This window comes from Poseidonocella sp. HB161398, assembly GCF_005870025.1.
In the GTDB taxonomy this organism is placed as follows: Bacteria; Pseudomonadota; Alphaproteobacteria; order Rhodobacterales; family Rhodobacteraceae; genus Mangrovicoccus.
Genome location: NZ_VATA01000021.1, coordinates 55,601 through 112,942, shown reverse-complemented (window position 1 = coordinate 112,942; position 57,342 = coordinate 55,601). Strand labels below are relative to the sequence as shown.

Here is a 57,342-nt window from a genome sequence, read left to right as displayed (position 1 = left end):
TATCGCCCATGAAGACCGCCGCGGGCGGCGCGTTGTACCACAGAAAGCCCAGCCCCCCGCCGATCAGCGCGGCGCAGAAGATCAGAAGCTCGCCCGTGCCGTCGACATAGTGCACGTCGAGATAGCTGGAGAAGTCCGCGCGGCCGACCACATAGGCGATGATCCCCAGTGTCGCGGCGGCGATCATCACCGGCATGACCGCCAGCCCGTCCAGCCCGTCGGTCAGGTTCACCGCATTGGCGGCGCCGACGATGACGAGCATCGAGAACGGGATGTAGAACCAGCCGAGGTGCAGAAGGAAGGTCTTGAAGATCGGGAAGGCGAGGTTGCCGGTCAGCTCGGGCGGGTGCACCGCCATCATCCAGGCCGAGGCCACCCCGGCGATCAGGAAGCCGAGCCCCAGCCGCACCTTGCCCGAGACGCCCGAGACGTTCTGCTTGGAGACCTTGGCATAGTCGTCGGCGAAGCCGATCAGGCCGAAGCCCGCGGTCACCATCAGGCACATCCAGACGAAGGAATTGTCGAGCCGCGCCCAGAGCAGGGTCGAGACCATCAGCGCGCCGAGGATCAGCACCCCGCCCATGGTCGGCGTGCCCGCCTTGGAGAAATGCGTCTCGGGCCCGTCGGTGCGGATCGGCTGACCCTTGCCCTGGGTGCGGCGCAGCAGGTTGATCAGCGGCCGCCCGAAGAGGAAGCCGAAGACCAGCGCCGTGGCGAAGGCCATGCCCGCGCGGAAGGTGATGTAGCGAAAGAGGTTGAAGACATCGCCGCCATCCGAGAGCGCCGCCAGCCAGTAGAACATTTCCGTCAGGTTCCTTGCTTGGCCGCCTCGCGGAGCGCGGTGACGACCTGAGAGACTTTCGATCCGAGCGACCCCTTGGCCAGCACCACGTCATGGGCGCGCAGCATCCCCGGAAGCGCCCGCGCCGCCTCGGCGGCCGTGGCGAAACGGCCCAGCCGCTTCTCCGCGGGCAGAGCGGCGTCGAGCTCGGCCATCAGCGGACCGACGGCGATCACCCCGTCGATCGCCGAAAGCGCGTTGTGCCCCGCCAGCGCGGCATGGATCGCGCGCGCCTCGGGGCCGAGCTCCAGCATGTCGCCCAGCACGGCGATCCGGCGGCCGCCGGGGCCCCCGGGCTGGGTCGCGGCCAGCACCTCGAAGGCGGCGCCGACCGAGGTGGGATTGGCGTTGTAGGCATCGTCGAGCAGCGTCACCGCCCCCTGCTCCAGCAGGACGGTCTCGGTGGTGCCGCGCCCCGCGGGCGGCGTCCAGTCCGCCAGGTCGCGCGCCGCCTGGCCCAGGTCCAGCCCCAGCATCTTCACCGCCGCCAGCACGGCGACCGCGTTCATCGCGAAATGGCGCCCCGGCGTCGACAGCCGCGTCTCGTAGCGCACGCCCTCGATCTCGGCGGCCAGCTCGGTGCCACCGGCGACCAGCCGGGTCTCGGCCAGCCGCGCCCGCGTGCCCTCATGGCCGAAAAGCACCGGATCGCCCCCGGCCTCGATCGCCACCTTCTGCAGCAGCGCCGTCGTCTCCAGGTCGCCATTGATGATCGCCGCGCCGCCGAGCCGGAGCCCGGTGAAGATCGCCGCCTTCTCGCGAGCGATGCCATCGACGCTGTCGAAGGCCTCCAGATGCACGGCCGCCACGGTGGTGATGACCGCCATGTCGAGATCGGCGAGCGTCGCCAGCGGGCCGATCTCGCCGGGATGGTTCATGCCGATCTCGATCACCGCGAAATCGGCGTCCCGCGGCATCCGCGCCAGCGTCAGCGGCACGCCCCAGTGGTTGTTGAAGCTCTTCTCGGCGGCATGGACGCGGCCCTGGCGCGACAGCACATGGCGCAGCATCTCCTTGGTGGAGGTCTTGCCGACCGAGCCGGTCACGCCGATCACCTTCGCCCGGGTCCGCGCCCGCGCGGCCTTGGCCAGCGCCTCGAGCGCGGGCAGCACCTCGGGCACGACCAGCAGCGGCGCGTCCGCGGCCACGCCCTCGGGACGGCGCGAGACCAGCGCCGCGGCGGCACCCTTCTCCAGCGCCTGGGCGACGAAGTCATGGCCGTCGCGCTGGTCCTTCAGCGCGATGAACATCTCGCCGGGGCGGATCGAGCGGGTGTCGATCGACAGGCCGGTCACGGCAAAGGGGATGTCGGCGGTGCCGCCGGTGGCGGCGGCCGCCTCTTCGGACGTCCAGAGCGGGGTCACGGCTGCTTTCCCTCCAGCGCGGAGACCGCCACGCTTGCCTGTTCTGCATCGTCGAAGGGATAGACCGTGTCGCCCACGGTCTGGCCGGTCTCGTGGCCCTTCCCCGCGATCAGCAGCGCGTCGCCCGGCCCCAGCGCGTCGACGCCGCGCAGGATCGCCTCGGCCCGGTCGCCGATATTGAGCGCGCCCGGACAGCCCGCCATCACCATGGCGCGGATCGCCGCCGGGTCCTCGCTGCGCGGATTGTCGTCGGTGACGATCACCTGGTCGGCATATTGCGCCGCCGCCTCGCCCATCAGCGGGCGCTTGGTCATGTCGCGGTCGCCGCCCGCGCCCAGCACCACGACGAGATTGCCCAGCACATGCGGGCGCAGCGCACGGAGCGCCGTCGCCACCGCGTCGGGTGTATGGGCGAAATCGACGAAGACCGTGCCGCCATTGCCGCGGGTGGCGACATGCTGCATCCGCCCGCGCACGGTCCTGAGCCGCGGCAGCACCTCGAAGACCTCGCCGGGCTCCTCGCCCGCGGCGATGGCGAGCCCGGCCGCGCAGAGCACGTTGAGCGCCTGGAAGCCGCCGATCAGCGACAGCCGCGTCTGGTAGGGCTGGCCCTGCCAGTTGAAGCGCAGATCCTGGCCCGAGCCGTCATAGCGCTGGCCGGTGATGCGCAGCTCGGCCGCCTCGGAATGGCCGACGCCGATCACCTCCTGGCCGCGGCTCTCGGCCAGCTCGGCGATGTCGAGCCCGCGCGGATCGTCGAGATTGACCACCGCCACGCCGTCATCGCCCAGAAGCCGCGCGAAAAGCCCGGCCTTGGCCTCGAAATAGGCCTCGAACGTATGGTGGTAGTCTAGGTGGTCCTGGGTGAAATTCGTGAAGGCCCCCGCCGCCAGGGACACGCCGTCCAGCCGGCGCTGGTCCAGCCCGTGCGACGACGCCTCCATCGCCAGATGCGTCACCCCCTCGGCCGCCATCGCGGCGAGATGCTTGTGCAGCGTCAGCGCGTCGGGCGTGGTGTGGTGGAGCGGCGCGGCATAGCCCCCCTCGATCCCGGTAGTGCCCAGATTGACCGCCTTGCGGCCGAGCGCCTCCCAGATCTGGCGGGTGAAGGTCGCGACCGAGGTCTTGCCGTTGGTGCCGGTGACGGCCACGGCGGTCTCGGGCTGGGCGCCGTACCAGAGCGCGGCCGCTGCCGAGAGCGCCTCGCGCGCATCCTCGGTGACGATCAGCGCGGCGCCCGAGCCGATCAGCGCGCCGGTGGCCAGCTTGGCGCCCTCGGGATCGGTCAGGATCGCCGCCGCCCCCTGCTCCAGTGCGGCGGGCACGAAGGCCGCGCCATGGATCTTCGAGCCCGGCAGAGCGGCGAAGAGGTTGCCCTCGCCGACCCGGCGGCTGTCCAGCGCGATCCCGGTGATTCGCGCCTCGCGCCCGGCCTTGGCGTGCAAGCCGAGCTCTGCCAGTGACTTAACCTGGGCGGTGTTCGCGGTCATGGCGGCCCCTCAATGGCTGTTGCGGGCTTCTCGTATCCCACTAGGCGCAGGCTCTTCAATTGCGGGCCGCATGTCCAGCAGCGGTGCGACGCGGCGGATCAGTTCGGCGGCCACCGGCACCACCGTCCAGCCCGCGGTCCGCCGTTCCATCCCCGCCGCGAAGACCGAGGCCTCGTCCAGCGTGGTGATGACCACGTATTTCGGATCGTAATAGGGGAAGATCGAGGCGAAGGTGACCATGTTGCGGTCCTTGTAGTAGCCGCCGCCCGGCTTCGGCTTGTCGGCCGTGCCGGTCTTGCCCGCGACGTAGTAGCCCGGCACGTCGCCCATCGAGGCGGTGCCGTCGGTGACCACGAGGCGCAGCATCTCGCGTGCCTGGCGCGAGGTCTGCTCGGAGACGACCCGCTCGCCCTCGGGGACAATGCCCTGGTGCTTCAAGATCGTCGGCGTCACCTTGTGCCCGCCATTGAGCAGCGAGGCATAGCCCGCCGCCAGGTGCATCGGGCTCGAGGACATGCCGTGGCCGAAGGAGATCGTCATCCCCGCCAGGTCGCCCCAGACCTTGGGCAGCAGCGGCCGGCCGGTCGGCGCCTCGACCAGCTCCAGTGGCGTCGGCTCGAAGAAGCCGAACTTGCCCAGGAATTCCTTCTGCCGGGTCGGGCCGATCATCTGGGCGATATGGGCGGTGCCGACGTTGGACGACACCTCGATCACCCCGCGCACGGTCTTGGTCGGCCCGTAATTGTGGAAATCGCCGATCTTGAAGCGGCCGTAGACCAGCGGGCTCTCGGTATCGATCAGCGTGTCGGGCGTGACGAGGCCCAGATCCAATGCATTGGAGACGGCGAAGATCTTGAAGACCGAGCCCAGCTCGTAGACGCCCAGCACCGCGCGGTTGAAGAGCGGGCTTTCCGACGGATCGCCCTTCAGCGCCGGGCGCGGCCGCCGGTTCGGGTCGAAATCGGGCAGCGAGACCATGGTCAGGACCTCGCCGGTATGGATGTCCATGATGATGGCGCTGCCGCCCTTGGCATTGTAGAGGTCGATCCCCCCCTGCAGCACCTTGCGCGTCGCCGCCTGCAGCGACAGGTCGATCGACAGCTGCAGCGGCTCGCCGACCTTCGCCGGATCGCGCAGCCGCGCATCCATCGCCTTCTCGACCCCGGCGACGCCGATCACCTCGGCCGCGCGCACGCCCTCGTCGCCGAAGCTCGCCCCGCCCAGCACATGGGCGGCGAGATGGCCGTTCGGATAGAGCCGCATGTCGCGGGTGGCAAAGAGCAGCCCCGGATCGCCGATGTCATGCACCGCCTGCACTTCCTCGGGCGAGAGGGTACGGCGCAGCCAGACGAATTTGCGGCCCTTCTGGCTCAGCCGCGCCAAGAGCGCGTCATGGTCGAGATCGGGGAAGATCCTGACCAGCTCGTCCACCGCATAGGGGATGTCGATCATGTCCTGCGGGTGGGCATAGAGCGCCTGGGTATGCAGGTTGGTGGCCAGCACCCGGCCCTTGCGGTCGACGATATCGGCCCGTGCGCTGGTGATGGTCGAGCCGAAGAGCGACACCCGGGGCTCTTCGGGCACCGAGGTGGCAAGCTGCCCCATGCGCATGCCGACCGTGCCGAAGACCGCCAGGAAGAACAGGCCCAGCACGATCAGCCGGCCCTCGGCGCGGGCCATCAGCTTCTCTCGGATCGTCTCGTGGCGGCGGATGCGGTTCGCCCGCTCGATCAGGTCGGGATTCTCGCCGCGGTCGCGCGCGCGCAGCACCGGCGCCAGCGGGCGCAGCGGGCGGCGCGGCTGTTCGCCGTCTCCGGTCGGCTCGGTCATGGCCGTTCCTCCGTCGTTGCGCCATCGGACAGCGCCCCTGCGGGCGCCGAGGACAGGTAGGGCCGCGTCGGATAGGCGACCTGGTCGAGCACGCCGAACCGGTCCGGCGCCATGTCGCTGAGCTGCAGCGCCGCGCCATTGGCCTCCACCAGCAGCCGCAGCCGCTCGGGGCGGTTCAGCCAGGCCCATTCGGCGCGCAGCATGGTCAGCTCGTCGCGCAGCCGCATGATCTCGTGCTGCGTCGCGCCGACCTGGTCCATCGCGTCGCGGGTGCGGTAGTTCTCCTGGTAGGCCCAGAAGCCGAGGCCGAGAACGGCCAGTCCGAGCAGGAAACCGATCAGCGTCTTCATGTGAAATCCTCGGGCAGGATGCGGGGCGGCAGGCCCAGCTGGGCGCGATCGAGCGGCCAGAGCGGGCCCCCGGTGCGCCGCGCGAGCCTCAGCTTGGCCGAGCGCGCGCGCGGATTGGCGTCGATTTCGTCCTGGTCGGGCGCAATGGCGCGGTTGGGCGACGGCACGAGGACCGCCTCGCGCGTCTTCTGCGCCGGGGCGTAGCGACTGCCGCCGCCGCCCGAACGGGCCGAACGCGCCTGGATGAACCGCTTGACCACGCGGTCCTCCATCGAATGGAAGGTGACGACCGCCAGCCAGCCGCCGGGGGCAAGTGCCCGTTCGGCCGCCTCGAGCGCGGTGGCGAGCTCGCCGAATTCGTCATTCACCGCGATCCGGAGCGCCTGGAAGCTGCGCGTCGCCGGATGGCTCTGGCCCGGCTTCGGCCGCGGCAGGCAGGACTCGACGATCTTGGCGAGCTGCCCGGTGGTCTCGATGGGCGCCTCCTTGCGCGCTGCGCCGATCGCGCGGGCGATCCGGCGCGAGGCGCGCTCCTCTCCATAGTGATAGAGAATGTCGGCCAGCACCTCCTCGGAGGCCCGGTTGACGAGATCGGCCGCAGAGACGCCGTCCTGGCTCATCCGCATGTCGAGGGGCCCGTCGCGCAGGAAGGAGAAGCCGCGCTCGGCCAGGTCGAGCTGCATCGAGCTGACGCCGAGATCGAGCGTGATCCCGTCGAGCGGCTCGGGATCGGCCGTGTCGAGCGTCGAGAAGGTGGCATGGACCAGGCTCAGACGGTCGCCATAGGCCGCGGCCCACTCCGCCGCCATCTCCAGCGCCAGCGGATCGCGGTCGACCGCAGTGACATGGGCGGCCCCGGCATCGAGCAGGCGGCGGGTATAGCCCCCTGCCCCCAGCGTGCCGTCGAGCCAGCGGCCCGTGACGGGAGAGACCGCTTCGATGATCTTGCCGATCAGGACCGGGACATGGGGCGCTTCTTCCATTCCTCAGCCTCCGGTCAGCAGGTCGAGCAGGTCGTTCATGTCCATGTCGGGCTCGAATTCTTCCAGGTCTTCGAGATCGACCGAGCCGACCTCCTCGTCATAGGCCGAGGCCTTCCAGATCTGGAAGGTGTCGCCCGTCCCGGCGAAGGTCAGGTCGTCGCTCTCGGCCAGGCCCAGGCGCTCGCGCAGATCTTTCGGCAGCACGATCCGGCCGGTCGAGTCGACCCGCATGTCTGTAGTCTCGGTGACGTAGAGCTGGGTCATCGCCCGCTTCGCCTTGCCCGAGGGCAGCGTGGCGATCTTCGCCTCGACGCGGTCCATCGCGTCCTGGCTGTAGCCTTCCAGGAACTTGCGGTCCCTGGTGCCGTGCACGATGATGAGGTTGGGGTCTTCGCCGGGGCTGCGTTCGGGATCGCCGCTTTCCAGCACCTTGCGGAAGGCAGACGGGATCGAGACACGGCCTTTCGTGTCGATCTTCTGCTTCTTCACACCGCGGAAGGTGCCCTGCACGATCGCTATCCCCTGGCCGTCCACCTAAATGAAAGTGGCGGACCGGGCCGCTGCCACAGCCTGATCCGCCACCTGTGCCTCTTGGTCGATCTTCTGCGCGGTCAAATCTGGGGGACACGCCCGCGCGAAGATTTCTTACCGGAGAGATGCTTGCCTGTATGAGCCTGCTTGTTTTTTTATGTCTCCGTTGAGTTCAAGGGATAGTATGGGATTTCATGGAACTCAAGCGGAATTTACACAACTCGATAAGAAAAATGCCCTGCCCTATGGAACCAGTAAAGGAATAAAGGGGAAAACGCAGCCCTGTTGCGGCTTCGCAGTCACGATTCCGGGGCAGACTCCGGGCCTGGAGCCGGGCTTCCGAAGGGAATTCATGGAATCGACCCCGGAATCAGCCGGAATCCGCGAGGTTCCATGAATTCCCCGGAACTTTCCCGTCCGGACCCCGCCACGGGGATCCCGAACCGGGCTGCGACCTTGGTCGTAGGCAGTTCCGCGATTTTGCACCTGCAGCGTAAACAGTCCCGCCGCAAGTCCCGGAACTCGCCCCGGAAACCTCGATAATAACCAAATATAAGAAGAAAACTACATGTTCATGCCGATGCTGCATGGCAGCATTGAAACTTTCCCTATTGTGCAAGCGCAGAAAAATGCTACATTGAACTCATCGGAAGCGACATGGTCCAGCGCCTCGCGGCAGCGGCCCCGGCTTCCGGAAGAATTCGGATCAGGAAGCCCCTCCTCCTCCCTGGGCTTTCTGTTTTTAGCGGCGGCACCCTCCTCCTCCCTGGTGTCGCCGCTTTTTTTATGTCCGGATGCCAGGCACGTGCCGGAATGCGGCCGCGGGGCCCGCCCCGCAGCTCACGTTCGCTCACGAAACCTCACGGATCAGGCCGGAGACGCCCCCGAAGACGGGTCGATATGGCCGCAGACCGCCAGCAGATGCTCGATATCGACGGGCTTGCGGAGGACCGAGACGACGGCGGGCGACAGGCCCATCAGGCTGGAATGGGAAAGCCCGGCACTTCCCGCCACCACGACCATCTTGCAGCCCGGATTGCCGAAGGTCGCCAGCGAGGCGACCGCGCGCCCCGAGGCCGCGCCGAGATAGGCATCGAGCAGGATGAGGTCGAACCCGCCGGTCATCAGCGCCTTGCGCGCCGCCTGCGCCGTGCCTTCCGCGCGCACCTCATGGCGCTCCCCGCGGAAGGCCGCGCCCCAGAGGTCCCGCAGATTCGGATCGTCTTCGACTATGAGAATATTCATCCACGCATCCGAAATGCCGCTTGCCTTGACGGGCCCGGAGGCCCGCTTGCACGCCATGCTTACAAAATGCCGCACCTGCATTCTAGGAGGAAATGCCTCCGCAGGCGGAGAATCAGAAGGGCGGGTCGCTATCCGCCTGGTCGGCCGGACGGACGAAGCGGGCGACGACATGCTTGGTGCCCGCCCGCTCGAAAGCGACCTCCAGCTTGTCGCCCTCGATCCCGGCGATCGTGCCGTAGCCGAATTTCTGGTGGAAGACGCGCTCGCCCATGGTGAAGCTCGACACCGCCGCCAGGTCGATCACCGTGGTCAGCGATTCCTTGGGCTGGTGCATCGGCCGCGGGCGGCTCTGCGCCTCCTGCAGCCGCTTCCAGCCGGGGGAGTTGTAGACATCCGCGCGCGAGGCCCGCTCGTCCAGGGTCGAGTGCGCCGCGGGCGCCTGACCGCCGCCATAGAGCCCCGACGGGGTCAGCACCTCGACATGCGCCTCGGGCAGCTCGTCGACGAAGCGCGAGGGCAGCTGCGACTGCCACTGGCCGTAGACCCGGCGATTCCCGGCGAAGGAGATCGTGCAGACCTCCTCGGCGCGGGTGATCCCGACATAGGCCAGCCGCCGTTCCTCCTCGAGCCCGGTGATGCCGCTCTCGTCCATCGAGCGCTGCGACGGGAACAGCCCGTCCTCCCAGCCGGGCAGGAAGACCGCGGGGAATTCCAGGCCCTTCGCGGCATGCAGCGTCATGATCGAGACCTGCGGGCCGGAATTGCCCGAGTCGTTGTCCATCACCAGCGCGACATGCTCGAGGAAGCCCTGCAGGTTCTCGAAGCTCTCGAGCGCCTTGACGAGTTCCTTCAGGTTCTCCAGCCGGCCGGGCGCCTCGGGCGTCTTGTCGTTCTGCCACATCTCCGTGTAGCCCGACTCGTCGAGGATCACCTGGGCGATCTCGACATGGTTCGCCCCGGGCTCGCGCAGCGCGATCGCCCAGCGGTCGAGCCCCTCGACCAGCGCGCGCAGCGCCGCCCCGCCCTTGCCGCCGATCTCCTTCGATTCGACCAGCAGCCGCGCGCCCTCCTTCAGCGGCACGCCATTGGCGCGGGCGCAGAGCTGGATCTTCTGCTGCGCCTTGTCGCCGAGCCCGCGCTTGGGCGTATTGACGATCCGCTCGAAGGCCAGGTCGTCCTCGGGCGAGGTCACCAGCCGGAAATAGGCCATGGCGTCCCGGATCTCGAGCCGCTCGTAGAAGCGCGGGCCGCCGATCACGCGATAGGGCAGCCCGATCGTCAGGAACCGGTCCTCGAAGGCGCGCATCTGGTGGGAGGCGCGCACCAGGATGGCCATCTCGTCCAGCTCGAAGGGCCGCATGCCGCGGGTGCCCTTCTGCATCGACTCGATCTCCTCGCCGATCCAGCGGGCCTCTTCCTCGCCGTCCCAATGGCCGATCAGCCGGACCTTCTCGCCGCCCTGCGCATCGGTCCAGAGCGTCTTGCCCAGCCGTCCCTCGTTGCCCTTGATGACGCCCGAGGCAGCGGCGAGGATATGCGCGGTGGAGCGGTAGTTCTGCTCCAGCCGCACCACGGCGGCGCCGGGGAAGTCCTTCTCGAAGCGCAGGATGTTGCCGACCTCGGCGCCGCGCCAGCCGTAGATCGACTGGTCGTCATCGCCGACGCAGCAGATGTTGCGGTGCCCCGCCGCCAGCAGCCGCAGCCACATGTACTGCGCGACGTTGGTGTCCTGGTACTCGTCGACCAGGATGTAGCGGAACCAGCGCTGGTACTGCTGCAGCACGTCGGAATGCTGCTGGAAGATCGTCACGACATGCAGCAGCAGGTCGCCGAAATCGCAGGCGTTCAGATCCTTCAGCCGCTGCTGGTAGGCGGCATAGAGCTCGATCCCGCGGTCGTTGAAGGCATTCGCCTCCGAGGCCGGGACCGCATCGGGGCGCCAGGCGCGGTTCTTCCAGTTGTCGATCACCCCCGAGAGCGCGCGGGCGGGCCAGCGCTTCTCGTCGATATTGGCGGCGAGGATCACCTGCTTCATCAGCCGGATCTGGTCGTCGGTATCGAGGATGGTGAAGTTCGATTTCAGCCCGACCAGCTCGGCATGGCGGCGCAGGAGCTTGACGCAGATCGCGTGGAAGGTGCCGAGCCAGGGCATGCCCTCGACCGCATGGCCGAGCAGGCTGCCGACGCGCTCCTTCATCTCGCGGGCGGCCTTGTTGGTGAAGGTCACGGCGAGGATCTCGTTCGGCCGCGCGCTGCCGGTGGTCAGCAGATGCGCGATCCGCGCGGTCAGCGCCCGGGTCTTGCCGGTCCCCGCCCCCGCCAGCATCAGCACCGGCCCGTCGAGCGTCTCGACCGCCTGGCGCTGCGCGGGGTTCAGCCCGTCCAGATAGGGCGTGGGCCGCGGCGCCATCGCGCGGCGGGACAGGGGCACGGCGGCCGCTTCGAAGGCTTCGCTGTCGTCGAATTCGTTCATGTCCGCGTTATAGCGCGGGCAGCCGCGGGTGAGAAGGCGTGTTCCCGGTACGTTCCGGAATTTTCCCGCGGCCCCTGCCCGGCGGCGGATTTCCGTGCATCCGCGCCTTGGTCCAAGGTCCCCGAGGCCGCCATCTTTCCGTAAGGGAATGGGGTAATCCGTGCTATGCTCCGCCTGCTCCGGAGTCGGATGCGTATTTTATTTATTGATTTCATTCCCTCCGATCCGCCGTCCGGCCGGACCGGGGCCTCGCATTTCACGCAAGAGGTATTGATTTATGAAACTAGACCTGACCCCAGCCACACTCGAGAGCGGCATGCGCAGCTTTGCAGCAGCAGCCCCTGGCGACACCGACAAGCTGGGCCTGCTGTCCCGGCTGCCGGGCAAGTGGATCAACGAAAAGCGCGATATCGTCACCGGCTTCGAAGGACGTGGCTGGAACATGATCGCCCTGCCCTTCAAGGGAGGCATCGTCGATGGTGTGCAGCAGCCGGACTACCGCGTGCTCGCCAACCAGTACAACGAAACCCTGGACTTCGTGATCGTTGACGGTCCGGTGGCGAACCGCGGCGTAGAGAAGGACGGCAGCCGTCCGGCGACCGCGCAGACCGACCAGAAGATCTTCGCGCTCGACTACCAGCAGCTCATCGTCCAGATCGCCGCGGGCGACAGCCCCTGCACGACCGAGAATATCCGCGGCAGGCCCGGCAGCGGCATCCATCACGAACCGGGCTTCCTCCTGTGGATCTCCGACCAGAATGCCAGCATCGACTACACGCCCGTCGATGGCGGCCCGGTGATGAGGGAGGAGAAGCTAAAGGTTGCGCGCCTGGCCAGCATTCCCCATGGCGATGCGGTGACGGCGATGGGCGTGGCCTTCTGCGCGGCTGGCGGTCCCGCCATCCCAAAGATCAGTGGCCTGCCGGTTCATCTGCAAGCCGCGCCGGGCCAGCCGGATCCGGCGCTGACTGGCTATCTCGCGCCCTATGCCGGTCTGAGCGGCCCCGATGCATTCAAGGGCATTCTCCAGGTCCCCACCTTCGACGTCTCGAAGCCATGGGAACTGCTGGAGAAGAGCATCGCCAGCCTGGGCCCGGTCAAGCATACGACAACGCTGCATTTCCGCACCGATTTCGGAACGGGCGGCATCGTCAACACGCCCTTCATCGTCAAGGAGGCCAATGCAACGGAGATGGAGGCCATCTTCTGGATCATGGAGCTGGAAAAACCGCTGAATGGCCGGAAATGGGTGCTGGCCTATATACAGAATGTCCTTCTGGACTTCTTTCCCCTGCCCGGCAGCCCGGACCGGCAGATACGCTGGCCGCATGTCAGCATCAACGTGATGTGCCTGGACGAAGCCGCCGACCGCGAGAAGATCGCCACGCCGGCATGCAGCCACGCGTCGGCCGACTGACCTCCCGCGGCCGTCCGGATCCCGGGCGGCCACGCCGTTGCGTTCCACCAATGAAAGTCTTCTCCAAGACGAAAAAACTGGCGCTTGCCAAGGAGCTGGCGAAAATACGGGCGCAACATCTGTAACACTTTGACGCCTCCCGCGCACAAATGTTTGCCAGCCGTCGTCACAGGCGCTAAGTGTCGCCCAGACGTCGATATTGGTAAGGATATGTGACCATGACGGAGTTCTCGAAGATTCTCGTCGCCAACCGCGGCGAGATTGCGATCCGGGTCATGCGGGCGGCCAACGAGCTGGGCAAGAAGACCGTCGCGGTCTATGCCGAGGAAGACAAGCTCTCGCTGCACCGCTTCAAGGCCGACGAAGCGTATCGCATCGGCGAGGGGCTGGGGCCGGTGGCCGCCTATCTCTCGATCCCCGAGATCATCCGCGTGGCAAAGGCCGCGGGTGCCGACGCGATCCATCCGGGCTACGGCCTGCTCTCCGAGAACCCCGATTTCGTCGAGGCCTGCGCCGAGGCGGGGATCACCTTCATCGGCCCGAAGGCCGAGACCATGCGCGCCCTCGGCGACAAGGCCAGCGCGCGCAAGGTGGCGGTCGCGGCCGGCGTGCCGGTCATTCCCGCGACCGAGGTGCTGGGCGATGATTTCGACGCCATCGCCAAGGAGGCCGGGGAGATCGGCTATCCGCTGATGCTCAAGGCCAGCTGGGGCGGCGGCGGCCGCGGCATGCGGCCGATCAACGGGCCCTCCGAGCTGAAGGACAAGATCCTCGAGGGCCGCCGCGAGGCGGAGGCCGCCTTCGGCAATGGCGAGGGCTATCTCGAGAAGATGATCATCCGCGCCCGCCATGTCGAGGTGCAGATCCTCGGCGACAAGCAGGGCAATATCTACCATCTCTACGAGCGCGACTGCTCGGTCCAGCGCCGCAACCAGAAGGTCGTCGAGCGCGCCCCCGCCCCCTACCTCTCGGAAGCGCAGCGCGAGGAGATCTGCGAGCTCGGCCGCAAGATCTGCGCGCATGTGAACTACGAATGCGCCGGCACCGTCGAATTCCTGATGGATATGGAGACCGGCAAGTTCTACTTCATCGAGGTGAACCCGCGGGTCCAGGTGGAGCATACCGTCACCGAGGAAGTCACCGGCATCGACATCGTCCAGGCGCAGATCAAGATCGCCGAGGGCAAGTCGCTGACCGAGGCGACCGGCAAGGCCAGCCAGTACGACATCCGCCTGACCGGCCATGCGCTGCAGACCCGGATCACCACCGAGGATCCGCAGAACAACTTCATCCCCGATTACGGCCGCCTCACCGCCTACCGCAGCGCGACCGGCATGGGCATCCGCCTCGACGGCGGCACCGCCTATGCGGGCGGGGTCATCACCCGCTACTACGACTCGCTGCTCGTCAAGGTGACGGCCAAGGCGCAGACGCCCGAGGCGGCGATCAAGCGGATGGACCGCGCGCTGCGCGAATTCCGGATCCGCGGGGTGTCGACCAATATCGACTTCGTCATCAACCTGCTGAAGCACCCGGTCTTCCTCAACAACGAGTACTCGACCAAGTTCATCGACACCACGCCCGAGCTTTTCGACTTCAAGCAGCGGGCCGACCGGGCGACCAAGGTGCTGACCTATATCGCCGACATCACGGTGAACGGGCATCCCGAGACCGCCGGACGGGTGAAGCCCGCCGCAGCGAAGGAGCCGCGCCCCCCGGTGGTCGAGCCCGGCACGGCGCCGGCGGGCACGCGGACGCTGCTCGAGGCCGAGGGCCCGCAGGCCGTGGCCGACTGGATGGCGGCGCAGACCAGGCTGCTGCTGACCGATACGACGATGCGCGACGGGCACCAGTCGCTGCTGGCGACGCGGATGCGCTCGATCGACATGATCCGCGTGGCCCCGGCCTATGCGGCGAACCTGTCCGATCTCTTCTCGGTAGAATGCTGGGGCGGCGCGACCTTCGACGTGGCCTACCGCTTCCTGCAGGAATGCCCCTGGCAGCGGCTGCGCGACCTGCGCCGGAAGATGCCGAATGTCATGACGCAGATGCTGCTGCGCGCCTCGAACGGCGTCGGCTACACCAACTATCCCGACAATGTGGTCGAGAGCTTCGTCGCCCAGGCGGCCAAGTCCGGCGTCGACGTGTTCCGCGTCTTCGACAGCCTGAACTGGGTCGAGAACATGCGCGTCGCGATGGATGCGGTGGTCGAGGCCAACAAGGTCTGCGAGGGCACGATCTGCTATACCGGCGACCTGCTGGACCCGGCGCGGTCGAAATACGACCTCGCCTACTATGTCGCCATGGGCAAGGAGCTGAAGGCCGCGGGCGCGCATGTGCTGGGCCTGAAGGACATGGCGGGGCTGCTGAAGCCGACGCAGGCGGGCATGCTGATCAAGGCGCTGAAGGAAGAGGTCGGGCTGCCGATCCATTTCCACACCCACGACACCTCGGGCATCGCGGGCGCCACGATCCTGGCCGCGGCCCAGGCCGGGGTGGATGCGGTGGACGCGGCGATGGATGCTTTCTCGGGCGGCACCTCGCAGCCCTGCCTCGGCTCGATCGTCGAGAGCCTGCGCCATACCGAGCGCGACACCGGGCTCGACATCGCGAAAATCCGCGAGATCTCGGATTACTGGGAAGTCGTGCGCGCGCAGTATGCCGCCTTCGAGTCGGGCCTCGCGGCACCGGCCTCGGAAGTCTACCTGCACGAGATGCCGGGCGGGCAGTTCACCAACCTCAAGGCGCAGGCGCGCTCGCTGGGGCTCGAAGAGCGCTGGCACGAGGTCGCCCACATGTATGCCGAGGTGAACCAGATGTTCGGCGACATCGTCAAGGTGACGCCGTCCTCAAAGGTGGTGGGCGACATGGCGCTGATGATGGTCAGCCAGGGGCTGAGCCGCGCCGAGGTCGAGGATCCGGCAAAGGATGTCGCCTTCCCCGACTCGGTCATCGACATGATGAAGGGCAATCTCGGCCAGCCCCCGGGCGGCTTCCCGGCGGGCATCGTCAAGAAGGTGCTGAAGGGCGAGGCCCCGAATACCGAGCGCCCGGGCAAGCATCTCGCCCCGGTCGACCTCGAGGCCGAGCGCGCCAAGCTCGCCAAGCAGTTCGGCATGGAGATCGACGACGAGGATCTGAACGGCTCGCTGATGTATCCCAAGGTCTTCGCCGACTACATGACCCGGCACGAGACCTACGGGCCGGTGCGCACCCTGCCGACGCGGACCTTCTTCTACGGCATGGAGCCGGCCGAGGAGGTCTCGGTCGAGATCGACCCCGGCAAGACGCTGGAGATCCGGCTGCAGACCGTGGGCGAGACCCAGGATGACGGCGATGTGCGGGTGTTCTTCGAGCTGAACGGCCAGCCGCGGACGATCCGCGTGCCCGACCGCAAGGCCAAGGCGTCCTCGGCGGCGCGCCCCAAGGCCGAGACCGGCAACCCCAGGCATATCGGCGCGCCGATGCCGGGCATCGCCTCGCAGATCTCGGTCACGCCGGGCCAGGAGGTGAAGGAGGGCGACCTGATCGTGGTGATCGAAGCGATGAAGATGGAGACCGGGCTCTATGCCGAGGCCTCCGGCAAGGTGAAGGCGGTGCATGTCACCCCCGGCGCCCAGATCGACGCCAAGGATCTGCTGGTCGAACTGGAATGATCCCCCGCGGGGCGGCCTCCGGGCCGCCCTGCCCCCCGGCCCCGGGAGGAGCGGCGTTTTGCGGCTTCTTCCCCGGCCCCGCTCTGGATAGCATGGGCGGACGCGCTGGCAAGGAAGGGTCCCGCGATGGAAGAAGTCCTGCTGCATGTCGGCATGCACAAGACCGGGACGACGACGCTGCAGTCGGCGCTGGCCGGCTATGACGACGGCGAGACCGTCACTGCCGATCTCGAATTCCCCAACCATTCGGTGCCGGTCTACACCGCCTTCAGCGAGGCGCCGGAGCGCTATCATTTCTGGAGGGCCCACGGGCTGTCGCAGGCGCAGGTCGAGGAACGCCGCCGCGGCTACCTGCAGATGCTCGACGGCCAGCTCGCCCGGAGCGACCGGCGGCGGCTGGTGATCTCGGGCGAGGATATCAGCGTCCTGGACGCCCGCGAGAAGGCAACGCTGACCGGCTTCCTGACCGCCCGCGCGCCGAAGCTGCATGTGGTCTGCTACCTGCGCGCGCCCGCGGCCTATGCCGGCTCGGCCCTCGGCCAGCGCATCAAGGGCGGGGTGAAGACCCTGCCCGAAAGCTGCAGCCCGCAGTACCGCCTGCGGCTGGAGGGATTCCGCACCGATCCGCGAATCTCGCGGCTCAGCGTCCGCAAATTCGCCCCCGGGGCGCTGCGCAAGCGCGACATCGTCGAGGATTTCGCCGTGCGGCACGGGCTGGACCCGGCGCGGATGGCGCGCAGCCCGCTGAACGAGGGGCTCAGCGCGGCAGCGCTCAAGCTTATCTTCCATTTCAACAAGGCGATGCCGCTCTCGGCCGGGGACCTGGTGCTGATGCAGGCAAGGCAGGCGCTGGTCCGGGAGGTCTCGGAGGCCTATCCCGGGCCCGGGCTGGGCAGGCCATGGCTGCGCTGCCTGGCCGATGAAAGCGAGCTCGGCTATGCCGAGGCGCAGTTCGGCCTGTCCTTCGGCCCGCCGCCCCCCCGGCCCGCCGCCGGACGCGGGAAGCTCGAGGCGCATCTGGACGACCTCTCGGGGATCGACCTGTCACCGCTCGACGGGCTGCTCGGAGGGCACGGGATCGCGGGAAGCTTCGGCACCCCGGCCGAGAAGCTGATCCGGCTCTATCTCTGGCATGTCTACGACCGCCAGCACGCCCAGCAGCAGAAGCGCGAAGCGAAGGCCGCGGCCCCTACTCCATCGCCAGGATCAGGTTCTTGACCTGCGGATAGATCTCGTTCTCCCAGCGGCGGCCGTTGAAGACGCCGTAATGGCCGACATTGGCCTGCAGGTGGTGGCGCTTCAGATGCGGGCGCAGCGAAGAGCATAGCTCGTGCGCGGCCGTGGTCTGGCCGAGCGCGCAGATGTCGTCCCGCCCGCCCTCGACGGTCAGCAGCGCCGTCCGCCGGATCGCCGCGGGCTTCACCTTGCGGCCCTTGTAGGTGAATTCGCCGGTCGCGAGCTCCGCTTTCTGGAAGATCCGCTCGATCGTCTCGAGGTAGAATTCCGCGGTCAGGTCGAGCACCGCGAAATACTCGTCGTAGAAGTCCTTGATCTTCTGCGCCTCGCGGAATTCGCCCTTGGCCAGGTGGTTGAACATCTTCTTGTGCTGGTCCTGGTGGCGCTCCATGTTCATCGCCATGAAGGCGGTGAGCTGGACGAAGCCGGGATAGACCTTGCGCCCGCCGCCGGGATAGCGCGCGGGCACCCGCGCGATCACGTTCGACTCGAACCAGTCCATCGGCTTCTCGTTGGCGAGGTCGTTGACCATGGTCGGGCTCTCGCGCACGTCGATCGGCCCGGCCATCAGCGTCATCGAGACCGGCGTCGCCGGGTTGCCGTCCTCCGACATGACCGCCACCGCGGCCAGGGCCTGCACGCAGGGCTGGCAGACCGCCAGGATGTTCGAGCCGGGGCCGATATGCTCGAGGAAGCGGATGAGGTAGTCGACATAGTCCTCCACCCCGAAGCTGCCCGCCGAGAGCGGCACGTCGCGGGCATTGGCCCAGTCGGTGATATAGACGTCATGGTCGCGAAGCAGCACCTCGACCGTGCCGCGCAGCAGCGTCGCGAAATGGCCCGAGAGCGGCGCGACCACCAGGACCGGGGGCTGGGGCGTCTCGATGTCCTTGCGGAAATGCAGCAGGTCGCCGAAGGGCAGAGACAGCGCGACCTCCTCGGTCACGGTGGCGTCGCGGTTGCCGACGCGGACCTTGTGGATGCCGAATTCGGGCCGCTTGTGCGAAAGATGGAAGCGCGAGACCATCTCCATCGCCGCGTCGAAATAGGAAGCCGAGCCGTTCATCAAATGGCCCCAGGGCGTGCCCGACAGCCGCATGTGCCGCGCCATCATGCGCACAGGCGCAATCACGTCGTCGTGGAACTGGTAGCCCATGTACAGCATCTTGCCTGCTCCCTGCCTTGTCGCAGCATGTTTACCCAAAAAAAGTTAGTGCATGTTTCGCTGCGCTGCGACAGAATTATTGCAGTGCGGCATGAAACCCGGGAGTCCCGACCATGGCAACGGCAACCCTGACTATTTCTTCCAAGAATTACTCGTCCTGGTCGCTGCGCGGCTGGCTCCTGTGCAAGCTGGCGGGAATCGAGTTCGAAGAGAAGCCGGTCTCGATCGACGATCCCGACACCCGGCAGGAGCTGCTCCTGCTGTCGCCGACCGTCCGCGTGCCGCGGCTGTCGCACGAGGGCGTCGAGGTCTGGGACACGCTGGCGATCGCTAACTACCTGCACGACACCTATCCCGACCGCGGCATGCTGCCGGCCGACCGCAAGGCGCGGGCGCATTGCCGGGCGATCTCGGGCGAGATGCATTCGGGCTTCTTCAACCTGCGCTCGGCGCTGCCGATGAACATCAAGGCGCGCCATGCCAAGTTCAAGGTCTTCTCCGGCGCCCGTCCCGACATCGTCCATGTCAAGGAGATCTGGACGGAGTGCCTCGACGCCTATGGCGGCCCGTTCCTCTTCGGCAAGACGCCGACCATCGCCGACGCGATGTTCGCCCCGGTCTGCACCCGCTTCCGCACCTATGCGGTCGAGCTGGAGCCGAAGCTGCAGGCCTATTGCGACACGATCTTCGACTGGGCGCCGATGAAGGAATGGGAGGCCGCCGCGGTGGCCGAGCCCGACGAGATGGTCGAGCTCGAAGTCGAGTTCTGAGACGCCGCGCCGCCCTGCCCGCCGACCTGCGCGGGCAAGGCGCCTGACGCTGCGGAAAATCATTGACCGCCCGTCCCCGGCACGCAAGCCGAGGGGATGCGCGATGATCCCGGGAAAGCTCCCCTTCGTCCTTGCCGCCTGCCCGTGCCCGGCCGCGCTTGCCGCGGAACCGCTGCCGGGCGTCGACGGCCTGCGCGGCGCCTCTTCATCTGCAGCGCCGTTCCGTCGAGGCAGAGGCCGAAGGCGGCGCCTTCATCCGCATCTTCCGCCGCAGGCTCGGCGCCTCGTCGGATCTGGCCGGATCGCAGGAGGAAAGCGAGAGCGGCGGGATCTTCGACCAGACGCTGGGCAAGGACCAGCGGCCCGACGCCTTCCGCCTCTCCCGCGACGGCACTACGGATTTCACCGCGCCGCCGCTCTCGACCTGGGGTGGATCGGGTCCGGGGCTTCCGCGCCGTGGCCCACGACGCCGATTGCGCGGGCGATCTGGCCAAGGTGACGCCCGGGCCTCGACGGGCGGCAGTTCCTCGGTGGCAAGAGTAACAAAGTCCCGCCTCTCCTGCGGGGAAATATCGTTTCAAGACAGAAATGCGGAAGCTCGGCTCGGCGCCGAGATTGCCTCTCTCGTCAGAAAGGTTTGCTTCTCACGGGCCGCGCGGCGCTCGTCAACGCCCGAAGCTGCCGTTCAGGCAGCGTGCGGCGAAGGTCCGTTCCGCGCCGTTGCTGTTGAAAAGGTCTTTGTCGCGGCGCGGCAAGTCTTTCGATTCACTCAACTATGAGGGGATGGGAGGATTTCGGGATGATGGGTCGGCAGGATGTTCCACCGCAGCTGTTTTATGAGTTCAATCTGGACCGTCATGTCCCGGCCAATCACATGCTGCGAGAGATCGATCTGTTCCTTGACGGTGACAGCCTGCGGGAAGCGCTGCGACCTTACTACAGCCACCTTGGTCGCCCCTCCATCGACCCCGAACTGATCATTCGGATGCTGGTGATCAGCTATGTCATGGGTATCCGGTCGGAGCGTCGCTTGTGCGACGAGGTTCATCTGAACCTGGCATACCGCTGGTTTTGCCGATTGGGTTTGGAAGGCAAAGTCCCTGATCACTCGACATCTTCCCGCTATCGCCATGGCAAGTTCCGGGAAAGCAACCTGCTGCGACAGGTGTTCGAGGCCACTGTGGAGCGCTGCCTTAAGGAGGACATGGTTTCCGGAGAGGGCTTTGCCGTCGATGCCAGCCTGATCTCCGCCGACGCCAACAAGGTCCGGTCCATTGCGGCGGAAGACCGGAGCCCTGAGGCCGCGCGGGAAACCGGGAACAGGGCGGCGCGGGAATATCTTGAGACACGGGATGACGCCGCTTTCGGAGCGGCATCGCCGGTCCAGCCGAAGTTCGCCGCCAAGTCCGATCCAGCGGCACAATGGACCCGCGCCGAGGAAAACCGTCCTTATTTTGCCTATGCCACCAACTACCTGATCGACACCAAGAGCTCTGTGATCATGATGTCGAGGCGACAAGAGCGATCCGCCAGGCCGAAGTCGGGGCCTCGCGCACCATGCTCGACAGGACGGAGAAGCGGTTCGGGATCCGGCCGGATTGGCTGGCCGCCGACACGGCCTAAGGCAATGCCGAGAACCTGGGATGGCTGGTCGAGAAGCGCAGCATCATTCCCTTCATCCCCGTGATCGACAAGTCGGAGCGGACCGACGGCACGTTCTCTCGACCGGACTTCGAATGGGATGAGAAGAGTGACCAGTATATCTGCCCTGAAGGCCATGCTCTCAAACAGTTCAGACGCAACTATTCTGATCCGAACAGGACGCGGGACACCGGAGGCAGCAAGAAGTATCGCGCCCTGAAGGCAACCTGCCAGGCGTGCCCCTCCAAGGAGATCCGCTGCCCGAAAGCCGATGCGCCCTACGTCACCCGTGAACCGCACGAAGAGGCGCGCGAGTTTGCCCGCGAATGTCGTAGGACCAAGACCTGCAAGGTGTCACGCGACAAGCGGAAGAAGGTGGAGATGCTCTTCGCGCATCTGAAGCGCATCCTCGGGCTGACCCGGCTGCGACTGCGCGGCCCCAACGGCGCCAAGGATGAATTCCTCCTCGCCGCCATCGCCCAGAACCTTCGAAAACTCGCAAAGCTACGGCCCCGGTGCGCGATGCAGGAGGCCGCAGCATGAGCTGAACGGCCCTATCACCGCCTTGAGGCGGAGAGACGGGCGATCGCTCGAACGAGAAGACGCCGTTCAACGCTATCAGGCGTCAAAATCGGTGATTTCGACGGACCTTTTCAACAGCATCAGCCCATTGCAGACACCTAGCCCGGCGCGATGCCAGTTTGGGGTGCGGCCTGCTGAAACACTCAGCCCTTTTCCCCTGCGTCGAATGCCTTCCGTGACGCCTCGATGTCCTGCCAGGTACCCCGGATCCAGTCGGTGAAACCGGCCAGCGGACCCAGCATCGACCGTCCGCGGTCGGTCAGCTCATATTCCACGCGCGGAGGCAGCTCCGGGTAATAGTGGCGCGCGACCAGCCCGTCACGTTCGAGATTGCGCAGGGTCAGGGTCAACATCCGCTGCGAGATGTCCGGGATCCCCCGGCGCAGGGCGCTGAAGCGCATCGGCCGGTCCGGCGACAGAGCCAGAAGCGAAATGACGAGGATCGTCCACTTGTCGCCAAGGCGCGCAAGGACGCTGCCCGGAGCGCAGGGCGTCAGAACCGGCCCGTCAGAGTTTTCGATGATGGGTCGACCGTTGATTTCACGGGGCATCGGGGTCTCCTTTCTGGACTGAAACCGGGGCGCCCGATGGTTATCTTCCTGTGCCCGAGGATCAGAAATGTGCCGTCTTGTGCGCCATTTCTAAAGGTTCCACATGGTGACCTGCAACAGTTACCAATAGGAACCAGCATGTCATCCACTCCCGAATTCCTCGTCTTCGGCGCAACCGGCCAACAGGGCGGCGCCGTTGCGCGCGCGCTGCTGGCCAGGGGCCGGACCGTGCGCGCCTTCGTCCGCATCGCCTGTCGGACAGCGCCCGGCAGCTGGAAGCGGAGGGCGTGACCCTCGCTGTGGGCGACCTGTCCGACCGCACCTCGATCGACTGCGCAATGGTAGGCGTCAACGGCGTCTTCAGTGTCCAGACGAGCTCTCCCTCCGGGCTGGTCTCGGACGAGGAAGAGGTCGCGCAGGGCATTGCCGTCACCGACAGCGCCTATGCTGCTGGCGTGGCCCACATCGTCTATTCGTCTGGCGGGGCAGCCGGGAAAGGCCCGACCGGCATGGGGCACTTCGACAGGCGTTGTTGCGCAACTTGCTCCTGAGGCATGATAGCGCCTTTCCCCGTCGACGTCATGCCACGCTGACGATCTCAGCGGTGCCGAGCGCATTGAACCGGTTGACGAGGGCGATGCGGATCTGGATTTCGGCGGTTTGCCGGTCCGGATTTCTTGCGGCGATGCGCTCGCCGAAGGCCTTGAGGCACCGCATTTTCGCCTCGATCCGGCTTCGGACATGGTATCCGGTCCATCGCGTCCAGAACGCCCTGCCATAGTGCCGGGTGGCGCGAAGGGTTTCGTTTCGGGTGATTGCCGCAGGGCAGTTCCCTTTCCACGGCCGACCGCTTTTGCGGATAGGGATGATCGGCGTGGCCTGACGGTCGATGAGGGCGGCGTGGCAACGGCGCGTGTCATGCGCCCCATCCGCTGCCCGGCAGGCGATTGCGCAGCAATCTGCCGAGAGGGGCGGTCACGGTGCCGATCTCTTTGCCCTCGGGGATCTGGTTGAGCAGTTCCGGCAAGATAGGACTGTCACCATCGCTGCCGGGAGTGAATTCCACGGCGCGGATGCCAGACGTGGCGGCATCCATGGCCAGATGCACCTTGCGCCATTGACGACGGCCCTGAACACCGTGCTTGCGCGCCAGCCACTCATTCATCGGGCTTTCGCGGCGCCACTGGCGCTACGGTCCTCTTCATTCAGCGAGAAACTTGATGCCGGTGCTGTCCGCTGCCCGGCAGGGCATTGCGCAGCAATGCCCGAGAGGGGACCAGCAGGTTCAGGGGGCCATCGGCGCGCCGATACGGGATCTGGACGGCGAGCGTCTTCTGCCGACGGCACAGGGTCGTGTCGTCCGGCACCGCCCAGTCCAGGCCCGCCAACTTCAGCAGGCTGGCAGCCATCCCGGTCGCCTGCCGGGGCGGCAGCTTGAACAGGACCTTCATGGTCAGACAGAACTGGATCGCATTCGTCGGGCAGACGGTCCCCCGGACCGTCTGCTGATCCTCCTCATTCCGAGAACAATGCGGGGCGGCCGTCATGCCGCGCGAGCCAGGTCATCTCCTTGTCCAGCCAGATCAATAGCGACCCGCGCTCGCGAAGCGAAGCCGTGTAGCTGGACCAGTTCGTCGCGCGGTCGCGGGCAGGTGCAGGCTTGCTCATGCACCTCGTCTAACCGCATGGTTTCACGATGTGACTCCTTTGCAGACTGAGTTCTGCAACAACGCCCAGCTACGGCAAATTGCGGCTATTCCGCGGGGCCCGGGGACACGCTGCCGGTGATCCTGAGCTTCCGCCTGGCCGGCGGGACCGCGCCGCAGACCTGCCCGGCCAGCTTCTTTTTCCCGGGCAGCCCGGTCCATGGCGGCCGGCCCTCCAATCCGGGGCTGCGCCGGATCCCGCTGGTGCCGCTGGCGGGCGGGGACGGCGGAGCGCCCCCGCCGCGCCGTCAGTCCTTGATCAGCATCTTGCGCGGGATGTTGCAGAAGATCTCGGGCTCGCCCTCGGTGATGGCGATCGACTCGGTGGTCTCGTAGCCCCAGCTCTCCATCCAGAGGCCGGTCATGAAATGGAAGGTCATGCCCGGCTGCAGCACGGTCTTGTCGCCGCGGCGCAGCGACATGGTGCGCTCGCCCCAGTCCGGCGGATAGCTCAGCCCGATCGAATAGCCCGCGCGGTTGTCCTTCTCGATGCCGTGGCGTTCCAGCGCGGCGAAGAAGCCCTTGGCGATGTCCTCGCACAGATTGCCCGGCTTTGCCGCGGCAAGCCCGGCCTCCATGCCCTCCAGCACGGCCTGCTCGGCATCCAGGATGTGCCCCGGCGGCTTGCCCAGGTAGATCGTCCGCGACAGCGGCACGTGATAGCGCTGGTAGCAGCCGGCGATCTCGAAGAAGGTCCCCTCGTCGGGCTTCATCGGCAGGTCGTCCCAGGTCAGGTGCGGCGCGGCGGCATCCGGCCCCGAGGGCAGCAGCGGCACGATCGCCGGATAGTCGCCGCCATGGCCCTCCCAGTCGTCATAGCGCAGCCCGGCATCGTAGATGTCCGCGACCAGGTCGCATTTGCGGATCCCGACCTCGACCTTCTCGGCGATCCGCCGGTGCATGCGTTCGACCAGCCGCGCGGCGGAGCGCATGTAGTCCAGCTCCTTCTCGGATTTCACCGCGCGCTGCCAGTTGATGAAGCCGGTCGCGTCGTGGAAGGTCGCGTTCGGCAGCCCGTGCTGCAGCCGCTCATGCGCCCGCGCGGAATACCAGTAGTTGTCCATCTCGACGCCGATATGGCCCTTGTCCCAGCCGAATTCGATCAGCTTGGCGCAGAGGTATTCCATCGGATGGCGCTCGGTCGACTGCACGTAGTGGTCGGGATAGCCGATCACCCGGTCGCGCTGCATCCAGACGGTGCGGTAGGCGCCCTGCGCGTCCTGGCCGCGGCCGTACCAGACCGGCGGGCCGTCGGGGCCGACGACCACGCATTGGTGGACATAGAAGGACCAGCCGCCATAGCCCGCCACCCAGGCCATGTTGGAGGGATCCGAGAGGATCAGCACGTCGAGCCCGTCGCGCTCCATCCGTGCGCGGATCTTCACCAGCCGCGCCTCGTACTCCTCGGTCGTATAGCGTTCGGGTGTTCTCTGGAGCTTGTTCATCGCTCATTCCTCGTCGAAGGCGGCAAGCGCCCGTGTGGCAATCGCGGTGTCCTGCACGCCGGTGCCGGTGAGATCCGCGATCGTGATCTCGTCTGGATGCTGCCGCCCCGGATGGCGGCCGGTGATCACGTCGCCCAGCTCGGGAAGCGTCCCGTCATCGGCAATGGTCCCGGCCTCCAGCGCGGCGCGCAGCTCGCCCATCTTGCGGGTCTGCGCCACCCGGTCGGCAACGTAGAGGTCGGCGCGGGCAAGGCAAGCGGGGTCGAGTTCGCCCTTCCCGGCCTGGTCGCTTCCCATCGCGGTGACATGCTGGCCCGGGCGCAGCCAGTCGGCCATCAGCACCGGCCGGGTCGCGGGGGTCGTCGTGACGATGATATCGGCAAATCCCGCCGCCTCCGCCGGGTCGGCCGTGGCGCGCACGGACAGCCCGGGTCCGGACATCTCGGCGGCGAGCGCCTGCGCCCGGGCGGGATTGCGCGCCCAGATCACCGCTTCGGCCACCGGCCGCACCAGGCGGAGCGCGCCGAGCTGCATCCGCGCCTGCAGCCCGGCGCCGAAGATCGCCGCGCGCGAGGCATCGGGCCGCGCCAGGTGCCGCGCCGCCACGCCGCCGGCCGCGGCCGTGCGCACATCGGTCAGGTAGCCGTTGTCCAGAAGCACCGCACGCACCCGCCCGGTCTCGGAGGAAAGCACCACCATCAGCCCCGAGGTCGAGGGCAGCCCCTTCGACGGATTGTCGAAGAAGCCCGGCGAGATCTTCACCGCGAAGCCCGGCAGGCCGGGCACGTAGGCGGTCTTGACGTCGACCTCGCCATTGACCTGCGGCATGTGCATCGACAGCACGGGCGGCATCTCCACCCCGCCCTCGGCCAGCCGGGCGAAGGCCTCCTCGACCACGTCGACAGCCTCCCGGTCGAGCCGGATGCGCGACCGCAGCGCGTCCTCGTGCAGGATGCGGATCTCGCTCATGTCTCCCCCTCCAGGATGCGGCGGTGCTGCGCCGGATCGATATTGCGCCCCGAGAGCAGCAGCACTAGCGGCTCGGGCGCGGCCCGCAGCTTGTCCGCCAGCACGGCGGCGGCGCCGACCGCGGCCGCGCCCTCCACCGTCTCGCCCTCCTCGCGGCCGAGGAAGCGGATGCCCCGGGCGATCTCCGCCTCGCTGACCAGGATCAGCTCGTCCATCAGGTCGCGGCACATCGCGTAGGTCAGGCGGTTTTCCAGCCCGATGCCGCCGCCGAGGCTGTCCGCCAGGGTCTCCAGCTCCTCGACCTCGACCGGATGCCCGGCCGCGAGGCTCGCCGCCATCGCCGCGCCGCGTTCCATCGAGATGCCGATGATGCGGATCCGCGGATTGACCGCCTTTGCCGCCGCCGCCACCCCGGCCAGCAGCCCGCCGCCCGAAAGCGGGATGGCGATCGCAGCCGCATCGGGCAGCTGGGCGAGGATCTCCAGCCCCAGCGTCCCCTGCCCGGCGATCACGTCGCGATGGTCGAAGGGCGGGATCAGCGCGAAGCCCTCCTCGCGCTCCAGCCGCCGCGCCTCCTTGAAGGCCTCGTCCTGGCTGGCGCCGGTCACCCGCGCCTCGGCGCCGAGCGCCTCGATCGCGGCGATCTTGTTGGCCGGGACCAGCCGCGAGACGCAGATCACCGCCGGCAGGCCGAGCTGGCGCGCCGCATGGGCGAGCGCGCGGCCGTGATTGCCGGTCGAGGCGGTCGTGACCCCGGCGACCTTGCCCAGCCGCGCCGCCGCATTGGTCGCGCCGCGCAGCTTGAAGGCGCCGGTTTCCTGCATGTGCTCGCATTTCAGCCAGACCGGCCCGCCCGCCACCGCCGAGAGCGCGGGCGAGAGCCGCATCGGCGTCACCCGCACCAGCCCGTCGATGCGCGCCTGCGCGGCCCGGATCTCCTCCAGCGTCACCATGTCCGCCATCCTTCCCTGATGCGAAAGAGCGTCCCCGGTCCCGCCGCGGGGATCCCCGCCAGGTCGAGCGCCGCCCAGAAGGCCGCCTGGTTCGAGCTGATGACCGGCTTGTCGAGAAGCGCCTCGATCTCGCCGATCACGCCGAGCGCGGGCAGCGCCGTGCAGGAGAGGAAGACCGCCTCGGCCCGCGGATGGTCGGCGCGGCAGGCGGCGGCCACCACCTCGGCCGGGTCGATCCGCGCCATCTCGCGGTCGTCCTCATGGCCGAGCGACAGGCTGGAGACGACCTCCACCCCCTCCGCGGCGAACCAGCCGGCGACCAGATCCGCAGTCTCGGTCAGATAGGGCGTCATCAGCGCGATCCGTCCCGCCCCGAGCGCGGCAAGCGCCCGGCGCGCCGCCGAGAGCGGCGTCACCACCGGCGCGCGGGACCCCAGCGCGACCTCCACCTCCGCGCCCAGCGCCGCCGCGGCAGAGGTGCAGCCGAAGATCATCGCCTCCAGCGGCACGCCCGGCACGACCAGATCGGCCGCCGCGGCCAGCCGCGGGCCGGTCCGGCGCAGGGTCTCGGGCGTGGTCGGGTTCTCGAAGGCCAGCCGCGCGACATGCAGCCGGGTGCCCGGGGGCATCAGCTGCGCCGCATCGCCCTCGATGGTCAGATCGGTGGCCAGGGCGAGAAGCCCGAACCGCTTGACCGTATCATTGCGCATTGCATCACCCCGGTCAGACGACCAGGACGGGCGTGTCTGTCAGGCTGGTGACCTTGTGGCTCACCGAGCCCAGCATATAGCCCTCCGAAGAGCCGAGCCCGCGCGAGCCGACCACGATCAGGTCGCAGCCCTTCTCGCGGGCGAAATTGACGATGGTCCGCGCCGAGGGGCCGCCCTTGATGAAGGCGTTGACGGTCCCCACCCCCAGCTCCTGCGCCCGCGCCTTGGCGGTCTCGGCCGCCTCGCGCGACACCGAGCGCATGATGTCGTCGAGATTGGCGGCATTCTCGGCCGCCCCCCGCACCATGGAGAGCGACGCCTCGAGCATCGAATGGTGCCGGTAGACGGTCAGCACGACCAGCTGCGCGCCGGTCAGCACCGCCATTTCGGAGGCCTTCTCCAGGGCGCTCCAGGCGCCGTTGGAACCGTCATAGGCCAGCAGGATTTTCTTGAACATGTCCCTCTCCTCACTTCGCGAAGGCCAGATCGCGCAGGAAGAGCGCAATTTCGGGGACGAAGATCAGCAGCACGGCGACCGACAGCAGCATCAGGATGAAGGGCGGCGTGCCCTTGACCACCTCGGCATAGGGCCGCCGGAAGACGGCGATCGCCGTGAAGATGTCGCAGCCGAAGGGCGGCGTGGCGCTGCCGATGGCGACCTGCAGCGTGATGATCGTGCCGACCAGCACCGGATCGAGCCCGGCCGACTGCACCACCGGGGCGAAGATCGGCACGAAGATCAGGATCACCACGATCGGGTCGACGAACATGCAGCCGATGAAGAAGGCGATCGAGATGGTGAAGAGGATCCCGTAGGGCCCCATCTGGTCGATGCCGATCCCCGAAAGCACCTGCTGCGGGATCTGCGCGAAGCTGATGACATAGGAGAAGGCCGCGCCCGCGCCGACCAGGATGAAGACCACCGCGGTGATCAGGCCGGTCGATTTCGCCGTGGCGTAGAGCTGCTTCACCGACATCTCGCGGAAGATGACCATCTCGAGGAACAGCGCGTAGAGCACGCAGGCCGCCGCCGCCTCGGTGGGCGAGAAGATGCCGCCGTAGATGCCGCCGACGATGATGACCGGGAAGCCCAGCGGCCAGAGCGCGCGGCGCACCGCCTGCCCGCGCTCGGCCCAGCTCGATTTCGGCTCGGTCGGCACATTGTGGCGCTTGGCGTAGAAGTAGGAATAGACCGAGAACATCACCAGGATCAGCAGACCCGGGCCGATGCCCGCGATGAAAAGCTCGGAAATCGAGGTGCCCGAGACCACGCCGTAGATGATCATGCCGATCGAGGGCGGGATCAGGAAGGCGATGTCGGAGGCGTTGACGATCAGCGCCAGGACGAAATTGTCCTTGTAGCCCGCTTTCAGCATGCGCGGGCGCAACGGGCCGCCGACCGCGACCACGGTCGCCTGGGTCGAGCCCGAGACCGCGCCGAAAAGCGTGCAGGCGGTGGCGGTGGAGACGGCGAGCCCGCCCTTGAGATGCCCGACAAAGGCCATGACCAGGTCGATCAGCCGCGTGGCCGACTGGCCGCGGGTCATGATGTCGGCGGCGAAGATGAACATCGGCACGGCGATCAGGCTGGCCGGACGGATGCCGGCGAGGATCTGCTGCACCATCGTGTCGAGCTGCCCCAGCCCGCCGAAGAGCGAGACGAAGCCGATCAGCGATCCGGCGATCAGCGGGATCATCATCGGGAAGCCGAGCAGGAGAAGCACGATCATCGTGCCGAAAATGGCAAGGCTCATCGCTCAGACCTCCTCTTCGCCGGTATCGTCATAGCCTTCCATCGTCGAGGTGGAGAGCCAGATGTCCTTGTCGAGCACGTTCTTCACCGCGGTCAGCGCGTATTGCAGCCCGGTCAGGAAGAAGCCCAGCGGCGCCCAGACGATGATGTACCATACCGGGATCTGCAGCGCCGGCAGGAGCCGCCCGCGCGAGGCCTGGGTGGTGACGTAGTCGATCGAGTACCAGCAGAGCAGGAACATCGCCGCCGCGGTCGTGACCGCGATCACCACCATCAGCGGCTTTCTCAAGGGCGGCGCCATCGCGTCGAAGATCGCCGACATGCGGATATGGCGGCCATGGCGCGCAGCATAGGAGATGCCGGCGAAGGTGATCAGGATGATCAGCGCCTGGTTCAGCTCCTCGGAGAAGAACAGGCTCTGCCCCACGACGTAGCGGCCGACCACATTGGCGATCGTGTTCAGCGCCATCAAGAGCACGCCCGCGGCCAGCAGCACCGCCTCGATCCGGGCGACGGCCGCGTCGATCGTGCCGAGGATCCCCGGCAGGCCGGAGACGTATTTGGAATCGTCGATATCGTCGTCTACGCCCGGCACCTGCGCATCGGCGATGATATCCGGGTCGATATCCCGGCTGGGTGCGGGCGCGCCTGGGGAATCTGCAGTCATGGCAGCGATCCTTGATGGCTCTGGGGAGGGGGCCGTGCGGTGGGCGGGGCGGTCTTGCCGCCGCTCCGCCCGCTCTGTCGTCAGCCGTAGCGGCTCAGCTGTCGCCGGCCGCGGCGAGATCGGCCTTCATCTGGTCGAGGATCGCCTGCGCCTGGTCGCCGCCGATCTTGAGGAACTCGGCCTCGACCGAATCCGCGGTGGCCTTGAAGGGCGCGCGCTCTTCCTCGGTCAGCGTGGTGATGGTCATCGAGGGCTTGGCTTCCTTGATCTTCTCCAGCGACGCCTCGGTCAGCCCGTCCTGGTAGTCGATGATGTAGTCGAAGGCCGCCTCGATGGCGTTCTGGACAACGGTCTGGTCCTCTTCGGGCAGATCGTCGAAGAACTCCTTGTTGGCCATCACCGCGGTGGTGAAGTTGTTGTGCCCCGCCCGCGTGATGTAGTCGGTCACCTCGTACATCTTGGTCGACTCGATGAAGAAGGCCGGGTTCTCCTGGCCCTGGATGATGCCGGTCTGCAGCGCGCCGTAGACCTCGCCCCAGGGCAGCGGCGTCGGCGTCGCGCCGAAGGCCTGGTAGCTTTCCACCAGGAGCGGGTTCGTCATCACCCGGAACTTGACCTCGTCCAGATCCGCGGGCCCCGAGACCGGCTCGGTCGTGGTCATCATGACCTCGCCCTCGGGGAACATGGTCAGCAGCTCCAGCCCCTGGTCGGCATAGAGCGGCGGGAAGAGCTCGTGGATGGCCTTCGAGTTGCGGAAGAAGCTGACCAGCTGCTCTTCGTCGGAGGGCAGCAGGTAGGGCACGAAGAAGACCTGCGCCTCGGGGATCAGCGCCCCGGTGAAGCCCGGCGACTGGTCGACGAATTGCAGGATGCCCGACTGCGCCTGCTCCATGATGTCGGCAGACTCGCCCAGAGTGCCGAACGGGAAGAGCTGGACCGAATGGTCGGAATTCGCCTCGATCTCCTCCTTGAACTTCTGCGCGAACTTGCCCTGGACCTCGTCCATGGCCTCCTCGAACGCGTAGCGCCAGGTGTCGGCACCGGCCGTGCCTGCTCCGACCGCCAGGGCAAGCGCGCTGGCGGCAAAAGTGCGAATATAGGTCATTGTCATTCCCCTTGTCCTGCGCCGAAGCGGTTTGAACGGCGCCGTTCTTGGTACGGCGGGCCCCATGTCCCGCTCTGACTGCCCCAAGCCTCAAAGCTGGCCAATCTCATGTCAATCCGAACATTGACCCATGACAATCCGCCGGAAACGCCTTGTCAGGCTGGGGATCCGGCCACTCCCGAGGCCGCCCGCAGGAGCGGCGCAACCCGCGATAGCGCGTCCTCGAGGTCTCCCGCCGTGCTGCTGCCGAGGCAGATCCGCACCGCCGGAGGCCGTGGCGAGACCGCGAAGGCCGCCCCCGGGGTGAGCGCGACATCTCGCTGCAGGGCCCGGTCCAGCAAGGCATCTTCGCTGGCGCCGTCTGCAAGCGGAAGCCAGCGGTGCATGCCATGGGCATGCCCCGAGGCGCCCGCTCCGAGCATCCGGACGGCCAGCCGGTTGCGCCGCGCCAGCTCGGCGCGCTGCAGCGCCATCAGCGCCTCCGCCGTGCCGCTGGCGATCCAGTCCGCGGCGATCTCGGCCATCAGCGGCGTCGCCATCCAGGCCATCGACAGGTGCCTGCCGGCCGTGCAATCCGCCATCGCTTCGGGCATCGCGAGAAATCCCAGCCGCAATCCGGGCGACAGGCACTTGGTCAGGCCGGTGAGGTAGAATCCCCGTTCCGGCGCGAAGCGCGCCACCGGAAGCGGCAGATCCGGCACCAGCGGCCCGGCCGGATCGCTCTCGATGATCCACAGGCCCGCGCGCCGCGCCGCCATTGCCAGCGCCTCGCGCCGCGCCGCGGGCATGATCCGCGCCTCGGGCCCGGCGCCCGAGGGCAGCAGGAACACCGCCTTCATCTGCCCCGCCGAGGCCGCCGCCGCCGCCTCCAGCGCCTCGGGCAGCATCCCCGCCCCGTCGCCGGGAATGCCCTGCAGCCGCAGGTGCAGGTTGCGCGCCGCGGGCATCAGGCTGTGGCTGGTGACCGGGTCGGTGGCGATCACCTCGCCCGGCCCCGCCACCGACAGCAGCGCCGCCGACATCGCCGGGGTGACGCCATTGGTCATCAGGATGCGCGCCGGCGGCAGGTCGAGCCCGCAGCGCGCCAGCCAGGTGGCCGCCGCCTCGCCATGGCGCGCGGACATGGCGTCCGGCTCGAAGGAATGCATCGCCTCCTCCGGCAGGTCGCGCGCCACCCGTTCCAGCGAGGCGGTCCAGGCATCGGCGATCTCGGGCAGCCGCACCGGCGTCATCAGCGACAGGTCGATCGGCGCCCGCCCGCTGCCGCCGCCGCTATGCCAGGGCATCGCCCCCGCGGCGCTGGCAGCGTGCTTGACGAAGCTGCCGCGGCCGACCTCGCCCGAGACCAGGTCGGCGCGGATCAGCTCTTCGTAGGCGCGGCTGACAGTCTGGACGGAGACGCCGAGGCGCCAGGCCATGTTGCGGTGGGGCGGCAGCCGGTCTCCGGGGCGCAGCCGCCCCGAGCCGATCGCCGCGGCGATGCCCTGGGCCAGGCTGCGATAGGCGGGGCGGGAAATGTCCTGCGGAGAAAGGGGCCAATGCGACATGGCCAAAGTGTCGCCCAGCGGGCCCCTCTTGTCCAGCTTGCGCCCCGGGCTGGCCGCGGGCGCGGCGCCGCGCTATGACACCGGCCATGCGCCCTGCCCCGCCCGATTCCGGCCCAGATGGCGACCTGCCCGGCCGGATCTCCGCCTGCCGCCTCTGCGCGCCGCGCTTCGCGGCGACCGCCACGCGCCATGCGCCGCGGCCGGTCCCCTGGTTCCGCCCCGGCACCCGCATCCTGGTCGCGGGCCAGGCGCCCGGGATGCGCGTCCACGAGGCCGGAAAGCCCTTCTTCGACCGCTCGGGCGACCGGCTGCGCGACTGGATGGGGATCGATGCGGCGACCTTCTACGACCGCAGCCTCGTCTCCGTCCTGCCGACCGCCTTCTGCTTCCCGGGCTACGACGCGCGCGGCGCCGACCTGCCGCCCCCGCCGGTCTGCTGGGAGACCTGGCATGGCGCGGTGCTCGAGGAGATCGGTCCGGTCCCCCTGCGGCTCGTCATCGGCGGCTACGCGATCAAGCGGCATCTGGGGCTGAAGGGCCCGCTCTCCGGCATCGTCTCCGGCTGGCGCGCCCATGCGCCGGGCACCTTCGTGCTGCCGCATCCCTCCTGGCGGAACAATGCCTGGCTGAAGCGCAACCCCTGGTTCGAGGCCGAGCTCCTGCCCGCCCTGCGATCGGCCGTCCGGGACGCCCTCCGCGGCTAGATTGCCGCCCGCCCCGCGGCATGCGGGAGCTTGCCGGACATCCGGTGGCCTCAATGTGCCGCGGGACGCAGCCGGGACATGCCCTTGACCTACTGGATGCCCGCGAACCGCAGCGTCGCAAATGCCTGGCCTTGGCGGGGTGCGGCGCACGGACCCGTCGCGGCGAACGGCTCGCGCCGAAGACAATCGCCGCCAAGATCTACCACGTCTGCGCCATATACAAATGGTTTGCCGAGAAGGGCTGGTTCCGCGGCGATCTTGGCCCCCGCGCGCTCCGCAAGCGCGGGTATCGCCGTGGCGGAGCGCCAGACCTGCATCATTCCAGCACCGGCGGCAACCAGGGAACATTGCCCGGCCCCACCGGATCCGCTTTGGCGGAGGTCGGGGAAGGAGCTCGGCCGGACTCCCGCGAACCCTGACAGCATCCGATCTGCGCAAGCTGGAGGACACCCTCGCCAGGAGCATCGCCGCGGCGGATGAGGGCAGCGCGCGCCGCGACCAGCACATGCGCGACCAGCTCATCTTATCCGTCGGACGCATCGCCGGACTCCGGGTCGAGGAAATGGAGGGTCTGCCGGTGGCAAAGATCATGGCGCTCCGCCTGCGGGGCGCCGGGCCGGCAGAGACACGCAAGCTGTCTGTGGAGGGCAAGTTCGCCAAGACCCGCGACGTGTCCTTTCCGGTGGAGCTGCTCCGGCAGCTTCAGGCATACGCATTGGAACTGCGCGACCGGGCGCTGGAGGGGAGCCGACAACCCGAGCCCGCTGGGCTGTTCGTCGTCCATCTCGGCAAGGCGCGCGGCCGGGCCCTGTCGATCCGCGGCCTGCAGCGCGCGATGGAGGACCTCTTCATCCGGGCCGGGCTCTTCGAGCTCGTCCCCTGCAAGACCGCAGCAGGGGTCCAGCGGCTGGACGGGAGCGGCAGGCCGCTCCTGCGTCCGCGCGCGCGGCACAGCGTCCACGACCTGCGCCGTCGAGACCTACTATTCCTGGCTGCGCCTGCTCGATGACCGGGTCCAGGCGCTGGCCAAGGTCCGGGCCCAGCTGGGGCACAAGGATATCGCGACGACCGAAGGGATGTACGCCGTGATGACGGAGCAATATTCCAGCTGGCTGAGCTTCTCCGAGGGGCTCGACGTCGAACGGCGGGCGCAAGCGGGGCGGGACAGCCAATGACCGACAGCCACGACGAAGGCGCCCGCCCCGTGCTGCCGTCGCGCCAGAAATCCATCGCCGAGTTTCTGGATGGGGAGGACAGCCGCGGGGAGGATCCATGGGATCACGCGACGATCAAAGAGGGGCCGGACGGCAGCATCATCCTGTCGGTGCGCGAACCGGAGGGCAGCGTGAAGGCGTGGCGGGAGTACAATGTCTCCTTCCTCGCAGGCCAGGGGCTGCGTCCGATCCTGGAGACCGGCTTGCTGCATGCCGTGCGCAAGGGAGCAGCCGGTAGCCACGGGCAGCTGGCAAGGCGCCTCCGCCGCGGCTGGGCTGAATTTGCCGGCACCACGCAGCGGCCCGGCGGGGCGCACCGCCGAGACATCGGCATCCGCGACCTTGCGGCGGCCGATCTCGAGGCCTTCGCGATTTTCCTCAGGGCCTTGTCCGTCGGCAACGACGAACGCCGCAACCGCGCAGGGACGCTCCGCTCCGTTCTCGAAGCCGCGGCCCTGAGCGGCAAGCTCGACCCTGACGACGCCTTGGCGCTCGATGAGATCCGCAACCTGCCGATCTATCGCGACCTGCCGAAGCGCAGCCAGCAGCCTTCGGACAGCGCCAAATCGGACGCTGAAGAAGCGGAGAAATTCCTGTCCCACGCCCGGCTGGAGGCGATCCACGAGGCAGCGGAACGGGACGTCGCCGAGATCACCGAACAATGGGATGCGGACCAGAGGCGGATCTCGGCGGCCCGCGCGTGCCTGGACCGTGCACCGCATGTCACCGAGCTCATGGCCGATCGCTGGCGCGCCCTCGCCTGGATCGGCGGACGCTGCCCCGGCCCGCTGCCGACCAGCAGGCAAGCCCAGGCGCATGACCCGATGCTGTATCACGTGCTGTTCGACACCAGGCGTGGCGGCCTGGGACTGGGAAACGTGGTGCAGTGCTTCCAGGGCCGCAGCTACGAGCTCGTGCCCTTCCTGATCCTCCTGCTGATCCGGCTCCGCTGGAATGTCTCGACGCTGACCGGGCTCGAATGGAGCGACATCCGCGAGGATGGCGACATCATTACTCTGGTGCCGGCGAAGAGGCGGTCATTCGGCGCGCAGAAGCGGCAGGAACCGGCCGGGGACCCGGCAGATCCGCTGTCGCTCTGCTCGATCCTGCGGGTTCTGCGCGAGATGACGGCGCGGGCCCGGACGGTGGCACCGTCGATCTGGAAAGACCGCGTTTTCCTGGCAATAGCCCTTCGCAACAGCAATGGGAGCCGCATTATCGACCCAGACGCACTGCTCGAGAGTAAACCTTCTCGGGGCGACGATGCGCTGTCCTGCTTCATCGAGAATGCAGGATTGGATCGTTTTCAGCCGAAGGCCCTGAGGCCGACGGTGATCGACGCCGTGATCCGCTGGTCGGAGAAACTGCCCGTGGGCCAGCTGGAGGCGCGTCACCGGCAGCAGTCCACGACGATCAAGCACTACGTTTCCGTAGAGACAGCCGAAAGGCGGAGGCTGATCCTGGCGGAAATGCCGGGCCAGATGCAGCGTTGGGCGATGACGGACGGGCGCATCGATCCACGTTTCCTGCCGGCCGGAAGCGACATCCGCAGCGCGACGCCGGGCTTCGGCTGCCTAGATCCTTACGACTCGCCGCTTCCGGGGCAGGAGCAGGGGCGGCTCTGCCGCGCCGAATGGCATTGCCCGTCCTGCCCGCTTGTCATCCTGCGCGCGGATGACGCCAGGCAGGTGGCCTATGCCCTCGCCTATGCCGAGGCGGCGGCGCGCGCGACCGAGCTCGATCCCGGAACCTCGGCCCGCCTGCTCGCTGCCTATGATGCGATGCTGCGGCAGGTTCCCGACGCCACGCTCCGGCAGGCTGCCAGCCTGCCGAAGCCGTCTGTCCAGATCCCGGGCTAAGGAGCTTAGGGAATGTCGATCAACCGCCTCCTGAACGCGCCGCTGCCGCCCGAAGCGCTCCTGGCGCTCGGACAGCAGGGCACCGCCACCCTTTCGGTCGCCGACCTGCGGATCAGTTCGCATCCGGAGTCCGGGAAGTTCTCCTGCAATGTCTGGATCTGCGACGGCACGGCTTGGGAAAGCGAGCGCACGGCCGATTTCGGGACGGAGCTGCCGCTCGGCCAGGGCCGCCTCACCGACCCCGGGCGCGAGTGGCTGCTTTTGGATGTCAAGCTGGTGCTTTGGCATTTGAAGGAAACCAGCCCGCCCGAAGCGGCCGGACGGCGGCTGCGCACTGCCTGGCAGTATCTGCGCCGCCTCGCTGCCTGGATCTGCGCGCAGGCCCTGCCGGATTTCTCGTTTCTCACCCAGGCGCGGCTCTGGCGCGATGGCGGGCTGGACAATCCGGACAGTTTCGCGGCAAGCCTCCTGGCGCAGCTCGGCGGCGATCCGGACCGGATCGCTCCGGGGACCGCCGCAGGGCATCTCAATTCTGCGACCCTGATCTTCCGGGCGCATCAGGCCCTCTCGGCGCTCGGCCGCCCGGTCATGCCGGAAATCCCCTACGGCTACGGCGACCGGCTCGACCTGGCCATGGAAATTGGCCGGAAGGAGTCCGAAAGCTACCGGCCGATGCCGGACGAGGTCGCGATCCCGCTCCTCAACGCGGCGCTGGACTGGCTGGGACCGAGGGCCGAGGACGTGATTGCGGCAACATCGATCTACATGTCGGCATTCGTGAACGCGCGCGAAGTCGATCGCCTGTCCCCGGGTGGCGCCAGGAAAAGGGCCGCAGGCGATCTTGCCGCCTTCCGGTTTTCGCGGCTACCGGGGGAAAGCGCTCCATGGCAGGCGCCAATCTTCGAGCTTGTTCCCGGAAAGAAACCCAAAGCGGTCGAGGGCGGTCTAGAGCGGCTCGTCCAGCTGTGGCGAATGGTGCAGACAGCGGCGCTGACCATCCTGCAACAGAGCTCGGGCATGCGCGCCGACGAACTGCTGTCGCTGCCGGCCGGGCGCAGCAAATACGGCATGCCGCTCTGCCTCGAGGAGCGGCTCGTCGCGCAGAACACCAAGCACATGCTCGTCCTGAAAGGAAGCATCTCCAAGGTCAATGGCGGCCTGCGCGAGCCGCACGATTTCGTCGTCGGCATGAGGCCGGCCATTCGTGGCGTGAACACGCCGGAGCCCCCCGCCCGGCGGGCGGTCGAGGTCCTGCTGGAACTGGGCAGGCAGATGCGCAAGTTCAGGGATATCTCTCCCGAGGCCGGAAACGCACTTGTCCTGATCTGGGACAGCCATGGCTTCCCCCAAGGCGGGAGAACCGTCCGGCGGATGCAAACCAGCACGCTCAACAAAAACTACCGGGTCTTCCTCGCCGAAGCCTGCGGCGAGCTTCTGGCCGCGCTTCCCGATGACAGCCCGTCCCTGGTCCAGGATGGCTGGCTCGGCCAATGGCGCGACAGCCTGGGCGCGATCCTGTGCTCGACGATGATCCGCAAGACCTTCGCCAATTTCGCCTATTCGGCCAAACCGGAGCTGCTGCCGGAGATCCGCGTGCAATATGGCCACGTGTCAGAGGCGATGACCGCGTGCTATGCCAACAACGACTACCAGATCCTCCAGGCGAACGCGATGGAGGCCGAGATGGCGATCGGCCATGTTCTCGAGATGCTTGCGAAGAATGCGCTGGCCGGCCGCGGCGCCGAAGAGATCGCGGTCCGGTCCGACTGGCAGGCGCTGCGCCAGCGGCTCGAACACGCGCCCGATGACGATGCCGCCGGGATCGTCCGTGACTGGCTGATCGCAACACGGCGGATGGTCGACGAAGGGGCGCAACGCACGCGGGTAGATGGAACCAGGTTCAAAGAGGACCTCAAGGCCTCTGCCATCTCGGACGCGGCCCATGGCCTCTGTGCGGCGGTCTCGATCCTTGCCTCGGACCAGGAATGCCGAAAGGCGGGCGGCACGATCAACCGGCTCTTCGACGGGTTCGGTCCGGACAAGCGCTACCGGACGCCCGCGCGCTGCACCGGCTGCGTGAATTTCGTTGTCCTCGAACGCCACCGGCCCTTCTGGGAACAGCGCCTTGCGACAGCGACGGAGACGGTCGAATTCTGCCGCCAGTCCGGAGACCCGGTCTCGGTCTACGAGGCGCCGCAGGCGACGGCCGGGCAGGCAAGGGCCTGGCTGGCCGCGATTGGCACCGCGCCGGAGAGGATTGCCGAACTGGAAGCGCGAGCCGCGGACCGCGCCGGAAAACTGCTCGCCAAGGCAGGCACGCGGCCCCGCCGCGAAAGGAGACTCTGATGCGCGAGCCGAGCCCCCGCAAGCAGCGCAAGCCGGAGCAGGTCAAGGCGGATTTCCACGACGCGATCGACCGGATCGTTGCGGGCAAGCCGCTGCGCAAGGACCTCAAGGCCAAGGCTGCCACCGGCAAGCTGAAGCTGACCAAGACGAATGTGGCGCTGGAATCCGGGCGCAGCCCCGCCCTGCTCTACCGCGACGATTACGCCGATATCCAGAAGCGCATCGCCGAACTGGCCCGACCGCGCAAGGACCGCCATGTCTCGCCGACGCTGCAGGCCTTCCGCGAGCTCCAGGCCGAGCTCGACACGCATCTCGAGGCCGCGAAGAAGAATTGGGGTGAATTGACGGAGGTCTTCGCCGAGAAGCTGCGTCTGGAAGAGCAGCGTGCGCGCGACCGGGCCGAACTCGACCGGCTGAAGCGGGAGCTGCAGGCGGCGCGCGCGGAAATCAGCGAGTTGAGGCAGCGGATCGAGGGCGGCAATGTCTCGCGCCTCAAGTAGCCCGCGCCGCTCGAACCTGCAAAAGCGCGACGAGGCGATCCGGCGGGTCGCGCAGCTGATCGCGGAGTGCGAGGCCGCCGGGGAAACGCTGCCTGCGCGCGGAGGCGCGCTCTGGCAGGCCGAGATCAAGCGTCGCGCCGGGCTCGGCAACAGCCAGATCACCGGCAATCCGGAGGTGCGGCGCCTGCTCGCCGAGCATGCCGCGCGCCATGGTCTCGCCTGGTCGCTGCCGGGCAGCGTGGCGCCGGAGGAAGAGTTGCCTGATGAACTGGGCGCCGACGCCACCGTGCCGATGGCCCGCTACCAGGCGGTGAAGCGCGAGCTGGCGGCCTCGGAGAAGGCCTGCGCCGAATTGCGGGCGCGGCTTGTCCGGGCCGAGGCAGAGCTCCGCCGCCATGCCATGGTCGAGGAGCTGATCGCGCTCGGCGGCCGCTACACCCCGCCCGGCGACGGCACGGAATGAGCACCGACGGCGTCGTCCCAGAGCAGCCAGAAGCCTTCGCCGCCTGGCTGGCCTCCGAGCGCGCCTTTGCCGGGATCGGACCGAAGCGCGCGCAAGCACTCGCGGATACGTTCGGTGCCGGTCTTCAGGACGCGATCCTGCGCGGGGACGCCCGCATCGTCGGCATGCTCGGCGAAGAGGTGGCGCTGCGGGCCGCAGAGGTGCTCGACGAAAGGCTGGCGGAAGCGGCGTTCTTCCGCTGGCTGGAGGAGATCGGCGCGCGCCTTCCGGCCTGGCAGGCCAGCCGGATCGCGAGAGCCTGGGGGCCACAGGGACTTGCAGAGGTCCGCGGGAACCCCTGGCTGCTTCTGCCCGTCGCCGGCTGGGATGCGGCCGGACAGATTGCACGGCTGTCGGGCCTCGGCGAAACTGATCCGCGCCGCGAGATTGCCGCCGTGGAATGGGAGCTCGGAAAGCTGCGGCAGGGGATGGACGCGGCACTGGCCGTCGATCGCGGCACCCTGCTGGAGAAGGTGGCCAGGCGGCTCGGCCATCGGCCGTCGCCCGGCCTCGCCGATCGCGCCATCGCCGCGCGCGCCGCCGTCGCGCTCGGACTGGACCTGCAGCCGCCCGGCTTCGGCTACATGGAGGCCGAGATCGCGCTGAGGACCGCCGAAATCGCGGCCTTGCCCCCGGCCGCCGGGGTGACCGAGGCCGGGCTCCTCGGCCTGCTCATCGACACCGATAGCCGCAACGGCCCCTTCCCGCTGACGCCTGCGCAGCGCGACGCTGTCCGGCTGGCGCACCGCCACCGCCTGCTGCTCGTGTCCGGCCATGCAGGCTCGGGCAAGACCACGGCCCTGCGCGCGCTCTGCGCGACGCTGGAAGCCGTCGGCCGCAAGCCGCTGATCCTGACCCTTGCCGGGCGCGCCGCGCGGCGGGCGCGCGAGGTGACGGGCCGCCCGGCCATCACCGTCGCGCGCTTCGCCTGGGAGCAGGCAGGGCGGCAGCTCGACGGGCGGCAGGCGATCATCATCGACGAGGCCTCGATGGTCGGCGTGACCGAGATGTGGCGGCTCCTTCGGCGGTTGGGCGAGGCCTCGCTCATCCTCGTCGGCGACCCGGCGCAGCTGCCCCCCGTGACGCCCGGTCCGGTCTTCCATGTCCTGGCCGAGGACGCGGCTCTGCCGCATGCACGCCTCTCCGAGGTTCTGCGCCAGACCGCGGCCACGGGCATTCCGGCGATCGCCGGGGAGGTGCGGACCGGGCACATGCCGGAACTGCCGCGTCCGGTCGCGGCCGAGCCGGGCGCCTTCTTCGAGCCCTGTGCACCCGCAGACCTGACGGCATCACTTCAGCTTCTCGGCCGGATGTTCCGCCGCGCCGGGACCGAACGGGACGACATGCAGATCATCGCGCCCACGAATGCCGATGTCGCGCGCATCAACGCCTGGTTCCACGCCCTGCATCCGCAGGTGAAAGCCGCAGCCAGGCCGGAGGACATGCCTGTCGCACCGGGCGAGCCCGTGATCTGGATCGCGAACGCACCCGAGCGCGGCCTCACGAACGGTGCGCTCGGCCGCATCGTCAGCATTGCAGGACCCAGGATAGTAGCCGAACTCGACGGCATCCGGCATGATCTGTCCGAGGCCGACATGGTTCATGTCCAGCTGGCCTATGCGATCACCGTGCACAAGGCGCAGGGCAGCCAGTGGCAGCGGGTGATCGTCCCGGTCCGTGACAGCAAGCCGCTCGACCGCGCGCTCGTCTACACCGCCATGACCCGCGCAACCGAGCAGGTCGTCCTGATCGGCGATGCAGGAGCGCTCCGGCGTGCCGTCAGCGCGCCGCCCCGTTCGGATCGCGGCCGGACCGGACTCGCGCGCTGGCTGCAGCTTGCCCGCGGCATGCTGTCGGGCGAACTCACGCCAGAGGAAGGCAACAGTCCCGGGACCTGAACGCTCTCCTCCCGGCTCCGCAAGGGCAGCAAGGGGTTGACGGCGGCGGCACCGGCGGATGCTGGCGAGGACGGCGTGTCGCAGACACGGCGGCCGAGGCCGCAGGCCGAGCCGGTTCCGCCGCCGTCAAGCGGCACGACAGGCTCCGGGGCGCGGGGCTGGAGCGTCAAGCGGATCGCGACCCGCGGCGCGATCCGTAGCGGAGGACCCGGGACAGATCGCAGCGCGATCTGCGCCCCGGACGTGCCGCGACCCCTTGCGGGAAGCTGCGCGCGGGCGCCTGTCAGTCCGGCACCGGATAGGAGGTCCGGGCAAAGGCCAGCGCCGCGCGGCGGAGGATGTCGTTCTCGTCTCGCAGGAACAGGTTTTCCTTGCGCAGGCGGTCCAGCTCATCCGGTTCCCTGACCGCCGAAGCCTTGCGGGCAGACATTTTGCCAGGGACCGGTTTCCGCCTTGCGGGAACCTGCGGCTTGTCCTCCGAGCCGCCGGGATACTTCGCGATCCAGCGGTAGAGCGTCGAGTTGCCGATGCCCAGCTCCCGCGCGATCGCCGGGACGGATTTTGTCGAGGCCTTCGCCAGCCGCACCGCCTCGCGCTTGTAGGCCTCGTCCGGCCGCATGCGCCTCAGCTGTTCCACAAGTCTCGCCTCGTCCATGCCGGTTCCGTTCCCTCTCCGGTTGCGTCTCACGAATGTCTCTTAAAACCGGTAGAGCTAAAACCGGCAAGAGGCGAATAGCCTATGGGTGAAGCGAACCGTTCCCTCTCCCCTCCGGCGCAACCTCGCGCGCAACCTGCGCAGCGTCCGCGCGACCCTCGGCTGGTCGCAGGAGCGGCTGGCCGCCGAGGCGAACCTGAACCGCACCTATCTCAGCGCGGTGGAGCGCGAAGAGCAGAACATCTCGCTCGACAACATCCACAAGCTCGCCGCCGCGCTGGATCTCGCCGCCTGCCACCTGATCGACGCCGGATCGGACTTCGGTCCCGAGGGGCTCGCGCGGCTGCGGGCGGCTTCCCCGCCGGTGCAGGCCGTGCTACCCGATGATCAGGCCGGGTGAACCGATCCGGCGCCGCGGATGCAGGCCCATGTTTCAGATCGACCCGGCGGGCAACCGCATCGAGCCCCTCCAGCGGCGCAGCTTCCCCGAACTCGGCCTCGGCGAACGCGTGCATCTGCAGGAATGGATCGCGGGACGTCCCGAGGCTCTCGGCGAGGATCTTCTCGTTCTCGGAAAGGAATTCGCGCTTCCCGGAACGCGGTCCCGCCCGGACCTTCTCGCGCTCGACCGGTCCGGCCGGCTGGTGGTGATCGAGACCAAGCGGGACAAGCCCGGCAGGGACGTCCTCTGGCAGGCGGCCCATTATGCTGCCCATGCCGCGGCGATGGACGGCAAGGCGATCATCTCTGCCCACCAGCGCTATCTCGACAGGACGGGCGCCAACAGAGACGCCTGTGCGCGGATCCGGGACTTCCTGGAGCTTGGCGACGCGCGGCCACTCAGGCTGAATCCGCCGCGCAGCCAGCGCATCATCCTGGTCGCGGGCGACTTCCCTAAGGAACTCGGTGCCGCCATGCTCTGGCTGCGCGACCAGGGCGTTGCCCTGCAATGCATCCGCGCCACCCCGGTCACCGCGGCCAGCGGCCTGTTTCTCGACTTCGAACAGGTCATTCCCGGCCCGGAGGACGCGGAGTACCGGCCGGTGGCCACGCTTTTCCGGGAACCCGATACTCTTCCGGGCAAGCGGATCCCCGAAGAGACGGCAAAACACAGGCGGGACTTCTGGAACTATGTCCTGCCCCGCATGCGCGCCGCGGGCGTGCCGCTTTTCGCTCATGCGGCTTCATCGAGCGGCTCCCATGTCGCGGTGCCCACGGCATTGGCCGGAGTGGAATTCCGGCTGACCGTCGGCCAGAGATGCGCCAGGGTCGAGCTGCGTCTTGGCCATCAGGACCGAACCCGCAACGATGCGATCTTCCAGCACCTTCGTGCCCGCAAGGCAGAAATCGAAGCCTCCTTCGGCGCTCATCTGAACTGGGGCGCTCCGGCGAACCGCATCGTCAGGACGCTCGCCTATCCTCGCAGTTTCGACACGCGCCGCCGGGAAACCTGGCCCGCCATCTCGCTCTGGCTCATCGAGCATGCGGCCAAGCTTCACCGGGCAACGGAGCCACATCTGGCGGCAGAGCAAAAATTCCCCGCGAAATCCTGAAAGCAGCCGCTCAACCCGCTCCGCAGCAATCTCGTCGTGCTGACCGACCGAAGTGCGCACCTTCCGGACGCTCGCTGGGGCGCGGCAAGCTGGCCGGATCGGCCCTCTGCGGACATTCATCGGGCCGATCTACGCGGCGATGCAGTTTACTGAACCAGCCATTCTCAGCACTGTGCAGCACGACCCGGTTGCTCGACGTCAGCAATGCGGACAAAACTGGCATTTTTTTCTCCGAATAGCATGACTGGAGATGCAAAGGCGTTTTGCCGGTCGAGGCCGTTATTGCTCGGTTGGCGGGGAGACACTCCAGCTTGCCATGGCCAGACTTACAGCCTTTTCAAGCTCCTCTCGGCTTGCGCCGTCGCGTGCTGACGTGGCGATCCCGACCATGAACGTGCTGAAAAGGGTCGCGACCGCATGGGCGTCGGTGTCCGGGGGCGTATGCCCTGATGCAATGTCGCGCTCGACTTGCTTGAAGATCGCTTCGAAGTTCGCCCTTCGCTCCGCCGAAAGAACTTCGGCGGCAAACTGGTTTTCGGGTCCGCAATTAGTCGCAGCTTGCGTCACAAGGCAGCCGATCGGATGAGATACATCCGTCTGCATGGCGACGGAGCGGCGCAGACATGTCTCGACCACCTCGCGCGGCGGAAGACTTTCATCCCGCAGGATGTCGGTGACGCTGCCATGCGTGACGCGATACCGTTCCACGACTTCCCGGAACAGGGCCTCCTTCGATCCGAAGGCCGCGTAGAAGCTGGTGGGAGAGATGCCGCCCATGGCTTCCTTGAGCATGTTGAGCGTCGTCGGCTCAAAGCCATGTTCCCAGAACAGATGCATCGCCGCGTCGAGCGCTGCGTCGCGGTCGAAACCGCGCGGTCTTCCGGTTCTTGCCATGTTTGTCCTCCTGACGATTAATGAATTAGTTGATACAGAAGTCATTGACAAGGGCAGCAACCGCCGCCTACTTCAGTATCGATCGATACAGAATGGACACCCAATGACAACCACGACACATTTTGGCGCTGAAGAGCGCCTCCCCATCGCGGCCCTGCTGGCGCTGGCGATGACAGGTTTTATCTGCATTGCGACCGAGACCTTGCCTGCGGGGCTGTTGCCGCAGATGTCCGATGGGCTCGGCGTCTCACTCTCCCTGGCGGGACAAACCGTGACGGCCTATGCGTTCGGCTCGCTCGTGGCGGCCATTCCTCTGACGATCCTGACGCAAACATGGCCACGCCGGTCTGTCCTACTGCTGACCGTCTTCGGCTTTCTGATCTTCAACTCAGCGACAGCCCTGTCGGAGAGCTATTGGCTGACGATGGGCGCGCGGTTCATGGCCGGGGCGGCAGCAGGGCTCGCGTGGAGCCTGATTGGCGGATACGCGCGGCGAATGGTTTCGGCGGCGCAGCAAGGGCGAGCGATGGCCATTGCGATGGTGGGTACGCCTGTTGCCCTCTCTCTGGGCGTTCCGCTCAGCACATGGCTTGGAACCGCCATCGGATGGCAGATGGCGTTCGCGGTCATGTCCGGGCTATCCGCCCTGCTGATCGCGTGGATCTTGATTGCAGTGCCGGACCATCCGGGCCAGAAAGCGGAAAGCCGAATTCATCTTGGCAGCGTCATTGCCATGCCAGGCGTGCGCGCGGTTCTGTCTGTGGTGTTGCTCTGGATGCTCGGCCACAATATCCTCTATACTTACATCGCGCCATTCGCGGAACGCGCCGACTTGGGCGATCGCGTAGATCTCGTACTGCTGATCTTTGGCGTTGCATCCTTGCTGGGCATCTGGATTTCAGGACAATTGGTCGATCGCGCGTTGCGCCGTTCGGTCCTGATCAGCTTATCGGTTTTCGCTCTGATGGCTCTTGCTCTGGGGCTGTTCGGGCACCATCCTGAAACGGTCCTCACTGCCGCCGTGGTCTGGGGCCTGACTTTTGGTGGCGCTGCAACCTTCCTTCAGACGGCGCTTGCCGATACCGCCGGTGAAGGCGCGGACGTTGCTCTGTCAATGAATGTCGTGGTGTGGAATTCCGCGATTGCCTCTGGAAGCATCGTTGGCGGTATTCTTCTCGATGCCGAGGGACCGGGCGCGTTTCCATGGGCGGTCTTCTTCCTGGCTGTTGTGGGCTTCGTTGTCACATTCGGTGCGCGCAGGTCTGGCTTCCGCCCCGGAAGTCGCGGATAAGGAATTTAACGAAAGACGGCGGCGGGATCCAAGCGGACCTGCGGCGGCGCAGCACGAAGCAAACGCGTCGTTGCCCAAAGTGCGCCGTCGCTCACGGCGGATGTTGTTGAAAAAGTCGGCGGAAATCGCCGATTTTGAGGTTCGCCGTCGCCGGGCAATGCCATTGCGTTCGAGCGCTCGCCCGTTTCTTCGCCTCAAGGCAGTAATATGGCCGCTATCCCAAACTCGCCGCGGACGCCAAGTCGCACCGCCGCTAGTCTGCTTTCCGCCCTCTTCGACCAATGCTGCAGGGAGCACGAACGGCAGAAGTGGGGCTCGGACCGGCCATGCGGCGGCGCGGAAGCTTGCTGATGGCGCCGATGGTTCATCGGCTGTCACCATGCCAGGCCGAAGGACGGAACCAGCCGGTCGCGCCTGGCGCCTTGAGCGCCCGCGCTCAGCCCTTTCCGGCCGGTCGCGGCGGCGTCGGGCGCGAGAGGCCAACACCGGCCGGCCAGGCAAAGCGGACTTGCGGCGGCGCGGCGGAGCCCAGTCGGCGATCCGGCTGAAGCGGCCGTTCACCGCGTTCTTCGGTCGACCTGCGTCGACCTGGCCGGGCCAGCCCAGACCGACCGCTCATCGTTGCCGCCCTACTGGCGAAGTGCGCAGTTTGCAGCCGTTGGCGAACAGGCTCAGCCAGGACGAGGGGCGCGATGGCGCTCACCAGTGCGGCCGTTCACCATCCGACGCCGCTGCGCTGCAGCCTTCCCCGAACCGGCCGGTCGACCCTCGCCGCAGCATTCTCGGCATCCTGGTCGGCAGTTCCGTGCACAAAGGTGCCATTGCCCATCTGCCGTTGTGCCGATGCAGACAGGATCAGCCTGTCGGCCCGGGCTTGGCTCCATACTCGCTCCGAAAAGAGTTTTGCGACCTGCTGATCCTTCTCTACCCCTATAAGGAAGACATCGTCTCGCGAGGGAGAAGACATGCCGCTCAAGGACTTTCCGATCTGGACCCGCCCACGGCACCATTTGGACGTCGAGGGAGGCGCAAGCAATCACGTGCATTGGGTCGAGCTCTTCTACGATCTCGTTCACGTGGTGACGATCTTCCTGCTCGGCAACTACCTGTCGCATCACCTCGACTGGACCGGGTTCTGGACCTACAGCTTCCTCTTCATCGCGATCTTCTTCGCCTGGGCCGACAACTCGATCTACAATTCGCTCTACATCTCGACCGACATCCCGCACCGCGTGGCCATGGCGGTGCAGATCGTCACCATGATGTTCATCGCCGCGGCGATCCCCGAGATTACCCATGGCGGCTGGCCGTTCTTCGCGCTCGGCTACGCGCTCAACCGGGCGCTCACGGCCTGGCTCTACTGGCGGGCGCGGCATCTCGGGGCCGAGACCACCTCGCTGGCCTCCGAGATGGGGCGGAACTTCTTCATCCTCGCCGGGGTCTTCGCGGTCTCGGCCTTCCTGCCGCGGCCGCTCGCCTATTGGGTGTTCGGCGCGGGGATCGTGATGATCCAGCTGATGTACCTGCTGCCGGGCATCGGCACGCTGCGTTTCGAGCGCTTCCTGCCGCGGCTCGGCCACCTCTCGGAACGCTTCGGGCTGCTGATGCTGATCCTGCTCGGCGAGGGCTTCTTCAAGCTCTGCGTCACGCTCGCCGACAAGGGCATCGACGAGGCCTATCCCGGGACGTTCTTCAATCTCGCCATGGGTGGCCTGTCGCTGTTTGCGCTGGCCTGGATCTACTTCGACAGCGCCGGCATGGCCAAGCTGAAGTCCCGCAAGGTGCCGCTGATGCTGTGCTACTGGTTTGCCCATATCGTCATCCTCTGGGCGGCGGTGACCATCGGCGTGGCGCTTGCAGGCGAGGTCTATGTCGGCTTTCTCGAGCCCTATCCGCCGGGCTACGGAGCGCTTGGCACGATCGGGCTGGCGGTGTTTCTGGCCGCGCTCTGGGTGCTGCAGCTGCTGGTCGAGGGCCGCGACGAGACCCGGCGCTACCATAGCGGCGGCCTGCGGCTCTTCGGGGCGGCCATGGCGATCTTCATGTTCTTCATCCACGCCTACGTACCCGCGATCATCGGCAACCTCGGCTGGGGCATCGCGCTCTTCTCGCAGATCGGCGTGCCGCTCTACCGCGCCATCCGCGATCTGCGCGCCTCTCCGGCATCGTGAGCGCCAGAGAGGAAAGCCTCAGGCGGCAGGCCTACCGGTTGCTCGAACATCCCGGGACCGGGTCGACACTGGCGCGCGTGCTGGGCTTTGCGCTGATCCTGCTGATCGTCGCCAATGTGATCGCCGTGGCTCTCGAGACCGTGCCTCGCATCTATGCCGTGCATCACGCCAGCTTCCGCGCCTTCGACACGATCTCGGTCGCGATCTTCTCGGCCGAGTATGTGCTCCGTGTCTGGGCCAGCGCCGAGCGGGACCCCGGGCGGCCGCCTTGGCAGGCACGGCTGCGCTACATGCGCAGCCCGATGGCCCTGATCGATCTCGGCGCGGTGCTGCCCTTCTTCATCGGGCTCGTCTTCAGCTCCAACCTGCAAATGCTGCGCATCCTGCGGCTCTTCCGCATCTACAAGCTGACCCGCTATTCGCCGGCGCTCTCGGTGCTCATCTCGGTGATCCGCGAGGAAGCGGGCGCCCTGATGGCCGCCTTCTCGATCCTGACGATCCTGCTCGTCTTCGCGGCGACAGGCGCCTATATCGTCGAGCACGAAGCGCAGCCCTCGGAGTTCGGCTCGATCCCCGCCGCCATGTGGTGGGCGCTGGTGACGCTGACCACGGTGGGCTACGGCGACGTGACGCCGGTCACGCCCTTGGGCCGGGTCTTCGGCGGGTTCATCACCGTGCTCGGCGTCGGCATGGCCGCGCTGCCCGCCGGCATCATCGCCAGCGGCCTCGCCGATCACCTGCACCGCCGCCGCGACCAGCTTCGCAACGAGTTCCGCCTGGCGCTGGAGGACGGCAAGATCGATCTCGAGGAGGGCCGCCAGATCGAGCGTCTCCGGCGCGAGCTCGGCATCAGCCGCGACATCGCCCATGCCATCCTGTCCGATGTCCGGTTGCGGCAAGTGCCGCAGGGCGAGTGCAGCTGCCCTGCCTGCGGCCATGTCTTCGACAGCCGCAAGGCTGCGGGCGTCCAGTCAGCCGAGGCCGCGGAGCCGGGCCTTCAGCGCATCCACGACAAGCCGGAACGCCGGTGAGCTGTGCCGCCGGTTCGGGTAGTAGAGGTGATATCCCGGCAATGGCGGCGTCCAGTCCGCCAGCACTTGGCTCAGCTCGCCCCGCGCCAGATGCTCTTCCACCTGGTCATGCGGGAGGTAGGCCAGGCCCTGCCCGAGGAGAGCGCTTTGCCGGATCAGCTCTATGGTGTTGAAGCTGAGAGCGCCCTCGACCCGCACCCGCTTTGCCTCGCCGTTCCTTGCCAGCCGCCAGGCGTTGATGGTGTCCGACGACGGCAGGCGCAGGTTGACCGCCCGGTGCTCGACGAGGTCCTCGGGGGTCTTCGGCACGGGATGCTGCGCGAGGTAGGCGGGGGCACCGACAATCGCCATCGGGATGTCCGGGCTGATCCGTACCGAGATCATGTCCTTCGCGACCTGCTCGCCGAGCCGCACGCCGGCGTCGAACCTGTCGGCCACGACATCGACGAGCCCGTAATCGACGATGACCTCGACATTCACGTCGGGATAGCCCGGCAGCACCTCCGCCAGCGCCGGAATGAGGATGGTCTTCGCCGCGTGTTCGACCGAGGTGATGCGGATATTGCCGGTGGGCGTGTCCCGGAACTCGCTCAGTTCGGCCAGATCGCTGTCGATCTCGCGCAGCAGCGGAGCGAGCTTCCGGACCAGCCGGTCCCCCGCGGGCGTGGGGGCGACACTGCGCGTCGTGCGCGCCAGCAGGCGCAGCCCGAGCCGGTCTTCCAGACGCCGCACGATCTGGCTCAGCGCGGATTGCGAGATGCCCAGCCGGGTCGCGGCCCTGGTGAAGCTGCCCTCTTCGGCAACTGTCACGAAGGCTGTCAGATCGGCGATGTCCTCGCGCCGCATTCATCATCTCGCTTATAGGTCCATGAAGAACTTACCGTCTAATCACTGAGCGGCTCAAGCGTCATATTGGCTCCATCAGCAACGGATCGGTTCGATCCCACGCCCAAGGAGACGACCATGACCAAGATCACCTTCGCCAACACCAACAACCCGGACGTCGAGATGTCGGCCGTCATCAACCTGCCGGAGGGCTTCGAAGAGGGCGCCAAGTATCCGGCCATCGTCGTCTCCCACCCCGGCGGCGGCGTGAAGGAGCAGACCGCCGGCACCTATGCCGCGGAACTGGCCAGGCAGGGCTTCGTGACCATCGCCTATGACGCCTCCTACCAGGGCGAGTCCGGCGGCGGCCTGCGCCAGCTCGAGAACCCCTATATCCGCACCGAGGATGTCAGCGCGGTGATCGACCACCTGAGCACGCTGGACTATGTGGACACCGACCGGATCGGCGCCATGGGGATCTGCGCGGGTGCCGGCTATACCGCCAACGCGGCGATCAACGATCACCGGATCAAGGCCGTCGGCACGGTCAGCGCGGTCAATATCGGCGCGATGTTCCGCAATGGCTGGGACAATGACGTGGCCGATGCCGACGCGCTGCCCTTCCTCGAGGCTGGCGCCGCCGCCCGTACGGCGGATGCGCAGGCGCTCGCCACCGGCGGTGATCTGGCGCAGATCCCGATGGCCCCGCTGAAGGAAGAGGATGCCCCCAACGAGGAGCTGCGCCAGGCCTGGGAATACTACCACACCCAGCGTGCGCAATGCGCCACCGCCCCGGGCTACGGTCTGGCGCGCAGCCTGACCCAGCTGATCAGCTACGACGCCTACAACTTCGCCGAGGCCTTCCTGACCCAGCCCCTGCAGATCGTGGCGGGCAGCGTCGCGGGCAGCAAATGGATGAGCGACGACCTCTATGCCCGGGCCGCAAGCGGCGACAAGACGTTCCACGTCGTCGACGGCGCCAACCACATGGACCTCTATGACGGCGCGAAATTCGTCGACGAGGCGGTCAGCGTGCTGGCGCCCTTCTTCCGGGAAAAGCTCGGCGCCTGATCCGGCGCAGACGACGCATGCCTGCCCGGATCGCGGGCGGGGCAGTCTCGCCCAATTCGACACCCAAGGAGTTCAAACCATGGAAAGCGTGACATTTCAGAACCCCGACATGGCCTGGCACATCGCGGCGGACATCCACCTGCCGCCCGCCTTCGATCCGGGCAAGCGCTACCCGGCGATCGTCAGCATCCACCCTTTCGGAAGCTGCAAGGAGCAGACCTCGGGCAGCGTCTACGGCAAGGCGCTCGCCGCGCAGGGCTACGTCGTCATCGCCTTCGACGCGAGCTATCAGGGCGAGTCCGGCGGCAGTCCCCGCTGGACCGAAAGCCCCAGCCAGCGGGTCGAGGATGTCAGCCACGTGATCGACCACGCGGTGACGCTGCCTTTCGTCGATGCGGACCGGATCGGGGTCATCGGCGTCTGCGGCGGTGGCGGCTACGCTCTGAATGCCGCGTTGACCGAGAAGCGGATCAAGGCGGTGGTCGGGATCACCCCGGTGAACCTGGGTCGTCTTTTCCGAGAGGGTTTCAACGGGTTCGATCCGGTCGGCGCGCTGACTGCCATGGCCGCGCAGCGCAGCGCCGAGGCGCGCGGCGCAGAGCTGCAGGTCAATGAACTTCTGCCTGCCAGCCTTGATGCGGCCCGCAAGGCCGGGATGACGGAGCGCGACGTCTTCGAGGCGACGGACTACTACAAGACCTCCCGCGGCCAAGCGACCGGTGGCGCGACGCGCATGGTCTTCAGCCATGCCCAGAAGACCCTGTCCTGGGATGCGTTTGCCTTCGCCGAGACGCTGATGACCCAGCCGGTGATGGTGGTCCTTGGCCAGAAGGTCGGTGCCTTTGGCGCCTATCGGGACGGCATGGAGATCCATGGCCGCGCGATGGCATCAAAGGACCGGCAGCTGGTCGAACTGCAGGACTGGTCGCACTACGACCTCTACGACCGGGAAGAGCCGGTCGGCTTGGCGCTGGAGAAGATCCTCCCGTTCTTCAGGAAGCATCTGGGAGAAGAAGGCGTCGCGTCGGCTGAGGCCGCCTGACGCCAATACGGTTCGGTCCTGCTCTGCGGGACCGAGCCGCTGAATGCGGAAAGTCCCGGCTACGGTCTTTTGGTCCGCCGCTGATCTGACTGCCCTTGGGGCTGTATGGTTCCGCTTTGGGGCTCGGACCGGCCTTGCGGCGGCGAGGAACCAGCTCTGGCCCTACTGGAATCGGACCCGGTCGCTCGAAGTCATGCTACCATCCAGCTGTCGGCGCGGTGCCGTAGTCGGGGTCGGGAGGGCCGGATGGAGACTCGTCATGTCGAAAATCCAGTTGCCTGCTGTCACCCCGAAGCGTCCGCCCTGGAACAAGGGCCGCCTCATGGGCCAGAAGCGCGCCTTCCTGCCCCGCCATGTCTGGGCGATCCGGGCGCGGCTCGAGCTTGCCGGAAACCTGCGGGATCTGGCGCTGCTCAACCTCGCCATCGACAGCAAGCTGAGGGGCTGCGACCTCGTCCGGATGAAAGTGTCCGACGTGGCCATCGGCGCCGCGATCAAGGAACGCGCGACGGTGATCCAGAGCAAGACCGCCCGGCCGGTACAGTTCGAAATAACCGAAAACACGCGGAAATCCATTTCCGCCTGGATCGACGCGCCGCAGATGGCGGGCTGCGCCTGCTTGTTCCCGAGCCGCATTCATGCATCCGGCCATATCTCGCCGCGGCAGTATGCGCGCATCGTGAAGGACTGGGTCAGGATGATCGGGCTGGAGCCGAGCGGGTATGGCACGCATTCGCTGCGGCGGACCAAGGCGTCGCTGATCTACCGCAAGACCGGCAACCTGCGGGCGGTCCAGCTGCTTCTGGGCCACGCGAAGATGGACAGCACGGTGCGCTATCTCGGCGTCAAGCTGGAGGACGCGCTGACGATCGCCGAGGGCATCGAATTGTGAACTGCTGCGGTCATTCGCGGACCTGAAGCCGCCGCCGCCGGTTGCAGGACCGGCGGCAGGTTCCAGAGGGTACCGTCCGTATCGAAACGGGGTCCGGGACGACTGGGCGAGCGAAACTTGTCGTCGTGGTCCCGCGACAGCCACGGCGGCGCGGGGATTGCGCTCGGGTCGCCCGCGGAGTCTGATGCCGGAGCGGCGGAGGGGCCGCTCCGGCTTGTGCGCGGCGGGGAGGCATGCCGCGCGCGGGTCTGGGTCAAACTGCGGCGAGTTCGAGCTCGAGGTCGCGGATCTCGTGGCCGCCGGCCATCAGGTGGCGGATGTCCTCGCCTTCGAGCTCGGCCTTGGTCCCGCGGCCGATCACCTCGCCCAGAGCCAGGAAGGTGAAACGGTCGGCGACCAGCTGCGAGTGGATCTCGTTATGCGTGATGAAGATGATCGCGATGCCGCCGCGCTTCTTCACCCGCATCATGGTCTTCAGCACCTCCATCTGCTGCTTCTGTCCGAGCGCCGAGGTAGGCTCGTCCAGGATCAGCACCTTGGCGCCGAAATGGATCGCGCGGGCGATCGCCAGGGTCTGGCGCTGGCCGCCCGACATGGTGCCGATCAGCTGGCCGGGGTCCGAGACGTTGATGCCGATCTTGACCATCTCCTCATGGGTGATGCGGTCCATCTCGTCCATCTTCAGCATGCCGAAGGGACCCGGGCCGGTCCGGAGCTCGCGCCCCATGAAGAAATTCCGCGTCACCGACAGGAGCGGATTGATGGCAAGGTCCTGGTAGACCGTGCCGATCCCGGCATCCGAGGCGTCGCGGGGCGAGCGGAAATTGACCGGCCTGCCCTCGACATAGATCTGCCCTTCTGTCGGCGGGTGGATGCCCGAGAGCGTCTTGATCAGGGTCGACTTGCCTGCGCCATTGTCGCCGAGAAGCGCGTGGATCTCGCCTGCATGGACCTCCAGGTCGATGCCATTGAGCGCGGTGAAGGGGCCAAAGCGCTTGACGAGGCCCTCGGTGCGGATCAGGGGTCCGGACATCTCAAAGCCCTCCGGTGATGCGCTTGCGCATGCTTTCGTTGAGGAAGACGGCGATCAGCAGGACCGCGCCGACGAAGACCCGGTAGAAGCTGCCGTCGATCGCCGGGATGAAGAAGACCGCATTGGCCACCAGCCCGAAGGTCACCGCGCCGAAGACGACGCCGATCACCGAGCCGAAGCCGCCGGTCATCAGCGTGCCACCGACTACGGCGATGGCGATGGCCTCCAGCTCCTTCAGGTTGCCCTTGGCGGCGTCGGCGGTGTTGGTCTCGAATACCTGGCACGCCGCAAATAGAGTGGCGCAGAAGGCGGTCAGCATGAAGAGCGAGATCCGCACCTTGTCCACCGGCACGCCATTGGCGCGGGCCGAGGCCTGGCTGTCGCCGGTGGCGTAGATCCAGTTCCCGGCCTGGGTCCGCGACAGGACGACATAGGCGGCCCCGGCGACCAGGATGAACCAGACGACGCGCATGTCGAAGCCCGCCACCCACTGCTCGCCCGCCCGGTTGGCATTGCCGCCGAGCCGGAACCAGATGTCGTAGACCCAGCCGAAGGCCTGCCCGCCGAAGAGATCGGCGAACCAGCTGGTTTCCTTGTAGTCCGGCAGGCCGGAAATCTGCGTCGACTTGTTGATGACGCGGAACGACACCTCGGTCAGGCCGCGCAGGAAGAACAGGAAAGCCAGCGAGACGATGAAGCTCGACAGCTTCGAGCGCACCACGATCGTGCCGATCAGCCAGCCGAGGAACAGCGTCATGCAGAGCGTCAGCGCGAAGGCGGTGAAGGGCGTGGCCGGGCCCAGCCCGAAGGGCAGGCCCCATTTCAGCATCATCGCCATCGACATGCCGGCAAAGCCGATCATCGAGCCGATCGACAGGTCGAATTCGCCCGCGATCATCAGCAGGCAGGCGCCCACCGCGATGATGCCGAACTGCGAGATGATCGACAGGTTGTTCTTCAGCCCGAGCGCGTTGAACGCGTTCCCCTCCGAGGCCACCGCGATGGCGGCGATCACGATCGCCATCACCAGGAAGACCCCGATCTCCGGCCTCCGCTTCAGCCGGTCGAGCCGGCCTCCCCTGTCCAGCCGGTCGGCCTCGGTGCGTTTCGGCATGTTTGTCATGACCTGGGTCATCCTTCCTCCCTCCTCATGGAACGGTCGGGGGGCGGCCGGCCGCCCCCCGCTGATGTCAGCGATAGGTGCCGGCCTGCTCGCGGACGGCGGCGGCGTTGGTTGCATCGACAAAGCCCGGCCCCGAGGGCACGTCCTCCGGCGGGATCATGCCCGACCGGGTGTTGTAGAGGTTGAGGAAGGTCACCGCGAGATAGGCCTGCAGATAGGGCTGCTGGTCGATGGTGAAATCGACTTTGCCCGCCTCGATCAGGTCGAGCACGCCCGGGCTCAGGTCGAAGCAGACAAGCTTCACCGCGCCGGTCGCGCCGGCCTCCTCCACTGCGGCCGCAGCGGCCTCGCAGGTATGTGGCGCGATGGCCAGGAGCGTGTCGATCTCCTGGTCGGACTGCAGCGCCGCCGCCGTCCGGGTCTTGATCTGGGCGACGTCGTTCGACACGTCGATCATGTTCAAGGGCTGATCCAGCGCATCGAAGAAGCCCTGGCAGCGGGTGACGAGATCGGTGTTGAACGCTTCGTGGTTGAGACAGAGCGCCTTGCCCACCGGCCCCTCGGCCAGGAGCCGCTCGCCCGCGCCGTGTCCGGCCATGGCGGAGCTCTGGCCAATATGCATCAGCGCGCCCAGCTCCTTCGAGGCCTCCTCGCCCGAGTTGATGGTGATGACGGGAATCCCGGCTTCGGTTGCGGATGCCACGGCCTGCCCGAGGGCGGCGGCATCGGGCAGCGTGACGACCAGCCCGTCCGGCATCGTGGCGGTGGCGCTCTCGATCAGTCGCGCCATGTCGGCCATGTCGCCCGAGGGGGCGAACATGTGCTCGAATTCGGCACCGATCTGGGTCGCGGCATCGCGCCCGCCGGTCTCGGCCACCGGCCAGAACGGATCGGTACCCATGGTGTGGGTGATCATCACGTAGCGGTCGGCCTGGGCCATGCCCGCGATGGCCGCGGCCGAGGCCGCGAGCAGAAGTCGTTTCATGGTGGTTTCCTCCCTGGTGGAATGCCGCCCCCTCCCGGGGCGGCGCTGTCCGGGGCCTATTCGGGATAGGCGCCGGGAATGTTCTGGTCGTAGTCGATCAGCGCACCGGTCATGACGCCCGACTCCGCGCTCAGCAGATAGGCGGCGAGCCCGGCAAGCTGCGCTGGCTTCGCGAGCTGGCCCATCGGCTGCCCGGCCTCGGCCGCGGCAAGCCAGCCATCCTGCGCGCCATGGAACTTCCGCTGCGTGGCATCCTCTCCCGGCGTGTCCATCCAGCCCGGCAGGATCGCGTTGCAGTGGATGCGGTCGTGGCGATGGGCATTGGCCACGTTCTTGGTCAGCGTCGCCAGCGCCCCCTTCGAGGCGGAATAGGGCGCGAGATAGCTCTGCCCGCAATGCGCGCAGTTCGACAGGATGTTGACGATCCAGCCGCTGCCGCCCCGCGCCAGCCGGTGCCGGACGAAGCCCTGCATCAGGAAGAACGGCCCGCGCACGTTGGTCGCGAACATCTCGTCGAAGAAGTCCGGGCTGGTATCGGTGATCGAGCCCCTTGCGCCAAGCGCGGCGGCATTGACCAGAGCGGTCAGGTCGCCAAAGGCGCCGACGGTGGCCTCGACGAGGGCCAGGCAGCCTGCCGGGTCCTGCAGGTCGAGCGCGGTGAAACGTGCGTCCACGCCCTTTTCGGCAAGGGCGGCGACGGCTTTCGCGCCCTTGGCCTCGCTCCTGCCCGTCAGCATCAGGCGGGTGCAGCCCTCTTCGGCGAGGCGCGCCGC

The 57,342-nt window shown here is 67.4% G+C and carries 47 protein-coding genes and 3 pseudogenes (2 of these 50 only partly in view); 22 read left to right on the top strand and 28 right to left on the bottom strand.

The genetic code is table 11. From position 1 onward, the window contains the following. From mraY to FGX59_RS17680, 9 genes are all read right to left on the bottom strand, one after another. Nucleotides 1–802, bottom strand: the 5' portion of a protein-coding gene (mraY, locus tag FGX59_RS17720) for a phospho-N-acetylmuramoyl-pentapeptide-transferase (RefSeq protein ID WP_138468470.1). 281 nt of this gene lie to the left of the window's left edge; the window shows 802 of its 1,083 coding nt (coding positions 1–802); the start codon lies at nt 800–802; its stop codon lies off the left edge, out of view. A gap of 5 nt (nt 803–807) precedes the next feature. Beyond that, complete coding sequence (gene murF, locus FGX59_RS17715) at nt 808–2,205, bottom strand: UDP-N-acetylmuramoyl-tripeptide--D-alanyl-D-alanine ligase (RefSeq protein WP_138468469.1); 1,398 nt, start codon at nt 2,203–2,205, stop codon at nt 808–810. Next, nucleotides 2,202–3,695 (bottom strand): UDP-N-acetylmuramoyl-L-alanyl-D-glutamate--2,6-diaminopimelate ligase, encoded by a 1,494-nt coding sequence (locus FGX59_RS17710; RefSeq protein ID WP_138468468.1) that lies wholly within the window; start codon nt 3,693–3,695, stop codon nt 2,202–2,204. The genes murF and FGX59_RS17710 overlap by 4 nt, the downstream gene beginning before the upstream one ends. A gap of 9 nt (nt 3,696–3,704) precedes the next feature. Continuing rightward, nucleotides 3,705–5,525, bottom strand: coding sequence for a penicillin-binding protein 2 (locus tag FGX59_RS17705; protein WP_138468467.1), 1,821 nt, complete (start codon nt 5,523–5,525; stop codon nt 3,705–3,707). Further along, nucleotides 5,522–5,875 carry a cell division protein FtsL gene (locus tag FGX59_RS17700; RefSeq protein ID WP_138468466.1) on the bottom strand — a complete coding sequence of 118 codons (354 nt, stop codon included), beginning with the start codon at nt 5,873–5,875 and terminating at the stop codon, nt 5,522–5,524. The genes FGX59_RS17705 and FGX59_RS17700 overlap by 4 nt, the downstream gene beginning before the upstream one ends. Beyond that, nucleotides 5,872–6,858, bottom strand: a complete 987-nt coding sequence (rsmH, locus tag FGX59_RS17695; RefSeq protein WP_138468465.1) for a 16S rRNA (cytosine(1402)-N(4))-methyltransferase RsmH — start codon at nt 6,856–6,858, stop codon at nt 5,872–5,874. The genes FGX59_RS17700 and rsmH overlap by 4 nt, the downstream gene beginning before the upstream one ends. A 3-nt stretch (nt 6,859–6,861) precedes the next feature. Further along, nucleotides 6,862–7,368 carry a division/cell wall cluster transcriptional repressor MraZ gene (locus tag FGX59_RS17690; RefSeq protein WP_240722532.1) on the bottom strand — a complete coding sequence of 169 codons (507 nt, stop codon included), beginning with the start codon at nt 7,366–7,368 and terminating at the stop codon, nt 6,862–6,864. Nucleotides 7,369–8,256: 888 nt separating this feature from the next. Beyond that, complete coding sequence (locus tag FGX59_RS17685; RefSeq protein ID WP_171060692.1) at nt 8,257–8,634, bottom strand: response regulator; 378 nt, start codon at nt 8,632–8,634, stop codon at nt 8,257–8,259. 112 nt (nt 8,635–8,746) lie between these two features. Next, complete coding sequence (locus FGX59_RS17680) at nt 8,747–11,107, bottom strand: ATP-dependent helicase (protein ID WP_138468463.1); 2,361 nt, start codon at nt 11,105–11,107, stop codon at nt 8,747–8,749. Nucleotides 11,108–11,384: 277 nt separating this feature from the next. On the opposite strand from FGX59_RS17680, the gene FGX59_RS17675 reads away from it, so the two are divergent. The 3 genes from FGX59_RS17675 to FGX59_RS17665 all read left to right on the top strand — a co-directional run bounded on the left by FGX59_RS17675 (nt 11,385) and on the right by FGX59_RS17665 (nt 17,398). Beyond that, the gene (locus tag FGX59_RS17675; protein ID WP_138468462.1) at nt 11,385–12,524 is read left to right on the top strand and encodes a heme-binding protein; all 1,140 of its coding nucleotides are present in this window, start codon (nt 11,385–11,387) and stop codon (nt 12,522–12,524) included. 218 nt (nt 12,525–12,742) lie between these two features. Further along, nucleotides 12,743–16,180 carry a pyruvate carboxylase gene (locus FGX59_RS17670; protein ID WP_138468461.1) on the top strand — a complete coding sequence of 1,146 codons (3,438 nt, stop codon included), beginning with the start codon at nt 12,743–12,745 and terminating at the stop codon, nt 16,178–16,180. 126 nt (nt 16,181–16,306) lie between these two features. Then, the gene (locus tag FGX59_RS17665) at nt 16,307–17,398 is read left to right on the top strand and encodes a hypothetical protein (protein ID WP_138468460.1); all 1,092 of its coding nucleotides are present in this window, start codon (nt 16,307–16,309) and stop codon (nt 17,396–17,398) included. Here FGX59_RS17665 and FGX59_RS17660 read toward each other — a convergent pair. Next, a complete protein-coding gene (locus FGX59_RS17660) occupies nt 17,370–18,581 on the bottom strand; it encodes a polyhydroxyalkanoate depolymerase (RefSeq protein WP_138468459.1) in 1,212 nt (403 codons plus the stop codon). The two genes, FGX59_RS17665 and FGX59_RS17660, sit on opposite strands and share 29 nt — an antisense overlap. A 113-nt stretch (nt 18,582–18,694) precedes the next feature. On the opposite strand from FGX59_RS17660, the gene FGX59_RS17655 reads away from it, so the two are divergent. Then, a complete protein-coding gene (locus FGX59_RS17655; RefSeq protein WP_138468458.1) occupies nt 18,695–19,351 on the top strand; it encodes a glutathione S-transferase family protein in 657 nt (218 codons plus the stop codon). A gap of 799 nt (nt 19,352–20,150) precedes the next feature. After that, a pseudogene (locus FGX59_RS17650) lies at nt 20,151–21,535 on the top strand (IS1182 family transposase). Nucleotides 21,536–21,717: 182 nt separating this feature from the next. Here FGX59_RS17650 and FGX59_RS17645 read toward each other — a convergent pair. Then, nucleotides 21,718–22,125, bottom strand: coding sequence for a helix-turn-helix domain-containing protein (locus FGX59_RS17645; RefSeq protein WP_138468457.1), 408 nt, complete (start codon nt 22,123–22,125; stop codon nt 21,718–21,720). 36 nt (nt 22,126–22,161) lie between these two features. Between FGX59_RS17645 and FGX59_RS39710 the strand changes: the two are divergent. Beyond that, a pseudogene (locus FGX59_RS39710) lies at nt 22,162–22,359 on the top strand (NmrA family NAD(P)-binding protein); the annotation flags it as partial. Next, on the top strand, nt 22,269–22,676 hold the full coding sequence (locus FGX59_RS17640; protein ID WP_206078378.1) for an NmrA family NAD(P)-binding protein: 408 nt from the start codon (nt 22,269–22,271) through the stop codon (nt 22,674–22,676). The pseudogene FGX59_RS39710 and the gene FGX59_RS17640, both read left to right, overlap by 91 nt. A 28-nt stretch (nt 22,677–22,704) precedes the next feature. Here the strand turns inward: FGX59_RS17640 and FGX59_RS17635 are convergent. The 10 genes and pseudogenes from FGX59_RS17635 to FGX59_RS17590 form a co-directional block, all read right to left on the bottom strand. Then, nucleotides 22,705–23,793, bottom strand: a pseudogene (locus FGX59_RS17635) (IS5 family transposase). Nucleotides 23,794–24,079: 286 nt separating this feature from the next. Next, on the bottom strand, nt 24,080–25,276 hold the full coding sequence (doeA, locus tag FGX59_RS17630) for an ectoine hydrolase DoeA (protein ID WP_138468456.1): 1,197 nt from the start codon (nt 25,274–25,276) through the stop codon (nt 24,080–24,082). A gap of 3 nt (nt 25,277–25,279) precedes the next feature. Further along, the gene (locus FGX59_RS17625; protein ID WP_138468455.1) at nt 25,280–26,245 is read right to left on the bottom strand and encodes a cyclodeaminase; all 966 of its coding nucleotides are present in this window, start codon (nt 26,243–26,245) and stop codon (nt 25,280–25,282) included. Continuing rightward, complete coding sequence (gene eutB, locus FGX59_RS17620) at nt 26,242–27,207, bottom strand: hydroxyectoine utilization dehydratase EutB (RefSeq protein WP_138468454.1); 966 nt, start codon at nt 27,205–27,207, stop codon at nt 26,242–26,244. The genes FGX59_RS17625 and eutB overlap by 4 nt, the downstream gene beginning before the upstream one ends. After that, nucleotides 27,192–27,908 carry an aspartate/glutamate racemase family protein gene (locus FGX59_RS17615; RefSeq protein WP_138468453.1) on the bottom strand — a complete coding sequence of 239 codons (717 nt, stop codon included), beginning with the start codon at nt 27,906–27,908 and terminating at the stop codon, nt 27,192–27,194. Before FGX59_RS17615 ends, eutB begins: the two co-directional genes overlap by 16 nt. 13 nt (nt 27,909–27,921) lie before the next feature. Beyond that, nucleotides 27,922–28,365, bottom strand: a complete 444-nt coding sequence (locus FGX59_RS17610) for a universal stress protein (RefSeq protein ID WP_138468452.1) — start codon at nt 28,363–28,365, stop codon at nt 27,922–27,924. A 10-nt stretch (nt 28,366–28,375) separates the two neighbouring features. After that, nucleotides 28,376–29,662, bottom strand: coding sequence for a TRAP transporter large permease (locus tag FGX59_RS17605; protein ID WP_138468451.1), 1,287 nt, complete (start codon nt 29,660–29,662; stop codon nt 28,376–28,378). A gap of 3 nt (nt 29,663–29,665) precedes the next feature. Further along, a complete protein-coding gene (locus FGX59_RS17600) occupies nt 29,666–30,328 on the bottom strand; it encodes a TRAP transporter small permease (protein WP_138468450.1) in 663 nt (220 codons plus the stop codon). Between the two features lie 94 nt (nt 30,329–30,422). Beyond that, complete coding sequence (gene dctP, locus FGX59_RS17595; RefSeq protein WP_138468449.1) at nt 30,423–31,439, bottom strand: TRAP transporter substrate-binding protein DctP; 1,017 nt, start codon at nt 31,437–31,439, stop codon at nt 30,423–30,425. Between the two features lie 149 nt (nt 31,440–31,588). Next, nucleotides 31,589–32,980 carry a PLP-dependent aminotransferase family protein gene (locus FGX59_RS17590; RefSeq protein WP_138468448.1) on the bottom strand — a complete coding sequence of 464 codons (1,392 nt, stop codon included), beginning with the start codon at nt 32,978–32,980 and terminating at the stop codon, nt 31,589–31,591. An 86-nt stretch (nt 32,981–33,066) separates the two neighbouring features. Between FGX59_RS17590 and FGX59_RS17585 the strand changes: the two genes are divergently transcribed. From FGX59_RS17585 to FGX59_RS17555, 7 genes are all read left to right on the top strand, one after another. After that, nucleotides 33,067–33,684, top strand: a complete 618-nt coding sequence (locus FGX59_RS17585; protein WP_138468447.1) for a uracil-DNA glycosylase family protein — start codon at nt 33,067–33,069, stop codon at nt 33,682–33,684. Nucleotides 33,685–34,189: 505 nt separating this feature from the next. Further along, on the top strand, nt 34,190–34,693 hold the full coding sequence (locus tag FGX59_RS17580) for a hypothetical protein (protein WP_138468446.1): 504 nt from the start codon (nt 34,190–34,192) through the stop codon (nt 34,691–34,693). 162 nt (nt 34,694–34,855) lie between these two features. Beyond that, nucleotides 34,856–36,757, top strand: a complete 1,902-nt coding sequence (locus FGX59_RS17575; RefSeq protein ID WP_138468445.1) for a hypothetical protein — start codon at nt 34,856–34,858, stop codon at nt 36,755–36,757. A 12-nt stretch (nt 36,758–36,769) separates the two neighbouring features. Continuing rightward, entirely contained in the window at nt 36,770–39,103 is a 2,334-nt protein-coding gene (locus tag FGX59_RS17570; RefSeq protein ID WP_206078377.1) for a hypothetical protein, read from the top strand. After that, a complete protein-coding gene (locus FGX59_RS17565; protein ID WP_138468443.1) occupies nt 39,103–39,603 on the top strand; it encodes a hypothetical protein in 501 nt (166 codons plus the stop codon). The genes FGX59_RS17570 and FGX59_RS17565 overlap by 1 nt, the downstream gene beginning before the upstream one ends. Further along, a complete protein-coding gene (locus tag FGX59_RS17560; RefSeq protein ID WP_138468442.1) occupies nt 39,584–40,066 on the top strand; it encodes a hypothetical protein in 483 nt (160 codons plus the stop codon). The genes FGX59_RS17565 and FGX59_RS17560 overlap by 20 nt, the downstream gene beginning before the upstream one ends. After that, entirely contained in the window at nt 40,063–42,003 is a 1,941-nt protein-coding gene (locus FGX59_RS17555) for an AAA family ATPase (protein ID WP_138468441.1), read from the top strand. Before FGX59_RS17560 ends, FGX59_RS17555 begins: the two co-directional genes overlap by 4 nt. Nucleotides 42,004–42,286: 283 nt before the next feature. Here FGX59_RS17555 and FGX59_RS17550 read toward each other — a convergent pair whose 3' ends face one another. Next, nucleotides 42,287–42,640, bottom strand: coding sequence for a transposase (locus FGX59_RS17550; RefSeq protein ID WP_171060691.1), 354 nt, complete (start codon nt 42,638–42,640; stop codon nt 42,287–42,289). Between the two features lie 106 nt (nt 42,641–42,746). Between FGX59_RS17550 and FGX59_RS17545 the strand changes: the two genes are divergently transcribed. Both FGX59_RS17545 and FGX59_RS17540 read left to right on the top strand, forming a co-directional pair. Continuing rightward, nucleotides 42,747–43,058 carry a helix-turn-helix domain-containing protein gene (locus tag FGX59_RS17545; protein WP_138468439.1) on the top strand — a complete coding sequence of 104 codons (312 nt, stop codon included), beginning with the start codon at nt 42,747–42,749 and terminating at the stop codon, nt 43,056–43,058. A 28-nt stretch (nt 43,059–43,086) separates the two neighbouring features. Continuing rightward, a complete protein-coding gene (locus tag FGX59_RS17540; protein ID WP_171060690.1) occupies nt 43,087–44,211 on the top strand; it encodes a DUF4268 domain-containing protein in 1,125 nt (374 codons plus the stop codon). A 279-nt stretch (nt 44,212–44,490) separates the two neighbouring features. Here FGX59_RS17540 and FGX59_RS17535 read toward each other — a convergent pair whose 3' ends face one another. Then, entirely contained in the window at nt 44,491–45,105 is a 615-nt protein-coding gene (locus FGX59_RS17535) for a TetR/AcrR family transcriptional regulator (RefSeq protein ID WP_138468437.1), read from the bottom strand. 103 nt (nt 45,106–45,208) lie between these two features. On the opposite strand from FGX59_RS17535, the gene FGX59_RS17530 reads away from it, so the two are divergent. The 3 genes from FGX59_RS17530 (at nt 45,209) to FGX59_RS17520 (ending at nt 49,598) form a co-directional block, all read left to right on the top strand. Further along, nucleotides 45,209–46,396: an MFS transporter gene (locus FGX59_RS17530; RefSeq protein ID WP_138468436.1), complete on the top strand. Its 1,188-nt coding sequence runs from the start codon at nt 45,209–45,211 to the stop codon at nt 46,394–46,396. Nucleotides 46,397–47,361: 965 nt separating this feature from the next. Further along, the gene (locus FGX59_RS17525; RefSeq protein WP_138468435.1) at nt 47,362–48,567 is read left to right on the top strand and encodes a low temperature requirement protein A; all 1,206 of its coding nucleotides are present in this window, start codon (nt 47,362–47,364) and stop codon (nt 48,565–48,567) included. 38 nt (nt 48,568–48,605) lie between these two features. Then, nucleotides 48,606–49,598: an ion transporter gene (locus FGX59_RS17520; RefSeq protein WP_240722530.1), complete on the top strand. Its 993-nt coding sequence runs from the start codon at nt 48,606–48,608 to the stop codon at nt 49,596–49,598. Here FGX59_RS17520 and FGX59_RS17515 read toward each other — a convergent pair. Then, a complete protein-coding gene (locus tag FGX59_RS17515; protein WP_138468433.1) occupies nt 49,539–50,444 on the bottom strand; it encodes a LysR family transcriptional regulator in 906 nt (301 codons plus the stop codon). The genes FGX59_RS17520 and FGX59_RS17515 overlap by 60 nt on opposite strands. A 117-nt stretch (nt 50,445–50,561) precedes the next feature. Between FGX59_RS17515 and FGX59_RS17510 the strand changes: the two genes are divergently transcribed. The 3 genes from FGX59_RS17510 to FGX59_RS17500 all read left to right on the top strand — a co-directional run bounded on the left by FGX59_RS17510 (nt 50,562) and on the right by FGX59_RS17500 (nt 53,428). Further along, nucleotides 50,562–51,494 (top strand): alpha/beta hydrolase, encoded by a 933-nt coding sequence (locus FGX59_RS17510; protein ID WP_138468432.1) that lies wholly within the window; start codon nt 50,562–50,564, stop codon nt 51,492–51,494. Nucleotides 51,495–51,573: 79 nt separating this feature from the next. Beyond that, nucleotides 51,574–52,536, top strand: a complete 963-nt coding sequence (locus tag FGX59_RS17505) for an alpha/beta hydrolase (RefSeq protein ID WP_138468431.1) — start codon at nt 51,574–51,576, stop codon at nt 52,534–52,536. Nucleotides 52,537–52,795: 259 nt separating this feature from the next. After that, entirely contained in the window at nt 52,796–53,428 is a 633-nt protein-coding gene (locus tag FGX59_RS17500) for a tyrosine-type recombinase/integrase (protein ID WP_138468430.1), read from the top strand. A 253-nt stretch (nt 53,429–53,681) separates the two neighbouring features. Here the strand turns inward: FGX59_RS17500 and FGX59_RS17495 are convergent, their stop codons facing one another. The 4 genes in view from FGX59_RS17495 to FGX59_RS17480 are tightly spaced (at most 56 nt apart) and all read right to left on the bottom strand, a layout consistent with a single transcriptional unit that may run on beyond the window. Next, on the bottom strand, nt 53,682–54,461 hold the full coding sequence (locus FGX59_RS17495; RefSeq protein WP_138468429.1) for an ATP-binding cassette domain-containing protein: 780 nt from the start codon (nt 54,459–54,461) through the stop codon (nt 53,682–53,684). Between the two features lies 1 nt (nt 54,462). Continuing rightward, entirely contained in the window at nt 54,463–55,596 is a 1,134-nt protein-coding gene (locus FGX59_RS17490) for an ABC transporter permease (protein ID WP_240722528.1), read from the bottom strand. A gap of 55 nt (nt 55,597–55,651) precedes the next feature. Then, the gene (locus FGX59_RS17485) at nt 55,652–56,569 is read right to left on the bottom strand and encodes a substrate-binding domain-containing protein (RefSeq protein ID WP_138468428.1); all 918 of its coding nucleotides are present in this window, start codon (nt 56,567–56,569) and stop codon (nt 55,652–55,654) included. Nucleotides 56,570–56,625: 56 nt separating this feature from the next. Then, nucleotides 56,626–57,342 carry the 3' portion of an SDR family oxidoreductase gene (locus FGX59_RS17480; protein WP_138468427.1) on the bottom strand. Its footprint extends 63 nt past the window's final position, so 717 of the gene's 780 nt are visible here — the last part of the coding sequence; its start codon lies beyond the right edge, outside the window — the gene reads right to left on this strand; the stop codon is at nt 56,626–56,628.

Bases quoted from the DNA above. Each gene is read 5' to 3' on its own strand.
- FGX59_RS17705 (WP_138468467.1), bottom strand. From the start codon at position 5,525: ATGACCGAGCCGACCGGAGACGGCGAACAGCCGCGCCGCCCGCTGCGC.
- FGX59_RS17660 (WP_138468459.1), bottom strand. From the start codon at position 18,581: ATGCTGTACATGGGCTACCAGTTCCACGACGACGTGATTGCGCCTGTG.
- FGX59_RS17670 (WP_138468461.1), top strand. From the start codon at position 12,743: ATGACGGAGTTCTCGAAGATTCTCGTCGCCAACCGCGGCGAGATTGCG.
- FGX59_RS17710 (WP_138468468.1), bottom strand. From the start codon at position 3,695: ATGACCGCGAACACCGCCCAGGTTAAGTCACTGGCAGAGCTCGGCTTG.
- FGX59_RS17645 (WP_138468457.1), bottom strand. From the start codon at position 22,125: ATGCCCCGTGAAATCAACGGTCGACCCATCATCGAAAACTCTGACGGG.
- FGX59_RS17515 (WP_138468433.1), bottom strand. From the start codon at position 50,444: ATGCGGCGCGAGGACATCGCCGATCTGACAGCCTTCGTGACAGTTGCC.
- FGX59_RS17540 (WP_171060690.1), top strand. From the start codon at position 43,087: ATGTTTCAGATCGACCCGGCGGGCAACCGCATCGAGCCCCTCCAGCGG.
- FGX59_RS17700 (WP_138468466.1), bottom strand. From the start codon at position 5,875: ATGAAGACGCTGATCGGTTTCCTGCTCGGACTGGCCGTTCTCGGCCTC.
- FGX59_RS17510 (WP_138468432.1), top strand. From the start codon at position 50,562: ATGACCAAGATCACCTTCGCCAACACCAACAACCCGGACGTCGAGATG.
- doeA (WP_138468456.1), bottom strand. From the start codon at position 25,276: ATGAACAAGCTCCAGAGAACACCCGAACGCTATACGACCGAGGAGTAC.
- FGX59_RS17585 (WP_138468447.1), top strand. From the start codon at position 33,067: ATGCGCCCTGCCCCGCCCGATTCCGGCCCAGATGGCGACCTGCCCGGC.
- FGX59_RS17590 (WP_138468448.1), bottom strand. From the start codon at position 32,980: ATGTCGCATTGGCCCCTTTCTCCGCAGGACATTTCCCGCCCCGCCTAT.
- FGX59_RS17575 (WP_138468445.1), top strand. From the start codon at position 34,856: ATGACCGACAGCCACGACGAAGGCGCCCGCCCCGTGCTGCCGTCGCGC.
- FGX59_RS17490 (WP_240722528.1), bottom strand. From the start codon at position 55,596: ATGACCCAGGTCATGACAAACATGCCGAAACGCACCGAGGCCGACCGG.
- FGX59_RS17560 (WP_138468442.1), top strand. From the start codon at position 39,584: ATGTCTCGCGCCTCAAGTAGCCCGCGCCGCTCGAACCTGCAAAAGCGC.
- FGX59_RS17570 (WP_206078377.1), top strand. From the start codon at position 36,770: ATGTCGATCAACCGCCTCCTGAACGCGCCGCTGCCGCCCGAAGCGCTC.
- FGX59_RS17565 (WP_138468443.1), top strand. From the start codon at position 39,103: ATGCGCGAGCCGAGCCCCCGCAAGCAGCGCAAGCCGGAGCAGGTCAAG.
- FGX59_RS17505 (WP_138468431.1), top strand. From the start codon at position 51,574: ATGGAAAGCGTGACATTTCAGAACCCCGACATGGCCTGGCACATCGCG.
- eutB (WP_138468454.1), bottom strand. From the start codon at position 27,207: ATGGCGGACATGGTGACGCTGGAGGAGATCCGGGCCGCGCAGGCGCGC.
- FGX59_RS17500 (WP_138468430.1), top strand. From the start codon at position 52,796: ATGTCGAAAATCCAGTTGCCTGCTGTCACCCCGAAGCGTCCGCCCTGG.
- rsmH (WP_138468465.1), bottom strand. From the start codon at position 6,858: ATGGAAGAAGCGCCCCATGTCCCGGTCCTGATCGGCAAGATCATCGAA.
- FGX59_RS17675 (WP_138468462.1), top strand. From the start codon at position 11,385: ATGAAACTAGACCTGACCCCAGCCACACTCGAGAGCGGCATGCGCAGC.
- FGX59_RS17655 (WP_138468458.1), top strand. From the start codon at position 18,695: ATGGCAACGGCAACCCTGACTATTTCTTCCAAGAATTACTCGTCCTGG.
- FGX59_RS17610 (WP_138468452.1), bottom strand. From the start codon at position 28,365: ATGTTCAAGAAAATCCTGCTGGCCTATGACGGTTCCAACGGCGCCTGG.
- FGX59_RS17625 (WP_138468455.1), bottom strand. From the start codon at position 26,245: ATGAGCGAGATCCGCATCCTGCACGAGGACGCGCTGCGGTCGCGCATC.
- FGX59_RS17665 (WP_138468460.1), top strand. From the start codon at position 16,307: ATGGAAGAAGTCCTGCTGCATGTCGGCATGCACAAGACCGGGACGACG.
- FGX59_RS17580 (WP_138468446.1), top strand. From the start codon at position 34,190: ATGCGCGACCAGCTCATCTTATCCGTCGGACGCATCGCCGGACTCCGG.
- FGX59_RS17605 (WP_138468451.1), bottom strand. From the start codon at position 29,662: ATGAGCCTTGCCATTTTCGGCACGATGATCGTGCTTCTCCTGCTCGGC.
- FGX59_RS17600 (WP_138468450.1), bottom strand. From the start codon at position 30,328: ATGACTGCAGATTCCCCAGGCGCGCCCGCACCCAGCCGGGATATCGAC.
- FGX59_RS17495 (WP_138468429.1), bottom strand. From the start codon at position 54,461: ATGTCCGGACCCCTGATCCGCACCGAGGGCCTCGTCAAGCGCTTTGGC.
- FGX59_RS17485 (WP_138468428.1), bottom strand. From the start codon at position 56,569: ATGAAACGACTTCTGCTCGCGGCCTCGGCCGCGGCCATCGCGGGCATG.
- FGX59_RS17530 (WP_138468436.1), top strand. From the start codon at position 45,209: ATGACAACCACGACACATTTTGGCGCTGAAGAGCGCCTCCCCATCGCG.
- FGX59_RS17525 (WP_138468435.1), top strand. From the start codon at position 47,362: ATGCCGCTCAAGGACTTTCCGATCTGGACCCGCCCACGGCACCATTTG.
- dctP (WP_138468449.1), bottom strand. From the start codon at position 31,439: ATGACAATGACCTATATTCGCACTTTTGCCGCCAGCGCGCTTGCCCTG.
- FGX59_RS17535 (WP_138468437.1), bottom strand. From the start codon at position 45,105: ATGGCAAGAACCGGAAGACCGCGCGGTTTCGACCGCGACGCAGCGCTC.
- FGX59_RS17555 (WP_138468441.1), top strand. From the start codon at position 40,063: ATGAGCACCGACGGCGTCGTCCCAGAGCAGCCAGAAGCCTTCGCCGCC.
- FGX59_RS17685 (WP_171060692.1), bottom strand. From the start codon at position 8,634: ATGAATATTCTCATAGTCGAAGACGATCCGAATCTGCGGGACCTCTGG.
- FGX59_RS17680 (WP_138468463.1), bottom strand. From the start codon at position 11,107: ATGAACGAATTCGACGACAGCGAAGCCTTCGAAGCGGCCGCCGTGCCC.
- FGX59_RS17615 (WP_138468453.1), bottom strand. From the start codon at position 27,908: ATGCGCAATGATACGGTCAAGCGGTTCGGGCTTCTCGCCCTGGCCACC.